The sequence below is a fragment of the Gilliamella sp. B2923 genome, assembly GCF_026536565.1.
Lineage (GTDB): Bacteria > Pseudomonadota > Gammaproteobacteria > Enterobacterales > Orbaceae > Gilliamella.
In genome coordinates this window covers 115,344-164,742 of sequence record NZ_JAFNNZ010000005.1, presented here as the reverse complement: position 1 = coordinate 164,742, position 49,399 = coordinate 115,344, and the positions used below count along the sequence as shown (strand labels likewise).

The 49,399-nt window shown below is 36.3% G+C and carries 45 protein-coding genes and 2 tRNA genes (1 of these 47 running past the window's edge); 36 read left to right on the top strand and 11 right to left on the bottom strand.

The window, feature by feature from the left end:
• Nucleotides 1–109 precede the first annotated feature (109 nt).
• From J3U42_RS07625 to J3U42_RS07555, 15 genes are all read left to right on the top strand, one after another.
• The gene (locus J3U42_RS07625) at nt 110–1,069 is read left to right on the top strand and encodes a putative type VI secretion system effector (RefSeq protein WP_267336140.1); all 960 of its coding nucleotides are present in this window, start codon (nt 110–112) and stop codon (nt 1,067–1,069) included.
• Nucleotides 1,070–1,314: 245 nt separating this feature from the next.
• Nucleotides 1,315–1,581: a hypothetical protein gene (locus J3U42_RS07620; RefSeq protein WP_267336139.1), complete on the top strand. Its 267-nt coding sequence runs from the start codon at nt 1,315–1,317 to the stop codon at nt 1,579–1,581.
• Between the two features lie 123 nt (nt 1,582–1,704).
• Complete coding sequence (locus J3U42_RS07615) at nt 1,705–1,899, top strand: hypothetical protein (RefSeq protein ID WP_267336138.1); 195 nt, start codon at nt 1,705–1,707, stop codon at nt 1,897–1,899.
• A complete protein-coding gene (locus J3U42_RS07610) occupies nt 1,892–2,059 on the top strand; it encodes a hypothetical protein (protein ID WP_267336137.1) in 168 nt (55 codons plus the stop codon). Before J3U42_RS07615 ends, J3U42_RS07610 begins: the two co-directional genes overlap by 8 nt.
• A gap of 458 nt (nt 2,060–2,517) precedes the next feature.
• Nucleotides 2,518–3,693: a pyridoxal phosphate-dependent aminotransferase gene (locus J3U42_RS07605; protein WP_267336136.1), complete on the top strand. Its 1,176-nt coding sequence runs from the start codon at nt 2,518–2,520 to the stop codon at nt 3,691–3,693.
• On the top strand, nt 3,678–4,496 hold the full coding sequence (locus J3U42_RS07600; RefSeq protein WP_267336135.1) for a MetQ/NlpA family ABC transporter substrate-binding protein: 819 nt from the start codon (nt 3,678–3,680) through the stop codon (nt 4,494–4,496). The genes J3U42_RS07605 and J3U42_RS07600 overlap by 16 nt, the downstream gene beginning before the upstream one ends.
• A 2-nt stretch (nt 4,497–4,498) precedes the next feature.
• The gene (locus J3U42_RS07595) at nt 4,499–5,518 is read left to right on the top strand and encodes a methionine ABC transporter ATP-binding protein (RefSeq protein ID WP_267329102.1); all 1,020 of its coding nucleotides are present in this window, start codon (nt 4,499–4,501) and stop codon (nt 5,516–5,518) included.
• The gene (locus J3U42_RS07590; RefSeq protein ID WP_366518719.1) at nt 5,518–6,189 is read left to right on the top strand and encodes a methionine ABC transporter permease; all 672 of its coding nucleotides are present in this window, start codon (nt 5,518–5,520) and stop codon (nt 6,187–6,189) included. The genes J3U42_RS07595 and J3U42_RS07590 overlap by 1 nt, the downstream gene beginning before the upstream one ends.
• A gap of 13 nt (nt 6,190–6,202) precedes the next feature.
• Nucleotides 6,203–7,561: an FAD-binding oxidoreductase gene (locus J3U42_RS07585; RefSeq protein ID WP_267336134.1), complete on the top strand. Its 1,359-nt coding sequence runs from the start codon at nt 6,203–6,205 to the stop codon at nt 7,559–7,561.
• A 460-nt stretch (nt 7,562–8,021) separates the two neighbouring features.
• Nucleotides 8,022–9,242 carry an MFS transporter gene (locus J3U42_RS07580; RefSeq protein ID WP_267336133.1) on the top strand — a complete coding sequence of 407 codons (1,221 nt, stop codon included), beginning with the start codon at nt 8,022–8,024 and terminating at the stop codon, nt 9,240–9,242.
• Between the two features lie 357 nt (nt 9,243–9,599).
• Nucleotides 9,600–9,863 carry an SWEET family sugar transporter gene (locus J3U42_RS07575; RefSeq protein WP_255556100.1) on the top strand — a complete coding sequence of 88 codons (264 nt, stop codon included), beginning with the start codon at nt 9,600–9,602 and terminating at the stop codon, nt 9,861–9,863.
• Nucleotides 9,864–10,239: 376 nt separating this feature from the next.
• Nucleotides 10,240–10,464 carry a hypothetical protein gene (locus J3U42_RS07570; RefSeq protein ID WP_220217496.1) on the top strand — a complete coding sequence of 75 codons (225 nt, stop codon included), beginning with the start codon at nt 10,240–10,242 and terminating at the stop codon, nt 10,462–10,464.
• A 146-nt stretch (nt 10,465–10,610) separates the two neighbouring features.
• Entirely contained in the window at nt 10,611–10,943 is a 333-nt protein-coding gene (locus J3U42_RS07565; RefSeq protein ID WP_220217495.1) for a DUF1161 domain-containing protein, read from the top strand.
• Between the two features lie 414 nt (nt 10,944–11,357).
• Nucleotides 11,358–12,293 carry a hypothetical protein gene (locus J3U42_RS07560; RefSeq protein WP_267336132.1) on the top strand — a complete coding sequence of 312 codons (936 nt, stop codon included), beginning with the start codon at nt 11,358–11,360 and terminating at the stop codon, nt 12,291–12,293.
• A gap of 2 nt (nt 12,294–12,295) precedes the next feature.
• Entirely contained in the window at nt 12,296–13,231 is a 936-nt protein-coding gene (locus tag J3U42_RS07555; protein ID WP_267336131.1) for a hypothetical protein, read from the top strand.
• Nucleotides 13,232–13,525: 294 nt separating this feature from the next.
• On the opposite strand, the gene asnA is transcribed toward J3U42_RS07555, so the two are convergent.
• From asnA to allC, 7 genes are all read right to left on the bottom strand, one after another.
• Nucleotides 13,526–14,518 (bottom strand): aspartate--ammonia ligase, encoded by a 993-nt coding sequence (gene asnA, locus J3U42_RS07550; protein WP_220217492.1) that lies wholly within the window; start codon nt 14,516–14,518, stop codon nt 13,526–13,528.
• A gap of 139 nt (nt 14,519–14,657) precedes the next feature.
• Complete coding sequence (locus J3U42_RS07545; RefSeq protein ID WP_267336130.1) at nt 14,658–15,080, bottom strand: hypothetical protein; 423 nt, start codon at nt 15,078–15,080, stop codon at nt 14,658–14,660.
• A 1,213-nt stretch (nt 15,081–16,293) separates the two neighbouring features.
• Nucleotides 16,294–17,343, bottom strand: a complete 1,050-nt coding sequence (gene allD, locus J3U42_RS07540; RefSeq protein WP_267336129.1) for an ureidoglycolate dehydrogenase — start codon at nt 17,341–17,343, stop codon at nt 16,294–16,296.
• A 39-nt stretch (nt 17,344–17,382) separates the two neighbouring features.
• Complete coding sequence (locus J3U42_RS07535; RefSeq protein WP_267329095.1) at nt 17,383–18,285, bottom strand: carbamate kinase; 903 nt, start codon at nt 18,283–18,285, stop codon at nt 17,383–17,385.
• 79 nt (nt 18,286–18,364) lie between these two features.
• The gene (gene allE, locus J3U42_RS07530) at nt 18,365–19,144 is read right to left on the bottom strand and encodes a (S)-ureidoglycine aminohydrolase (RefSeq protein ID WP_267336128.1); all 780 of its coding nucleotides are present in this window, start codon (nt 19,142–19,144) and stop codon (nt 18,365–18,367) included.
• 136 nt (nt 19,145–19,280) lie between these two features.
• On the bottom strand, nt 19,281–20,543 hold the full coding sequence (locus tag J3U42_RS07525) for an MFS transporter (protein WP_267336127.1): 1,263 nt from the start codon (nt 20,541–20,543) through the stop codon (nt 19,281–19,283).
• A 12-nt stretch (nt 20,544–20,555) separates the two neighbouring features.
• Nucleotides 20,556–21,782, bottom strand: a complete 1,227-nt coding sequence (allC, locus tag J3U42_RS07520; RefSeq protein ID WP_267336126.1) for an allantoate deiminase — start codon at nt 21,780–21,782, stop codon at nt 20,556–20,558.
• 461 nt (nt 21,783–22,243) lie between these two features.
• Here allC and fdrA point away from each other — a divergent pair, with 461 nt between their 5' ends.
• From fdrA to J3U42_RS07490, 6 genes are all read left to right on the top strand, one after another.
• Nucleotides 22,244–23,911 carry an acyl-CoA synthetase FdrA gene (gene fdrA, locus J3U42_RS07515; protein ID WP_267336125.1) on the top strand — a complete coding sequence of 556 codons (1,668 nt, stop codon included), beginning with the start codon at nt 22,244–22,246 and terminating at the stop codon, nt 23,909–23,911.
• Between the two features lie 14 nt (nt 23,912–23,925).
• On the top strand, nt 23,926–25,182 hold the full coding sequence (locus tag J3U42_RS07510) for a DUF1116 domain-containing protein (protein WP_267336124.1): 1,257 nt from the start codon (nt 23,926–23,928) through the stop codon (nt 25,180–25,182).
• A 3-nt stretch (nt 25,183–25,185) separates the two neighbouring features.
• On the top strand, nt 25,186–26,142 hold the full coding sequence (locus J3U42_RS07505) for a DUF2877 domain-containing protein (RefSeq protein WP_267336123.1): 957 nt from the start codon (nt 25,186–25,188) through the stop codon (nt 26,140–26,142).
• A 3-nt stretch (nt 26,143–26,145) separates the two neighbouring features.
• Nucleotides 26,146–27,069 (top strand): HTH-type transcriptional activator AllS, encoded by a 924-nt coding sequence (gene allS / locus J3U42_RS07500; protein ID WP_220217482.1) that lies wholly within the window; start codon nt 26,146–26,148, stop codon nt 27,067–27,069.
• A 65-nt stretch (nt 27,070–27,134) separates the two neighbouring features.
• Entirely contained in the window at nt 27,135–28,367 is a 1,233-nt protein-coding gene (locus tag J3U42_RS07495; RefSeq protein ID WP_220217481.1) for a pyridoxal-phosphate-dependent aminotransferase family protein, read from the top strand.
• Between the two features lie 216 nt (nt 28,368–28,583).
• A complete protein-coding gene (locus J3U42_RS07490; protein WP_267336122.1) occupies nt 28,584–29,867 on the top strand; it encodes an MFS transporter in 1,284 nt (427 codons plus the stop codon).
• A gap of 223 nt (nt 29,868–30,090) precedes the next feature.
• Here the strand turns inward: J3U42_RS07490 and fabB are convergent, their stop codons facing one another.
• Nucleotides 30,091–31,302, bottom strand: coding sequence for a beta-ketoacyl-ACP synthase I (gene fabB / locus J3U42_RS07485; RefSeq protein ID WP_220217479.1), 1,212 nt, complete (start codon nt 31,300–31,302; stop codon nt 30,091–30,093).
• Between the two features lie 282 nt (nt 31,303–31,584).
• On the opposite strand from fabB, the gene J3U42_RS07480 reads away from it, so the two are divergent.
• A complete protein-coding gene (locus J3U42_RS07480) occupies nt 31,585–32,850 on the top strand; it encodes a putative DNA modification/repair radical SAM protein (RefSeq protein ID WP_267336121.1) in 1,266 nt (421 codons plus the stop codon).
• 3 nt (nt 32,851–32,853) lie between these two features.
• Entirely contained in the window at nt 32,854–33,651 is a 798-nt protein-coding gene (locus tag J3U42_RS07475; protein ID WP_220217477.1) for a TIGR03915 family putative DNA repair protein, read from the top strand.
• 170 nt (nt 33,652–33,821) lie between these two features.
• Here the strand turns inward: J3U42_RS07475 and J3U42_RS07470 are convergent, their stop codons facing one another.
• Complete coding sequence (locus J3U42_RS07470) at nt 33,822–34,580, bottom strand: MlaA family lipoprotein (protein ID WP_220217474.1); 759 nt, start codon at nt 34,578–34,580, stop codon at nt 33,822–33,824.
• A 125-nt stretch (nt 34,581–34,705) separates the two neighbouring features.
• On the opposite strand from J3U42_RS07470, the gene J3U42_RS07465 reads away from it, so the two are divergent.
• A tRNA-Arg gene (locus J3U42_RS07465) sits at nt 34,706–34,777 on the top strand.
• 541 nt (nt 34,778–35,318) lie between these two features.
• On the opposite strand, the gene J3U42_RS07460 is transcribed toward J3U42_RS07465, so the two are convergent.
• Entirely contained in the window at nt 35,319–35,933 is a 615-nt protein-coding gene (locus J3U42_RS07460; protein WP_220217473.1) for a type VI secretion system-associated protein TagO, read from the bottom strand.
• Nucleotides 35,934–36,148: 215 nt separating this feature from the next.
• Here J3U42_RS07460 and J3U42_RS07455 point away from each other — a divergent pair, with 215 nt between their 5' ends.
• The 8 genes from J3U42_RS07455 to J3U42_RS07420 all read left to right on the top strand — a co-directional run bounded on the left by J3U42_RS07455 (nt 36,149) and on the right by J3U42_RS07420 (nt 42,002).
• Nucleotides 36,149–36,763, top strand: a complete 615-nt coding sequence (locus tag J3U42_RS07455; protein ID WP_267329086.1) for a hypothetical protein — start codon at nt 36,149–36,151, stop codon at nt 36,761–36,763.
• Nucleotides 36,764–37,121: 358 nt separating this feature from the next.
• Nucleotides 37,122–37,313, top strand: a complete 192-nt coding sequence (locus tag J3U42_RS07450; protein ID WP_267336120.1) for a hypothetical protein — start codon at nt 37,122–37,124, stop codon at nt 37,311–37,313.
• A gap of 116 nt (nt 37,314–37,429) precedes the next feature.
• Nucleotides 37,430–37,897 (top strand): hypothetical protein, encoded by a 468-nt coding sequence (locus J3U42_RS07445; RefSeq protein ID WP_267336119.1) that lies wholly within the window; start codon nt 37,430–37,432, stop codon nt 37,895–37,897.
• A gap of 198 nt (nt 37,898–38,095) precedes the next feature.
• Nucleotides 38,096–38,308, top strand: coding sequence for a hypothetical protein (locus tag J3U42_RS07440; protein WP_267336118.1), 213 nt, complete (start codon nt 38,096–38,098; stop codon nt 38,306–38,308).
• Complete coding sequence (locus J3U42_RS07435) at nt 38,308–38,544, top strand: hypothetical protein (protein ID WP_267336117.1); 237 nt, start codon at nt 38,308–38,310, stop codon at nt 38,542–38,544. Before J3U42_RS07440 ends, J3U42_RS07435 begins: the two co-directional genes overlap by 1 nt.
• 520 nt (nt 38,545–39,064) lie before the next feature.
• On the top strand, nt 39,065–39,670 hold the full coding sequence (locus J3U42_RS07430; protein ID WP_267336116.1) for a hypothetical protein: 606 nt from the start codon (nt 39,065–39,067) through the stop codon (nt 39,668–39,670).
• Between the two features lie 600 nt (nt 39,671–40,270).
• Complete coding sequence (locus tag J3U42_RS07425; RefSeq protein ID WP_267336115.1) at nt 40,271–40,873, top strand: hypothetical protein; 603 nt, start codon at nt 40,271–40,273, stop codon at nt 40,871–40,873.
• A 301-nt stretch (nt 40,874–41,174) separates the two neighbouring features.
• Nucleotides 41,175–42,002: a hypothetical protein gene (locus J3U42_RS07420; protein WP_267336114.1), complete on the top strand. Its 828-nt coding sequence runs from the start codon at nt 41,175–41,177 to the stop codon at nt 42,000–42,002.
• Nucleotides 42,003–42,279: 277 nt separating this feature from the next.
• Here J3U42_RS07420 and J3U42_RS07415 read toward each other — a convergent pair.
• Nucleotides 42,280–42,356, bottom strand: a tRNA-Val gene (locus J3U42_RS07415).
• 293 nt (nt 42,357–42,649) lie between these two features.
• Between J3U42_RS07415 and recQ the strand changes: the two genes are divergently transcribed.
• The 4 genes from recQ to dnaX form a co-directional block, all read left to right on the top strand.
• On the top strand, nt 42,650–44,479 hold the full coding sequence (gene recQ, locus J3U42_RS07410) for a DNA helicase RecQ (protein WP_267336113.1): 1,830 nt from the start codon (nt 42,650–42,652) through the stop codon (nt 44,477–44,479).
• Between the two features lie 112 nt (nt 44,480–44,591).
• Entirely contained in the window at nt 44,592–45,809 is a 1,218-nt protein-coding gene (locus tag J3U42_RS07405; RefSeq protein ID WP_416380451.1) for a hypothetical protein, read from the top strand.
• A gap of 173 nt (nt 45,810–45,982) precedes the next feature.
• Nucleotides 45,983–47,158 (top strand): M20 family metallopeptidase, encoded by a 1,176-nt coding sequence (locus J3U42_RS07400; protein ID WP_366518677.1) that lies wholly within the window; start codon nt 45,983–45,985, stop codon nt 47,156–47,158.
• A 466-nt stretch (nt 47,159–47,624) separates the two neighbouring features.
• Nucleotides 47,625–49,399 carry the 5' portion of a DNA polymerase III subunit gamma/tau gene (dnaX, locus tag J3U42_RS07395; protein ID WP_267336111.1) on the top strand. The gene runs 316 nt beyond the window's last position, so only the first 1,775 of its 2,091 coding nucleotides appear in the window; the start codon lies at nt 47,625–47,627; its stop codon lies off the right edge, out of view.

Below are 49,399 nucleotides of genomic sequence, written 5' to 3'. Positions count from 1 at the left end.
CACGAGTATGCCTAAAATTATCCTTAAAAGGAGAATGTTTCCTGCTATCTGATATAAGCTGGCTTTTTACTAAAAAATTGCTAGTTAACAAAAAAAACGGAATTTAACTATGCCTTACGCCAAATATGACGGAACAGATAAAATCTATAATGATAAAGAAGAGTTATTAAAGGAAACAGGTATTAGTATTCCTGATCCCATTCTACCTCCTAAAAAACTGGTTAAACTAACCGGTACTTTGACTGATTTTAAAGGGATATTTTGTAAAGCACCGTTATATAATTGCGCTTATATGAGTAAAGAAGAACGAAAAAAACAACAAGCAAAAATGCGTAGCGGAGCTGCATTGGCAACGGTAGCAGGCCATGGCACCGCAGCACTGGCATCGCTTGGTCATGGTGATGATATTCATCGGAGTAACTATTTTGATGGGCAATATATTACAGCTCAATTAAATAATTATCTTACATTAAGAGGTTGGATTGGTTTTTATCAATTTAAAGATGGGGATGAGGTAGAAGTTGTGGCCGAAAAGCATGCTGACCATTATGAAGTATACACAATGCTAAAACCCAGTGAAGAAATTATCTCCATTATTCCGCCTTGTATGGGGGGGCGCAAGCAGTCTTTGAAACGTAATCTTCTACCGCTCATTCTATTTTATATACTATTTACTGTCTGTATGGTTTATTTTACTGCACCATTTACATTAGATAATTTGGTTACAGCTTTTATGGGAGCTGGAATGATATTTATTCCGGCGATTTTTATCTCTTATAAAAATAGTATTGCTAATTTTATTACACTGGCTGAGCGGATTTTTACCACTTTGGATTGGCAAAATGTGAAAAATATTGACTTAGTTTCAATGAGTAAAAAGCAAGTCAAAAAACGAATTGAAGAAGGTAAATATTCCACTGAATATAATTATAATTCAAATGATTATTATGAAAGGCCTCCAAAATCAGGCGCTGGTTGGTATTTTTTCTATTACAATCCCGAAATTGTATGTAAAAAGACACCTAAAAAGCCGTCTAAAAATATGGTAAAAGCTAAAAGAAAAAAATAGTTTTCTGAAAACGTATAGATTTAAAACATATTGGTTACAACATAGATAAACGGAATTTAACTATGCCCTATGCCAAATATGACGGAACAGATAAAACCTATAAAGATAAAGAAGAGTTATTAAAGGAAACCGGTATTAGTATTCCTGATCCCATACTCCCTCCTTAAAAACTAGTTAAACTAACCGGTACTTTGACCGAATTCAAAGGTATATTTTGTGAAGCACCATTATTTGATGGTGCTTATATGAGTAAGGAAGAAAGAAAAAAACAACAAGCAAAAATGCGTAGCGGAGCTGCATTGGCAACGGTAGCAGGCAATGGCACCGTAGCACTGGCAGCACTTGGTCATGGTGATGATATTCATCGGAGTAACTATTTTGATGGGCAATATATTACAGCTCAATTAAATAATTATCTTACATTAAGAGATTGGCTTGGTTTTTATCAATTTAAAGAAGGAGATGAGGTCGAAGTTGTGGCCGAAAAGCATGCTGACCATTATGAAGTATAAGCAATGCTAAAACCCAGCGAACAAATTATCTGCATTATTCCGCCTTGTACAGGTGGCCGCAAGCAATCTTTGAAACGTAATTTATTACCGCTTATTATAATTTATATACTCTTTACGGTTTGTATGGTTTATTTAGTTGCGCCATTTACAGTAGATAATTTGGTTACAGCTTTTGTCGGAGCTGGAATGATATTTATCCCGGCAATGTTTATTACCTATAAAAATAGTATTGTAACCTTTGTGACATTAGCCGAGAGAATATTTACAACTCTAGGTTGGCAAAATGTTAAAAATATTGATTTGATTTTTTATGAGTAAACAGCAAGTCAAACGACGTATAGCCGAAGGTAAATATACTGATGATTATGATAATAAAACAAATGATTTTTATACAAGACCTCCAAAATCAGGCGCTGGTTGGTGCTTTTTCTATTACGACCCTGAAGTTGTTTGCAAAAAGAGGTCTGGAAAAAATTGATGAATACTTGTTGAATCGCTAAGACTATCGTCAGTAAGCGATATTAAATTGCCAATTAGATCTTTAACGGGATTTTATACTGAAACACATATAAAATCTGAAACTTTTAGACAATCAACATCAAGTTTGCTCAGTCGTGCCGTTATCATATTGATATTATTTTTTTAACAAAGTTGATGTTATTTTTCTGACTGTATAAGTTTCAATTGCTGTAACTAACTGAAGTTGTGAATAATGTTTAGGTAAATTGTTTTTTGATTTGCATCTGTGTTGTTTCTCTGCCATATATTTTATTCAAGCTTGCACAGCTAGTTGAATTGCAATTAACCATATACGTTAATAATCGTGGTTATAAATAAAAATTATAAAGATATATAAATATAATATTTAACAGTAAAAATAGAGTTTTGTATTATACTTGCTAGCCTTATAATTTATAAATATAAATAAAGAAAATAATGCATAAACTCGCTAAACGACTCGACCATTTTTCTGATTCGGTTATTCGCCGAATGACCAGAATTGCCAATCAGTATCAAGCTATCAACCTTTCACAAGGATTTCCTGACTTTGACCCACCGCAAGCCTTGATTGAAGCTCTGAAACAAGCCGCACAGCAAGGTCCGCATCAGTATGAAATAACGTGGGGCTCGCGTGAGTTTAGGCAGTTGTTGGCTAAAAAACAACAAAGATTGATGAATATTGAGATCGATCCTGAGGAAAACATTCTAGTCACATGTGGCAGTACTGAAGCCATGATGTGCGCGGTGATGACGATCTGTGATCCGAAAGATAAAGTTATCATCTTTTCTCCTTTTTATGAAAATTATGGCGCAGATGCCATTTTATCTGATGCTACTCCCATTTATGTTCCACTAAAACCGCCGACATTTGAATTTGATAAACAAGAATTAAGGCAAGCTTTTGAGCAAGGCGCTAAAGCATTAATTTTATGTAATCCCAGCAACCCTTGCGGTAAAGTGTTTACTCAAGACGAACTTGAATATATCAGTCAATTAGCGATTGAGTTTGATGCTTATGTGATCACCGATGAGGTGTATGAGCATATTGTTTATCCGCCTTATCAACATCTTTATTTAGCCAACTTCCCCAGAATGCAGCAACGCACGATTAGTTGCAGTTCATTATCGAAAACCTATTCAATCACCGGTTGGCGTTTGGGTTATATCATTGCTGATAAATCAATTATTGATGGTTGTAAAATGATCCATGATTTTTTAACTGTGGGCGCAGCTGCACCATTGCAAAAAGCTGCTTGTGCAGGGTTGGCTTTAGCTGATGATTATTATGCGCAGCTAACACAAACTTATATGGCTAAACGTCAGCTGTTTTTGCAAGGTTTAGATAAGATTGGGCTTAGCTATTATCCGCCGCAAGGTGCTTATTATGTGCTGGTAGATATTTCAGCATTTAACCCATTTAAAACTGATTTTGAATTTTGTGAATGGTTAATCAAAGAGGTGGGAGTAGCTGCGGTTCCCGGTTCGGCTTTTTTCAAACATCCTGAATATCGTTATATTCGTTTTCATTTTGCTAAACAACAACAAACCTTGATTGATGCTTTAGAAAGATTATCCAAATTTAAGGAAAAATTATTATGTTTAAAAAATTAATCGCATTCGCTTTTGCCGTTTTATCAACAGTGGTACTGTTAACAGGTTGTGACAACAGTAAAAAAGAAAATCATATTATCGTTGGTGTTGCGGCGGGTCCTTATGGTGATATGTTTGAGCAAGCGATAGCGCCCGGATTGGTTAAAAAAGGGTATAGTGTTGAGATCCGTGAATTTAGTGATTACGTTCAACCTAATCTTGCTTTAGCAAATAAAGAGATCGACGTTAATTTGTTTCAACATCTCACTTATTTGAATAATTTCAAACAAGCACGCCAATTAGATATTGTAGCAATCGGTTTTGTCCCGACTGCTGGGGCGGGTATTTATTCTAATAAAATAACCGATTTTTCGCAGTTAAAAAACGGTGATCAAGTGACGATTGCCAATGATGTCACTAACGAAGCGCGAGCGCTACGAATTTTACAAGCGGCCGGATTAATTAAGCTTGATCCAACTATTGATAAAAATAACCTTACACCAAGCAATATTATCGAAAATCGTTATGGATTAAATATCGTTCCAATCGAAGCGCCACAAACGCCACGCTCATTAGATAGTGCGGTATTGTCAGTAGTAAATGGTAATTATGCTATTGGTGCCGGCTTAGATTTGTCTAAAGCGCTTTATACGGAAGTATTAGATAAAGACCTTAAAAATGTCATTGCCATTCGCACCGAATCGAAAGAGACATTAGGCAAAGATCTGATTGAAGTGCTTAAATCGCCGGAATTTAGCCAAGTGATTGAAGATAAAAATGGTATTTTTTACACCTTTCAAAAACCTGATTATCAATTATTCTAACTATGCAAACTACACCTCTTATTGAAGTAAAAAATGTGTCGGTGCATTTTAAGGCAAAAAATCAGTTGATAGAAGCGGTCAATAATGTCTCATTTGATGTTTATCAAGGCGATATCTTTGGCATTATCGGCTCCAGTGGAGCCGGTAAAAGTACACTGGTGAGAACACTTAATCGACTTGCTGAGCCGTCTAGCGGGCAAATCATAATTAATGGTATTGATATCAATACGTTAAAAGGCCGTCATTTACAAGCCTTTCGTTTTCAAGTCGGTATGATTTTCCAAAATTTTAATTTGGCTTCATCAAAAACGGTATTTGAAAATATCGCTTTTGTACTTAAAGCGGCCGGTAAAAAAGGCGATGCGGTTAAAAACAGAGTTAAAGAGCTACTTGCCCTTGTCGGATTAAGCGATAAAGCTGATGCTTATCCGGCCGAACTTAGTGGCGGGCAAAAGCAACGGGTTGGGATAGCTCGTGCCTTAGCTAATGAGGCTAAAATACTGCTTTGTGATGAAGCAACCAGCGCTTTAGATCCAACAACGACAAGCGCAATCTTAGATTTACTCAAAGCGCTTAATCAAAAGTTTGGTTTAACTATTGTGCTTATCACCCATGAAATTGATGTGGTAAAAAAAATCTGCAACCGTGTTGCGGTCATGTCACAAGGTCGGATTGTTGAGATGAATACAACATTTAATCTTTTCGCTTGCCCAAAACAGCCTTTTACTCAAGATTTTCTTAACATTGATGAAAACACCCATTTGCCGGATCTAATCAAGCAAAATGCACAAGGTAAGTTAGTGCGTCTACGTTATATTAATGAAAACACTACGCAACCTATCTTGTATCAAACAGCCTTAGAAACGCAGGTCGCATTTAATATTTTGCATGGATTTATTGAATATTTTGATGATCAAGCATTGGGTAATTTAGTCATAGCGTTGATAGGCGAGCCGGATAATATTAATCATCTTATTACCAAACTTGCTAATCAAGGTGTCATTATTGAGGAGATAAATTGATGATCAAACTGACTATCGCCCAAATGGCTCAAATGTTATGGCAAGCCGCCTATGAGACTTTTATCATGGTAAGCTGGTCTTTGGTTGCCGGTATTGTGTTTGGTACCCTAATTGGTTTACTGCTTTTTTTACTCTCCAGTCCGTTCTTTTTTAAAAATAGCGTGGTGAATAATATTGCTAATTTTATCATCAATGCGACACGTTCAATACCATTTTTAATTCTCATGGTCACGGTTCTACCGTTAGGTGCGCTTATTGTGGGCACAACGGTAGGGCCTAAAGCGGTGATCTTTCCTTTATCTTTAGCTGCGATCGCATTTTATGCACGATTAGCTGAAAATGCCTTTAGTCAGATTGATAAAGGGGTAATTGAAGCCGCGGTTGCAAGTGGTGCTTCACATATTCGAATTATAGCCGGAATACTATTTCCTGAAGCCATGGCGCAATTAATTCGCCATGCAACAGTAACAACCATTTCGTTAATCAGTTTTAGTTCAATGGCGGGGGTAGTTGGTGGCGGTGGTATAGGTGATTTAGCTATTCGTTATGGCTATCAGCGATATGTGACTGAAATTCTTGTTCTATGTATTATTATTCTGATTATGATTGTAATGCTAATACAATTTTTAGGGGACAAGCTCGCTAATCATTTTGACAGAAGTTACAAGTAGTGAGTATAAGAATATGAAAAACTTAGCAGATCTTATTGCAGATCCTCAGCGCATTGTTTACCAAAAAGCGATTGCGCAATCACAGCTTAGTGATGGCTTAAAATTGAAATTTGGTCACGCCGATGTGTTGGTCTATCCACTAACCACGGCAGAAGTCGCAGCCATTGTAAAATATGCCAATGATAACGCCATTAATATTACAACACGAGGTGCAGGTACCAATTTAGTCGGTTCAACTATTCCCAATGGCGGGATTATTATTGATCTCTCATTGATGAATAAGTTGATAGAATTGGATAAACAAACCTTTACCGTCACAGTGCAACCCGGCATGTTATTAGAAGATCTGCAACAATTTGTTGAGCAGCATGATCTTTTCTATCCACCCGATCCGGGGGCAAAAAATGCCACAATTGGTGGCAATATTAGCACTAATGCCGGTGGGATGCGGGCGGTTAAATACGGTGTGACTCGGGATTATGTTCAAGCAATTGAAGTTGTCATGGCCGACGGCACTGTTTTAAATTTTGGTAGTAAAAATGTAAAAGATAATACCGGGTTATCGTTAAAGCATCTATTTATTGGTAGTGAAGGGACGCTTGGGATTATTACTCAATGTACTTTAAAGCTAATTGCTAAACCCAAAGTTTTTGAAACGGTAATTTTAGGATTTGACAGCCTTGCACAGGCTGTTGCCAATATTACCACTATTTTGCAAACATTAACGCCAACTGCATTGGAATTGGTAGAACGGCAAGTTGCTCAGTGGGGGGAGCGTTATTCAGGTTTTCAATTTCCGCTTGCTGATGCTAAGGCCTATTTGATTATTATGTTAGATGCCTTAGATACTCAATCTATTTTGCAGCAACGTCAACTGTTATTAGCCAATCTAAGTGATTGTCGTTATTATGTTGCCGAAACAGCCCAACAAGCCAATCAAATTTGGGCAGTGAGAGGATCGTTGGTTCGGGCAGTTGAAGCTGTGACAGAACAAGATCCGATTGATACAGTTGTACCAATCAATCGAATTGCCGACTTTATCACATTTACCAAACAGTTATCAGAAGAAACCGGCGTACGTATGCTCGCTTTTGGGCATGCCGGTGACGGTAATATTCATTTATGTATACTTCGTGACGGGCGTTCAGATTCAGTGTGGCTTACTCAACTAACACAGATTCATGAAGCCCTTTATCAAAAATGCCATGAATTAGGGGGATTACCTTCCGCTGAGCATGGAATTGGAACAGCCAAAGTAAACTATTTTAAGCAGGCGATACCTGAAAAAAATCGCCATTTAATGCAGTTAATTAAACAGCAGTATGATCCAAAAAATATACTTAATAATCAGGTGTGTATCACCCAAAATTAGTCTAAAATTTCCGCTGTTTGTGATATCAATCGCTGCTTTAAATACTCACAAATAATGGGTTTGCAGTTAGTTTTTGGGACTAGAAAATGTGATATCTGTTTCAATCATCTAAAATTAACCAAATCGTGCCTAATTTGATTATCGACAGTAAAACAAAGGTTAAATCCACTGACTCATTAACTTATTTTATGGCGTTATAATGCAATATTGATTTTTAAAAGCTCTGAGGGTGAACGATTAACCTACCATTTTAATCTCTATAGCCAAAGCAATAGGATCATTTATCTGGCTTAAAATAGGCTTATCAAATCGCATATTGAATTTATTATTCAGCTAAAGCAGGACGGTTGCACAAGCTTGAAATCTTAATGAAAATAGCGCTTGATTCCGATTAAGTTATGGACATTTTAATCAAAATTTGATTTGATCCAGTTACGTTTACCATTTTTTTATATCGATTATGCAACGTTCTAAAACTTTATCACTAACCACCAACAAACTGTTACTTATTGCCGGTACCGGCTGGCTATTTGATGCAATGGATGTTGGATTACTTTCTTTTATTTTAGCGGCTTTAAAACAAGATTGGGGCTTATCTGCCACCCAGTTAGGTACAATTGGAAGTGTTAACTCAATAGGTATGGCTGTCGGGGCTTTCGTTTTTGGTCTCTATGCGGATAAAAAAGGTCGCAAAGCCGCTTTTTTATTTACCTTACTGATGTTTAGCATCGCCAGCGGCTTAAGTGCTTTTGCTTGGGGACTGTATAGCCTGCTGGTGCTTCGATTTTTCATTGGAATGGGACTAGGGGGTGAATTACCGGTTGCCTCTACCTTGGTGAGTGAAAGTGTTGCGCCAAATGTACGTGGCCGTGTTGTGGTGTTACTGGAAAGTTTTTGGGCTGTTGGTTGGATATTGGCAGCGTTGATCGCTTACTTTTTGATACCATTACCGTCAGTAGGGTGGCGAGGTGCAATGATTTTATGTGCCATGCCAGCTTTTTACGCACTCTACTTGCGGTTTAACCTGCCTGATTCGCCAACTTATAGCCATTCAAATGAGATAATAAAAAAAGAAACGGTTATACAAAAGATTCGATTACTTTTTTCAAAACCATTTCGTTTGCAAAGTGTTATGTTATGGATAGTTTGGTTTTGTGTGGTATTTTCCTATTACGGTATGTTTTTATGGCTACCGAGTGTCATGATGATGAAAGGTTTTGATATGGTCAAAAGCTTTCAATACATCTTAATTATGACACTGGCGCAGTTACCTGGCTATTTTACCGTTGCATGGTTAATTGAACGAGTAGGGCGTAAATGGGTTTTAGTTTCCTATTTATCCGGCACATTAATCAGTGCTTATTTATTTGGACAAGCCGATACAGCCAACCAGTTGCTCATTTACGGCGCATTATTGTCATTTTTTAACTTAGGTGCTTGGGGAGCCATGTACGCTTATACACCGGAACAATATAGTACCAATATTCGGGCAACCGGATCGGGAATGGCGGCATCTGTTGGTCGAATCGGTGGCATTTTAGGTCCATTAATGGTGGGATTATTAATGGCGAAAGATTTTAGTGTTAGCGCCGTTTTTGCTTTATTTAGCCTATCAATTTTAGTGGCAATTATGGCCATTGTGATATTGGGCAAAGAAACAAAGCAAACCGAATTAACTTAACGAAACGAAGTTAACGATAAAACCTATGGGGCAAATCCCATAGGTTGACAAGATGATAAATCCACTCGTTGCGCTAACCGTAACATTCATATCTTGCTTTGCAACTGATCTATGTTATTAAGCCTCACGGATTTTAGCGCTTTTATTAAGCTAAGCCGTTAATAATACTCCCTAAAGTATGTTTTAAACCGGTTAGGTAGGTGTCGGTTGGAGGGGATAAAAGCGAATAACTCCGCCAGCATTATGGTCAATATTTAATGATATTTTACTTTTTCACATCTTATCGCAAGTTTAATTTTTATTAGATATATGCTAGAGTTTTATGCCTCCATTCATTTTTGAGCAGGAAGGTAGATCTTGAATCTTTCACCGAAAGCTTTTCATTATTTGGGCATCATTGCAACCATTGCATCATTAGGTATGTATGTTTCTTATATCCCACAAATCATTGATAATCTTCATGGGTTTAAATCTAATCCGACACAACCCCTAGCCGCCGCTATAAACTGTTCATTATGGGTCTGTTATGGCTTATTACGTGAAAAGAAAGATTGGCCAATTGCTATTGCCAATTCTCCCGGCGTTATTTTTGGCTTAATGGCTTTTTTTACCGCTTTATAAATTCCAATAATAGTCAGTGTCACAGCAAATCACTAATTGCTGTGACACATTGGCTAATCTTTTGCGCTTTTCGTTTTATATTGGGCTAATATTTTCTGATTTCTTGTCTTAATCGATACTTAATAAAAATAGGTTATTTTTTAACCGCATCAAAAAATCAATAATAATTAGAGCATTATCAAGTTATCAACAGGTTTGTTAATCACTTATCAAATTAAGCAGTGCATAAATGTGCTCCTTGCAGTGAATAAAATCATCTAAATTTAAAATTAACAACCATTGTCATTGCTTAAATATTAGCATATATTGAAAGTGCTATAGAGATAGGCTTATTTCCAGCTTACTGATAGATCAAATAATAAATAAGGAAATTACGATGAAAAATCTCAATCTTTCAGATGAATTAATTAAAGACTTTATTTATTCAATGTATCGTAAAGAAGTCTTATTAAACTTAAAAGGCGTTGTGTTAACTGAAGAAGACCGTAATAAACTTCACAAAAAGCGTGATTTTGTCAATAGTTTATCACAAGCCGATATCGAAGATATTCGGTCTTGGATCTTAAATAAATTGAAAACGTTAGAAAACAGACATAACTAAACTTGCTGCATCATCTTGAAAACAATATTTTTAAAATCGCTAATTGCACTACCACTTTTTAATTAGATAAAAAGTATATTATTAGACTTATCAATAGGCTGATATTTTATTGCTAAATATGTATACATGAAAGGAAAGAAAAGAAAATGAAAAAATTAGTCTCTGTTTTACTGCTGAGCTTACCGATGATTGCAGGTGCATCAAATTGTGAAGAAGTTAGTGCAAAGATTGCCGATAAGATTCAAAATAATGGTGTTGATGCCAGCCGTTTTGAACTTAAGCATGTATCGGTTGATGAATCACAACAAGTTGAAGGGAAAGTTGTCGGATCTTGTGACGGTGGTCGTCAAAAAATTATTTATGTGCGATTAAATGATGTATCTGCTTCATCGCCAACAGAGTCAACAGCCCCAGCTAAACCGGATGAAATATCCCCAACTCCCGAGAAATCAGTACCCGATGAGGATGTTCAATCGTAATACCTAATCAATTAAGCATCTTGCTAAAAAGCTAAATATTAGGGCGAAAGCCCTAACTGGCTTTTTTCTCATTATTATCATATCTTTTTGCTCAAATAAATGGCATTTTTTATTTGTTTTGAGATTCATGATAAATAGCCAGATGTGTTGATAACGTTATTGTTAAAGCGCTAAAACCTCCAATTGGGATTGAAAAAGTATCTAAATTATGAAGATAAAAAGTAATACCATAATATCATTACTGAGTAATAATAGGTTTTTGAATTCAATATGGATGGCAATGACATGTAGTTTTGGGGTATTCCTTTTAAAGGTAAATATAAGGGCAATAATACAAACTTTGAAGGATCATTCAATTTCCGTTTCCATATCCCCGAAGGCTCAGACGAATTAGAAGTTATAAGATAGGTAATCATGAAAAGATTAATCAGTTTATTTTTAATTAGCAGTTTTTTGTTTTCTTGCGGACAAGAAAACCAAGAAAAACAAATGGAAGAAATCATACAACAAGAATTAGCCTTAACGCAAAATTACACACATCGCCCGGCATTCGGCGCACAAGTTACCAAAAACGGATGCAAACTCATTATTGAAGTCGAGGGAGCACAAGATTATCGATTTATTGATAATAATGGACAATCAACCATGCTTCCTTTAAATGTTTTATTATTCAATGCCGGTAAAAAAAATGTCATCATCAAAGTCTACCCGAGAGATGGAGAAGATTATCTATCTAAATACGCTAACGCATCTGTTACCATATACCGAGCAGCCGACAAGAATACTTCTTTAAAAGATTATCAACAAATTGCCGAATTTAACTTGCCACAAGGGTTGGAAGAGCAAAAGTTACCTTATTATGAAGCTAAATTGATGATTGATGTTGATGTACCCTTTACTTACGATCAGGAGCTTGCAGCATCAGTTAATTTAAAAAATGTCCCAAATATCGAACAAAAAATTGTCGAAAAATATAATCAAATAAGAACAATATGCATTAACAGAGATGAAATTGTATATCATAGGGAATTTCTTCATTCTTCAGGTATTGTATCAAACACAACCTACGAAAATACTTATGAGGAAATAAAAAATTCATATAAAATGAAGCCTATGTTAATCGATTCGGATTCAAGAATAACGAATCACGAATTTTTGCCTATCGAAAACTATACTATACAATATTATGCCAACGGTAAAATTGTGGCACTTTGGCAAAAAAATCTATCTCCAATGCTTTATATGAAAGCTCGTGTAAAAAATGATGAAGGAGAAGAAAGAAATATAGAAGGAGGTCGACCTATTTTCTTATATATGCCACAAGGAAGCAATGAGTTGAAGGTATGGTAACGATGAAAAAATTAATCAGTTTATTTTTAATTAGCAGTTTTTTGTTTTCTTGCGGACAAGCACCAAAAACAGATAAACAAATAATTCAAGAAACTATGCAAGCAATTGAAATGCCAAAGCAGTACCAGCAAGAACCGTTCTATTATGTCGGAATTTACAGTGCTAATATTAAATGGGAACTATTTGTTAATGATGTACAAATGTTTGCCCATTATCAAGGTAAAATTACCAGTCCCATTGTCCCACTAAATTATAATATACTGGGCAGTGGTAAACAAAAAATAACCTTTCGCATTTATCCCCCGAATGGACAGGCTGTTTTAGGCGAGTATGCCTCTTTTAGAATGAGATTATTTTTCAATAAAAATTTTAGGGATAAGGAAGATCCTGAAATCCCTATACTAGATTTCGAACTGCCTTATGAAGAGACTAAAGATTTACCTTATTTTGAAAAATCGTTTGAATTTGAAGCGCAAGTGCCTTATCAAATAACAGGTTGGACAAAATCTAAAGATTTAACCAAAGTCCCCGATTTAGAAAAGAAAGTAGTTAAAAAAATAGAGGCGTTGCGTACTATTTTAGAAAATAAGGATTCAGAAGCTTACTTTCAAGCAGTTATGCCCAGATCGAAAGAACAATTTATCTGTCTATATGCTACTCAACAAGAAATTGAAAATTCTTTTCAAGAAGACTCTTTAACCAACGGGCAGCTTTCAAAAATATTGGATGATATACAAATTTTACCGATTACTGACTATCAGATAATACTTGAACCCAATAATAGGATTGTAAAATTAAGACAAAAAGACGATGATAGTTTTACAGACGGAATTAAATTTAAAGCAATTGATAAAGAAGATAAAAAGGAGATTACTGGAGGTTATTACTTCCGTTTTCATATACCCGAAGGCTCAGACGAATTAGAAGTTATAAGATAGGTAATAATAAAAAAATAATCAGCTTGTTTTTACTTAGTTATTTTTTGTTTTATTACGGATAAGAAAAAAATAGAAGAAACTAAGAAAAAGGGAATTATGCAAAATTCCCTTTTGTTTAAAAAGGTTAGCAACGGCAGTGTTGTAATTGTTAAGCGCGTTACCGTAGAACGGTAACGCATTTTTATAACTTACCTTACAATCACATGTTAAAAAGCGTGATGCTATCGATTAAACAATTTTCCTTTCAATCGATCCTATTGTTATCTCTAAATGTCGTGAAGATATCCACCTCAATTAAAGTAAATTTGGATATTGTTGGCTTGTGGTGTTGTCCCAAACACTGGCTTGTACTTGTCCAATATGGTTTTGCTGTAAAAGTAACATCACTAAACGAGATTGCCCAATGCCACCACCAATAGTTTGCAATAGTTCGCCGTTTATTAGAGCTTGATGCCAAGCATAATTTAAGCGATCTTCATCATTAGTGATCTTTAATTGGCGCTTTAATGTTTCTGGATCGACACGAATACCCATTGATGAAATTTCAAAAGCGCTATTTAATACCGGATTCCATACTAAAATATCGCCATTTAAGCCTTTAGAACCTAAATCATTATCGCTACTCCAATCGTCATAATCCGGTGCACGCACATCATGTTTTTCGTTATTTGACAGTTTGCCACCGATGCCGATTAAAAACACTGCGCCTAGCTCTTTAGCAATAGCATTTTCACGCTCTTTAGGGGTTAAATTAGGGTAGCGTTTTAATAATTGTTCACTATCCATAAATGTAATGGTTTCAGGGAGGAAACGTGATAAGTGATATTTTTGTGACACCGCATTTTCGGTTGCTTTAATAGCACTATAGATTTTTTCAACAGTCTGTTTTAAATAGGTTAAATTTCTATCTTGTGGGCTGATTACTTTTTCCCAATCCCATTGATCAACATAAACCGAATGAATAGGCGATAATTGATCTTCATCCGGGCGTAAAGCTTTCATATTGGTATAAAGGCCTTCACCGACGGCAAAGTGGTGACAACTTAAAATTTTACGCTTCCATTTAGCAAGTGAATGAACCACTTCAAATTGGCTATCCGGTATTGTTTTTACCTTTACTTGTACCGCATTTTCTGTTCCCGATAAATTATCTTGAATACCGTCGCCAACTCTGCTTAAAATCGGCGCTTGTACTTCTATAAGTGATAAATTTTCGGCCAATTTATCTGCAAAAAATTGTTTTACAAAACTAATCCTTTGTTGTTGCTCTTTGAATGATATTGTCATGTTTACTCTCTAATTTTGTGTTTAGGTTTGAATATAAATTGAATCGAAAAAGCATGAAGCAAATTAGTTTAAGAATGCTTTTTCAACTTCATTAACAATCAAGTTAGTATTAAGCAAAAATTTTATAAGTATTATAAATTTAATTTGTTTTTGCTGATAAAAAATAATCGTTAATAATTTGTTTTAAATTAGCTTTTTGCCATTTTCCGATCAACAACAGATTGGGCAGTTTAAATTCGAATTTTTGATTATCGACCATGAAAGATAATTTACTACGTATAGTGCCCCGTTTGAATTGTAGATTGGTAATCTTTTCCATTGGGATTTTTTTTATATTTTTGGTTAAGTCACCTAATAGAGTTAACTTAATTAAAATAATCTGATTGGGTTGGAAGTAAATTAAATAGTGTTTAATCAATAAAGTAGCAAAAAAATTAAAAAGTATATATTGCCAAAGTGAGGCATCTTTCAAAATATATAGTATTGATTTATCGTCAAATTCTGGTAATTTTTCGAGCTCGAAATAGTCTTTTATTTTGTCTAATTTAAAACCATTATTCATTTCAATCCTTATTCCTATTTAACATTGATTTACGATAAATTGAGCAATATATTACCACTCTTTTCGTGAATTTTTCATTAATAAAATTCGTAAATAAATTGAATATTCTGCATTGAAGGCTTGATATCGGATTGGATAAAAAATAGTCTTGTCAAGAAGTTTCAGAAATACCCTATGTTTAAGTATAAAACTATTTTAGTTTATGCATTAAATAATAAAACGCTAAAAGCGTGTCGGTTAGTATAAATAAGATAGCGTAAGCTGGTGAGTTTAGTTACACAGGACAATAGGATAAATAAAAACCTTGTCAAAAAGTTTCAGAAATACCCTATGTTTAAGTATAAAACTATTTTAGTTTATTCGTTAAACAGTAAAACACTAAAGGTGTGTGGTTAGTATGGATAAAATAGCGTAAGCGGATGAGTTTAGTTACACAGGTTAATTGAATAAATAAAAACCTTGTCAAAAAGTTTCAGAAATACCCTATGTTTCAGTATAAAACTATTTTAGTTTATTCATTAAACAATAAAACGCTAAAGGCGTGTTGGTAGCATAAATAAGGAAGCGTAAGCTGGTGGTTTTATTAAATGGATTAATGGAATAAATAAAAGTCTTGTCAAGAAGTTTCAGAAATACCCTACGTTTAAGTATAAAACTATTTTAATTTATTCATTAAACAATAAAACGCTAAAAGCGTGTCGGTTAGTGTAAATAAGATAGCGTAAGCTGGTGAGTTTAGTTACACAGGACAATAGGATAAATAAAAACCTTGTCAAAAAGTTTCAGAAATACCCTATGTTTCAGTATAAAACTATTTTAGTTTATTCATTAAACAATAAAACGCTAAAGGTGTGTGTTTAGTATAAATAACGTAGCGTAAGCTGGTGGTTTTATTAAATGGATTAATGGAATAAATAAAAGTCTTGTCAAAAAGTTTCAGAAATACCCTATGTTTCAGTATAAAACTATTTTAGTTTATTCATTAAACAATAAAACGCTAAAAGCGTGTCGGTTAGTATAAATAAGATAGCGTAAGCTGGTGAGTTTAGTTACACAGGACAATAGGATAAATAAAAACCTTGTCAAGAAGTTTCAGAAATACCTTATGTTTAAGTATAAAACGGATAGTATCAATAATAACAGGGTAATACCAAATTAATTATGGGGAGCTATAGTGATTATTCGGTATTCCCTGTATAGGCAGTAAACGACTTTACTCGGCGAATTTATTTTTATGATCATAACGGTTGTAATGAATATCATCACTAATGAGATATTGATAAATTTCATCCACTATTTCGATGCCATTTTTTTGATAATCCGCTTCGCGTTTTTTGCCTCGCTCACCCGGGAAGTATACTTCACTATTGCCCTTAGCCGGTTTGACTTGCTTAAGTTGATCGAGCATCGCTGACATGGTTTTTTTAAAGGTATCTAAACCAATGAAATATTCAGGGTTGATAACAATATGGAGATGTCCCAAATCGCGACCTTTTGATAAATCGGCATACATCGAAGAGACATTTTTACCAAATGGTAGACCAAGTAATATGCCCGACAAAATATCAACCATCATCATTAAACCATAGCCTTTAGCACCAGCAATAGGTACCAATGCATTAACTTTATGCGAATCGGTAGTCGGTTCGCCATTTTCATCTACTGCCCATGTTGGTGGAATTGGTTCGCCTTTGGAACGGGCATAAAGTACTTTACCCCATGCTTGTACGGTGGTTGCCATATCAAATGATACGATACGCTCATCGGCCGTCGGGGCGGCAAAAGCTATTGGATTGGTACCGAAAAATGCTTGTGCACCGCCAAACGGTACTGCCATGGGGTCGGATTGACACATCGATATTGCCACTAAGTCTTGTTCGGCTGCCATTTCGGTAAAATAACAGAGTGATCCACTGTGTGACATGCGCTTGATACCAACAACAGCGACGCCATTTTTTTTGGCCATTTCGATTGCTTTGTCCATTCCCATTTTGGCTGCCACCAAACCACAGCCGTTATCGAAATCTAAAATGGCGCTCGACGGCCCGGTTTCTGTATAGGTAATTTGTGGATTATGGGTCATGCCACCTTTTGCGATACGTTCAGAATAATACTCTACTCTCACTGCGCCGTGGGAGTGGATTCCTCGTGCATCGGCAAAAGCTAATGCGTCTGCGGCAATATCTGCATGTTCTTTGCTTAATCCGGCTTTATGCATTTTTTTGGCGATTAAGTCATGTAATGTTTTTCTGTCGATTCTCATAATAAAACTCCCATTTATTGCTTATAACTGTTTCTGTCTCTATTTGGTGACAATCGTGCCTTTAATGCCGGCGAGTAAAGACTCGATATCGGTTAAATTGCCAATATAGGCTTTATTGCCGGTGTTATTAACAAACTCAATGACGGATTTGACTTTAGGTCCTATTGCACCGTCATCAATTGCCAGTGGTTTTAAACGCTCGGTATTAACATGTCTTAATGCTGTTTGTGCTTGCGTTCCCCAGTTTTCATATACTGCATCGGCGTCGGTTAGTATCATCAGATGATCGGCTTTGAGTTGTATAGCAAGTTGCGCAGCACTGTGATCTTTATCGATTACCGCTTCAACGCCTGTGTATCCGGTTTTTTGTTTAATAACCGGAATTCCGCCACCTCCATTACAAATAACAATATTATCATCGGCCAGCAGTTTTTTTATGGTGTCAATTTCCAGAATTTTTTGCGGTTTGGGTGAGGGCACAACGCGGCGAATTGCCTTACCGTCTGCTTTGAATGTCCAACCATATTGGCTTTGTAGATGTTGTTGATCTTTTGGATCATACACGGGGCCTATAAATTTGGTTGGGTTACTAAATGCAGGATCATCACTCGCTACTTCCACCTGAGTGAGTAGCGTGACAACCTGTTTAACTGTTTCTTGTTGCTGTAAGCTTTGCCCAATCATATAGCCAAGCATGCCTTGAGTTTGCGCAACGAGTATATCAAGTGGATAGGCTGGCACGGCTTGATAGGCGGCATTTTGTAATGCCAGTAGTCCCACCTGTGGACCATTGCCGTGAACAATAACCAATCGATATTTTCCCGCTAATTTAGCAATCAATTTGGTTGTAGCATGAATGTTTCGGTATTGATTTTCAACCGTTAATGATTCGTTGCGTTTGGAAATGGCATTACCACCTAAAGCAATAACAATTAGCTCCATAGTCGATCCTTGCTATTTGGGTTGTTGATTAAGTATTAAAACAATCTGTTTGATGTTTCTGTTTCGTTTGTTTTATTGATTAAATATCGATATCTCGATGACAATCTTTTGAGTAAATATAACTTAGTGGCTCTTTGCCAACGGCGTAACAAGCCTGTAATGCATAGGCTCCCATAAAAATGTAGTCATCTTTTTTGACCGGTATCCAATGGTTATCTAATAAATACATGCCTTCACCACTTAGCAGATACGCACCATGTTCTTGTACGTGAGTTTCAATATAGCCATGGCTTGCGCCAGGTTTGAACGTTAAAATGTGAAAGTTCATATCAAATCCTAATTCTTTAGGTAATAGATCTTGCACAAATACGTTATCCATATCTTCATAGTTAATCGTATCAAGGTGCTGAACATGATTGGAAACCACCCGTGTTTGATATCCATTAAGCGGGATATAACGTCTTTTATATAAAAATAGCCGTGAGCTTTGTGCTTGATTTTGCAAGTATAATTTTACCCCTGCCGGGCAGTACAGATAGCCACCGGTTTGTAATTGGAAAGATTGTTCGTCGGCTTTGGCAATCACCTCGCCGCTAATGACATAAACAAATACTTCAATATCTTTACCACCAAAACCTTGTTGGTTTTTTCCGTCTTGATGCATGGTGACAAGATAGTCGACAAAACTGGCACCGAGTTTTGGGGTCGATAGGATTGTAATATCACAATTTTCAAACCCGGGAATGATATTTTTGACCAGTCCGTCCGGTGGAATTAACGCATAATTATGGCGTTTGATGATAGCTCGTGAAGCTAACAAATCTTTAGGATAACCGGTGTTGTTATTGATGTATCCCATGTTTATCTCCTTGTAACATTTAGAGTTTTGTTGTGCTTTTGATATTACTTTAGGTAATAGAAAGCCCCGCCTTTAAAAAACAGCATGTTTTCAATTTTGTTGTTAAGCCGACTATCGCAAATAGTCGGCAGTGATTTTATTTGTTATTTGTGCTTTGACGCATGTTGATAAGGAAGAAGATCACAGTAGCAACAATTAATATGCCAATTGCTACATAAAATCCGGTTATTTTGGTGCCGGTAAGATCTGCCAGATAGCCGGTTAATGGTGGCGCAATGACCGAAGAACTCATACCGAAAAAGTTAAATACGCCAAATGAGGTACCGTAATTGGTTTTCGGGGCGGTTTCGGCAACGTGCGATATCAAAATTGGCTCAACGGTTAATTTTCCAAATAGACCATAAAAAATTAGCCCAGCCAGTAAAAAAGTGATCGTTGCTGATTGAACAGTGGTAAATAAAGTTGCTGCTGCAATTAATTCAAGCGCAATAATAAATATTAAGCGTTTATCTCGGAATTTATCGGAAATTTTACTAATAATTAGTGCGCCCGGTATGGCAGCAAAAGCGACCAATGATGAGGCCGAACCGATACTACCGCCGGTAAAGCCACGTTCAGTTTCAAGAAAATTAGGTAGCCAGCTGACAATCATGTAATAACCGTAACAAGTAGCAAAATACATAATATAAGAGGCAATCATCTGAGGACTAAAGAAGCTGTGTTTTTGCGTTGTCGCTTCTGGCTCATTGATAGTTTGCTGCGCTTTGGTCTCGTTATTTGCTGCCGCTTTGAGTTTTGGATTTTCTTTAATAATGATGGCAAAACCGGCAACTAAGCACAGTAACAGGGCTGCGATGATGTATAGCATGTATTCCCATGGCATTCCCCACGATTTTACTAAAAAGCTGGTAGCCAGTAAGCTTATCCCCATACCTAACGCCGAACCGGTATTAATAATAGCTGAGGCGAAACCGCGATGCGCTGAAGGAATATTTTCAGCTGAAAGTGACCATGCAGCACCATAGTAAGATCCACAGCCTAAACCAGCCAGTAAACTACCGATGTAGATCATCATAATTGAGTGCGCATTACCGATGATAAGTGCCGCAATGGTAAACAGTAAAAAGCCGGGAATGACAACCGCTTTTTTACCAAATCTATCAACCAGCATTCCGGCAGGGATTTGCATGGCGGTATAGGCAAAAAAGTAGCAACTGGCGATTAAACCAAGTTCGGTGTTTGATTGTGGCCCTATGGTTTGTTGGACTTCAGGAAAAATGGCCGTTAATACCGGACGGTAGATCCACATTACTGTCCAGCCTAGGCATAAAAGTACCACAATTTTATGCCAGTATTGTATACCGCCGGTTTTTTCTGTTGTTGAGTTAATAGTTGTCATGCTAACTCCTTATTACTCTTGATATGCTAATTGATAAAGTGCATAGGTTAATGCTTTGATGCCTTCAACCAGATCTTCTGTTTTGGTGTCTTCGGCAGTATTGTGACTGATACCTTTTATACTCGGCACAAATAACATTGCAGTCGGTACGAATGGCGCAAAGATTTGTGAATCATGCCCAGCTCCACTATGCATGACCTGATAACTTAATTGTTCTTTTTGGCAGATCTGCTCTAGCATCTTGATCAATTTATCATCCATTGGTATGGGATCTTCATCCATCCAGCGATTAATTTCGATTTCAAGTCCAAGCTCTGCTGCAATGCGTAACATGTCCGCTTCTAACTGTTGAGTAAAGGCGACTAATTCGGCTTTATCGGTGTGACGGCAATCAATGGTAAAAAGTACTTCACCGGGCACTACGTTAACCACATTAGGTACCGGTTCAACGTGACCAAAGGTTAAAACTAGTGGGTCACCCACTTTAAGGGCTTTATCGATTGATTCATTGCAGATCCGGCTAAAGGCATAGACGGCATCTTTGCGGTAACCCATTGGGGTTGTGCCTGCGTGGTTGGCTTCGCCAATCAGTCGGATGTTGTAGCGTCTTTGTCCGACAATACTGGTTACTACACCAATACTTTTTTGTTCTTTTTCCAGCACGCCACCTTGTTCAATGTGAATTTCAAGGAATGCTTTGATATCGTCTCGTGCAGGTTTGGTGTTAAATTTAAATCCGCACGCTTTCATGGCATCAACAAATTTAATGCCGTTGCTATCTTCAATCGATTCGACATCCTGATGATTAGCAATGGCAAACACGTTTTTACTTCCCCAAAAGACATAAGGAAAACGGCTGCCTTCTTCTTCTGCCATTGAGATAAGTTCTAAGGTGCGTAATGGCTGTCCATAGTGTTTTTTTAAATACTCCATAGCCAGTAATGCGGCAATAATACCTAATTGCCCGTCGAGTTTTCCACCGTTGACAACGGTATCGACATGTGAGCCTGACATAATGATTTGATCGGGATATTTGCTTCCTTCAAATCGACCATATAAATTACCGATGTCATCAAAATAACTCTCCATGCCGATTTCGGTCATTTTATCTTTTAGCGCATTTTGTGCGTCAAGCCATTCACTTGTGTAAAGTAAACGTGTTGTTCCGCCTTGTTCTAATCCACCAAAACTTGATATCCATTTCACTGCGTTAGCAACATCATCATATAAGATATTCATAAGCATTTACCTATTATTCAACTTTCGATTATTAACAATTTTTCTCTCAACTTGCTAACTACGATACTATTAATAGCAAATAATAATGTGATCAAACCAGCTTTTTTGATTTTGTAAAATTTAATTAAATTAATGAGTTATTATTATAAAAAATTTTTTAATAATAATTTATCTATATGATTTTAAATAATTTTATTTTTCTAATTCAATTGCCAATTTGTGACATCTAACCTACTTATTCAATCATTTTTACGTAATATATAAATACAGTCTGATAATTAGATTTAATAGATAAACTCATTACCAGTGTAATGACACAGATCCAAACGGGTATCAGAATTCGCCTTGTGAAGTTATTTTATTCCGTCATAGAGATGTTTCAAAACATGTGATGAGTGGCTATTGAGTTATATTCAATCAGTGTTTAGATAACTATTTTTATAACTGAGAGGCAAATTCTCATGATTCAATCTTTTATAAAAAAAGGAAGCTTTCAAGACTCGGTCAGTTTGATGTTAATCTCGAAAAAACTCAGTAATCTTGAAGAAGTGGATGAAGTTTCTGTCATGATGGGCACTCCTGCCAATAAATCATTGCTAAATGCCACCGGTTTTTGGAGTGATACTTTCAACGATGCCACCCCAAATGATATCTGTGTTGCTATCAAAACCCATGATGATTCGACAAACGTTATAGCGCTGATTAGTGATCAGTTAGAAGATGCATTGAAAAACATTGCTCAGCAACAACAAGGCGGAACAAAACTACTTAAAGCCCGACGCTATGCCAGTGCCACCGAAAAACTACCCGATGCTAATCTTATCTTAATTTCCATTGCCGGCGAGTATGCAGCTGAGCTAGCCGATCAAGCGTTAGATGATAATAAAAATGTGATGATATTTTCCGATAATGTTTCGGTCGATGATGAAGTCCGTTTAAAAACTAAAGCTGATAAAAAAGATCTGATCGTTATGGGGCCTGATTGTGGTACTGCAATTATTGCCAGTGCCCCTTTAGCCTTTGCTAATGTGATCCCGAAAGGAAATATCGGTGTAATTGGCGCATCCGGTACCGGTATTCAAGAGGTGATCTCGCAAATTGCCTTATTAAATCAGGGGATTACTCAAGCGATCGGTTTAGGTGGTCGTGATCTGTCTGAAGAAGTAGGCGGTATTAGTGCGCTTACGGCACTAAAAATGTTAGCGGCTGATGAATCGACTCAGGTGATTACTTTTATCTCTAAACCGCCTGCAGAAAATGTGCGTAAAAAAGTTATTGCCGCAATGAAACAGATCAATAAGCCAATTGTTGCTCTGTTTTTAGCCTCAAAAATTGATCAGCCACAAGAAGATAATATCTATTTTGCCAATACCTTAGATGAAGCGGCCAGATTGGCTTGTTTATTGGCGAAAGTTGAAGCGGCAGCCTGTCAGTTACCAACGGTTGCAGGTAAAACTATTAGTGGTCTTTATACCGGTGGAACTTTAGCGGCTGAAGTGGCAATGTTGTTAGCTAAAGCGCTCGATCTTGCTGTTAGCCACAGCCATGATAAAGGCATAATGTTAGATCAAAACGGACATAAAATTATCGATCTAGGCGATGATTTTTATACAGTTGGCAGACCACATCCAATGATTGATCCTTCAATTCGTGAAGAAGAAATTGCGCAACTTGGTCAACAGCCTGCGGTTGGCGTTGTGTTAATGGATCTGGTTATTGGTTATGGCGCTAATGCCGATCCTGCCGAATCAGTAATTAGTGGCTTTAGCCGTGCTTGTGCTGTGCGATCTGCTGATAATCCGTTAATTGCTATTGTGACTGTTACCGGATCGGAGCAAGATCCGCAGTCGCGTCATCAACAAATTGAAGCACTCAAATCGGCAAATATCATTGTCATGGACAATTTACCGGAAGCTGTATTACTTGCCAAAAGACTTATCACCGCTGGTCAAGCGTCAACACCGGTTAGATCCTATCCTTTATTAAACCATATTAGCGTGATCAATGCCGGGCTACGTAGTTTTGCTGAAGATCTTCAAGCATCAAATATTCCAGTGGTGCAGTATCAATGGGCGCCAATAGCGGGTGGAAACAAGAAGTTAGCGGCTATTTTGAAAAAATTAAATTAAGAGGTTTTGATAATATGAATACATCAATCAATGAAGCAAACCAAGCAATTATTGAGCGAATTAAAGCCGCCAGACCACACTGGATAGGGGTTATTGCGGCAAAAGAAGCCGTGCCAACGTTAGCACAAGGATATAAATTATTACATGCAGGCCCACCGATTGTTTGGCACGATATGACCGGACCAATGCAAGGGGCGTGCATAGGCGCTTGTTTATTTGAAGGCTGGGCACAAGACGAACAACAAGCCTTGCAATTGCTCGAAAATCGCAAAGTTGAATTTATTCCTTGTCATTCAGTAAATGCAGTAGGCCCAATGGGGGGAATTACTTCGGCAAATATGCCAATGGTGGTGGTTGAAAATATCACACATGGTAATCGAGCTTACTGTAATTTAAATGAAGGTATTGGCAAAGTGATGCGTTTTGGCGCTTATGGTGAAGAAGTGCTCAATCGTCATCATTGGATGAAAGTGTCATTAGCACCCGCATTAAATGAGGCATTAAAGCTTTTTGATAACGGTATTGATCTGACGGCACTAATGGCACAAGCTATTTCAATGGGTGATGAGTTCCACCAACGCAATATTGCCGCTTCCGCACTTTTACTGCGCACTTTATCGCCTAAATTAGCTTTACTTAACCGTGATAAAGCAGAAATGGCGAAAATTTTTGAATTTTTAAGTGTCACCGATCAGTTCTTTTTGAACATAGCAATGGCATTTTGTAAGTCAGTTATGGACAGTGCGGCACAAATTCAAGCCGGCACAATTGTGACTGCTATGACCCGTAATGGTAAAGATTTTGGTATCAAAGTCAGTGGGCTAGGTGATCAGTGGTTTACTGCACCGGTTAATACGCCGCAAGGGCTATTTTTCACCGGCTATTCTCAAAAAGATGCCAACCCTGATATCGGCGATAGCGCCATTACCGAAACTTTTGGAATTGGTGGGGCAGCTATGGTTGCGGCGCCGGGGGTAACTCGATTTGTTGGCGCAGGTGGCGCAGATGTTGCATTAGAAATATCAGAAGAGATGAGTGAGATATTTTTAGCGCACAATATGCTATTTCAAATCCCTTCATGGAACTTTCAAGGTTGTTGTATGGGATTGGATATCCGCCGTATTGTGGAAACAGGCATCACGCCTCTTATTAATACAGGAATTGCCCATAAACAAGCAGGCGTGGGTCAAATTGGTGCAGGCACCGTACGTGCTCCATTAGCGTGTTTTGAAAAAGCACTCGAGGCGTTAGCAGAAAAATTAAAAGTGTAATTTATGAATCAAACACATGCAGTAAACGCAAAATTATTAAAAGCGATGACCCAATCGCAACTCAACGTTAAGTTATCTGCCGATGAATATCGGCAGCGCTGCATGTTATTGATGCCAAATTATTGCTCTCCTATAAAGCCATTAGTAAGCAGTTCACAACTGCCTTTGCGTGAAGGAAAATTAACTGTTTTTAGTCAACATCGACATACCATTAATTTGATTAATCAGCAGCAACAATTAATTACTCTTCATCGCTATGGAAGTGGATTTGCGCCAATGGGTAGGGTGCTGAAAACCGCAGATTTTGACACTGTTCAAGCCGCACTAACGGATAGTCATTTAACTATCAATCAAACCATTAACGGCGAATTAAAGATTGGTCATATCAGCATTGATCAGGCAAGCCATGTTTGCCATTTAGAACTCAAGCCCGATCCTGCTCTATCCTTTGATAAAAAGGGTGTTGCTCAATTACTGCAACAGATCAATAATTCTACTGGGGTACACGGTCAGTTAGGCAATCTGATTCTAACGCCGTATCAAGCAGAATTAGAAAATTTATGTCTCCAATTATCGAATTTACTGGCAGGTAATCGCGCCGATCTCACCCCTTTTATCGGTTTAGGCGTGGGATTAACCCCGAGTTATGACGATATTATCGTTGGGATCTTAGCGGTACTGGCGTGTGATGAGCGTTTTTATGCGCCGTTACAACGATTGCAAAAAGCTATGCAGTCTATGCCGTTAGATAAACTGACCACCACCATTAGTGCCACTTTTTTACAGTATGCGTTAAAACGCCAATTTTCTTTACTGGTTATGCAAGTGGTTAGAGCATTAGCACAAGGTAAATACCACCATGTATCGATCCATAAATTATTAAATTATGGTCATACATCCGGTGCCGATCTTTTATTTGGCATTTGGCTAGGTATCGATCGTTTTATTATTAGGGATTAAATCATGTTAGATACTGAAACAATGCGAACATTTACTAAAGTGGTTGAGTGCAATAGCTTTTCAAAAGCCGCTAAACTTTTATATAAAACCCCTGCCGCTATTAGTTATCGCATTAAATCATTAGAAGCAGATCTTAATACCCAGCTCTTTGAAAGGACAACTCGCACTGTCAGTTTAACGCTTGCCGGTCAGCATTTATATGAGCATTGTAGCCAGTGGTTGTTGTGGTTGACCACCATGCCTGATGAGTTACAACAGATTCGGGACGGGGTTGAACGTAAGGTGAATGTTACCATCAATAATTTGCTTTACGATGTTGATGCTGTGACCGATTTGTTAACCCATTTGAAAGAAAAATTCCCGTTTACTAATTTTAATTTTACCCGCCAGGTTTATATGGGGGTTTGGGATTCGTTGCTTCACGGTGAATGTCATCTTGCTATTGGTGCAACAGGCACTGAATCATTGGATAACATGGTAAATATATTTCCATTAGGCGAAATTAGTTGGGTATTTATTGCGGCAAAAAATCATCCTATTACTCAATTAGAAGGTCCATTATCCAACGAAATACTCCGTAAATATTCTGCTGTTAATATTGAAGATACCTCTATTCATATGAATAAACGTGTTGCATGGTTGTTGCCAAGTCAGTCTGAAATCATTGTACCGAATATCACCACCAAATTAGCTTGCCATTTAAAAGGCTTAGGTATTGGCTTTTTACCTAAGTCGATCTGTCAACCTTATTTAGATTCGGGTGAGTTGGTTCAATGCCAAGTGATTAATGAGCGCAAGCCTTCGCCGCTCTCATTAGCATGGAAAAAAACGCATATGGGTAAAGTGATGAGTGAAATTGTGAATCTGTTTAAGTTTCATCACCCCATTACGAATAATTTTTTGAAAAATATCGATAAGAAAAGATAGTCACCGCATCACAATGTAATGTGAATGTTAACAAGATTAAATCGAAATCAATAAGGGAAAAATACATGTTAGACCTAGACAAATATGATCAAATTAATCCGCCGTCTCGATTACTTATGGGGCCTGGCCCAATTAATGCAGATCCGCGTGTAACAAGGGCTATGGCTGCGCCATTAATTGGACAGTTTGATCCCGTGATGACAGATTATATGAATCAAACTATGGCACTTTATCGTGATATTTTTAAAACCAAAAATGAACAAACGTTCGTTATTGACGGTACTGCTCGAGCCGGTATTGAGGCCGTATTAGTTTCAACCATTCGCCCGGGTGACAAAGTGCTTGTGCCTGTATTTGGTCGTTTTGGTTTATTACTGTGTGAAATTGCACATCGGGCAAGGGCGGAAGTTCATACTATCGAAGTGCCATGGGGAGAAGTTTTCGATCCAAATGTTATTGAAGATGCAATCAAAAAAGTTAAGCCTCGATTATTACTTTGTGTGCAAGGCGATACTTCGACAACTTTAATCCAACCATTAGATAAAATTGGTGAAATTTGCCGTCGCCATGGCGTACTTTCTTATGTCGATGCAACTGCCTCGATTGTCGGTAATGAGCTTGAAGTTGATAAATGGCAACTTGACGGGGTTTCAGTCAGTTTACAAAAATGTTTAAGTGGTCCGCCGGGCGTTGCGCCTTTAACACTTAGCCCACAAATGGTTGATATTATTCAGTCTCGTAAATGTGTTGAACTGGGTATTCGTGCTGAAGGTGATAGTAGCGGAAGTGATGAGATGATTTACTCTAACTACTTTGATATCGATATGATCATTCGCTATTGGGGCGCTGAGCGTATCAATCATCACACCGAAGCAACCTCAATGCTCTATGCGGCAAGAGAGTGCGCCCGTATCGTGCTTCAGGAAGGGTTAGATAATGTTATCGAGCGTCACCGAATTAATGGCGCAGCAATGGTTGCCGGCCTGCAAGCTATGGGACTGGAGTTATTTGGTGATCTTAAACATAAAATGAATAATGTGGTTGGGGTAAAACGTCCCGATAATATTGATGATCTGCAAGTGCGCAATTTGATGCTAAACGATTTTGGCATTGAAATTGGTGCTTCCTTTGGGCCTCTTAAAGGCAATGTGTGGCGTATTGGTACTATGGGTTATAACGCAAGAAAACCGTGCGTACTGCAAACATTAACCGCATTTGAAGCAGTGCTTAATCGTGTTGGATTTAAAACTACGCAAGGTGCCGGCTTACAAGCAGCTTGGGATGTTTATCAAAAATAGTTGTCATTAACATAATAATAAAAGCTCACAACAAGTGAGCTAGCTTTATACCCAGTGAAGTTATTGCTAGATGAGTTACTTCAAATGCGGCTGCATGGGCTAACGTTGGTAGCATAAAAATCAGGTTATTAACCATATTACCTTATTGCAACAAAAGGTAACCCTTTTTGCAGCAGGTTATTTGGGATGTTACTTTAAAATGCATAAGGAGATTCAATGAATATCTCAGCTAATAAAATGCCTACATCTGGGTATAATCAAAAAAAATGGAAAGGGCGTTATACCATTTTATTATTATTGTGGTCGGGTTGGTTATTATCGTTTCTTGATCGAATGGTCATGAATGTTTCGTTGCCTTTTATCGGCAGTGAGCTTGGTTTAGATAAAACCGTGCAAGGCTCGATAATCAGTGCTTTTTTTATTGGTTATGCGCTGTTTCAAATTCCCGGTGGCTATTTATCCGATAAATTTGGGCCCCGTAAAGTTATGGCATTTGCCATTATATGGTGGTCAATTTTTACCTTCTTTACCGGGCTGATCTATTGGTTGCCTTTGATGTTGTTGGTACGATTCCTATTTGGTGCAGGTGAGGGCTGTTTTCCAGCGTCCTCGTGGAAAGTCATTGCCACTTATTTTCCCCCTCATGAACGAGGACGAGCAACCGCCATTCAATCTTCTGTTAATACCTTAGGTCCGGCAATTTCTGTTGTTGTGGCCGTGACTATCATTGAGTGGCTAGGCTGGCGAGAGGTTTTTGTCATTTTAAGTGTACCGGGTCTTATCTTAGGCTTGCTTATTTATCGCTATATTCGTAATCATCCGGCAGAAAATCGCTTAATCAGTGCCGATGAGTTACATCTGTTAGAGACTGATCAACAAAACGATAAGAAAAATATTGAGATGCAAACTCGATCGTTTTCATTGCTTGCGGTATTAAAATTGCCAATCCTTTGGAAGTTATCGCTGATTTGGTTTTTATTTGATATCACCTTTTGGGGATTTACGACCTGGTTACCCAGTTATCTACTTGAGGCAAGGGGCTTATCACTGTCTAAAACAGGGATTTGGGCTGCCATTCCGTTCTTATTTGGGGCTTTAGGCACCTTAGTTGGCGGGTATTTTGCCGATAAGTTTCAACAACAACTTAAATATCTCTATGGTATTACAGCACTGTTATCCGGCGCTTTTTTGTTTTTAATGTATCAGGTTGAAAATCTTAATGCTGCTATTGTCTTCCAATGTATTTCAGCTTTATTTATGTTTATCGCCTTTGCGATTTTTTGGGGAATGTTGATGCATCTTATCCCAACCGCCATTATGGGCAAAGCGTCGAGTGTTGTTAACTTTGGTGGACAAGTTGCCGGCGTGGTTTCACCGTTTATCATCGGCTTTTTAATTGATAATGCCAGTGGTGGATATCATCATGCCTTTTTATTTATGGTGCTATCACTTATAGGATCAGCGGTTTTGACCTTTTTTATCCAAAAAATAACACTTTAAGGCAATTTAACTTAGGTTGTTATTGAAGGATTTTTAGAGGGAAGTAGCCAAAGATTAACAATTTAGCCAACGGCGCAATATATGCAGGCAACAATTAGACTGAAGATTTAATACTTAGCTTAATTGAAATTAATCAATGATTAGCATTTGAAGATAATATACCAACAAAAAAACCGTTCTTATGAAGTGAACGGTTTTTTTATTTTGCTAATTGATTAAAGCATTAGCCTTGATATTTTTTCATGACAATTGATGCGTTAGTTCCACCAAAACCGAAGCTATTAGACATTACTGTGGTTAATTCACGTTCAGTCGGTTCGGTGATAATGTTCATGCCGATAGCCGCTTCATCAAGTTCGTCGATATTGATACTTGGCGTGATAAAGCCGTGCTCTAACATGAGTAATGAATAGATAAGCTCTTGTGCACCAGTTGCACTTAAAGAGTGACCAGTCATCGATTTGGTTGATGAAATTGCCGGGATATTATCACCAAATACTTCTTTGATAGCCCAAAGCTCTTTAACATCACCAACTGGAGTTGATGTACCATGAGTATTGATATAATCAACCGGTGCATCTAAATCCGCAATCGCCATTTGCATACAACGCATTGCACCTTCACCAGACGGCGCTACCATATCATAACCGTCAGAAGTAGCACCATAACCAACCAGTTCACCATAAATGTGAGCGCCACGGGCTAATGCATGTTCAAGCTCTTCAACGACCACCATACCGGCACCACCGGCAATAACAAAGCCATCACGGTTGGCATCGTAAGCACGTGAAGCTTTTTCCGGCGTATCGTTATATTTAGTCGATAAAGCACCCATTGCATCAAACTCACATGACATTTCCCAGCACAGTTCTTCACCGCCACCGGCAAAAACAATGTCTTGTTTGCCCAGTTGGATTAGTTCGGCAGCATGACCAATACAGTGAACAGAAGTTGCACAAGCTGAGGTCATTGAATAACTCACACCTTTGATTTTAAATGGTGTTGCTAAACAAGCCGAAATAGCAGATGACATCGATTTAGTCACGGCATAAGGTCCAACGCCACGCAATCCTTTTTCTTTCATACCAGCCACAACATTATATTGTGTTTTTGTCGATCCACCGTAACCGGCAATCAATCCTGTGCGAGGATTAGAAACTTGTTCCGGGGTCAATTTAGCATCTTCAATTGCTTGTTGTAATGCCAGATAACCATAGATAGAAGCATCATTCATAAATCGGACAATTTTTCGATCAATTAGTCCTGTCGTATCCAGTTTTACATTTCCGCATACATGGCTACGCATTCCACTATCTTTCATTTCTTGTGAAAAAGTAATGCCGCTTCGACCTACTTTTAATGATTCGAGAACTTCTTTAGTATTGTTCCCTATGCTTGATAGAATCCCTAACCCTGTAATAACAACACGTTTCATTTAATGCTTTACTCCTAAATTATCTGGCTTTATATGAAAACTTCCGCTGATTATAGCGTACAGTTGTAAGCTGAACAATACCTTAACTCTTTTTTTATAATCAATTTCATATCAACTAGTTGATTAATCGAATTAATATTAAAAAATTTAATAAAACAAAATTCTATCGTCGCTTGATTTTTTATGATTTAAACAACGCTTTTAATACACAATATTTACTTGCGATGCGAATACTGATTACGCTATACTGTACAAATATACAGTTTATAAGTGAGTGAATAAATGAATGAGAAAATGATAGCTAAGCTTGAAATATTAGCCGAATCGGCAAAATATGATATTTCTTGCGCTTCGAGCGGCACTTCTCGAAGTAATAAGCATAAAGGCATTGGTAATGCTAGTAGCTGTGGCATTTGTCACAGTTTTACTGCCGACGGTCGTTGTGTTTCTTTGCTAAAAATCATGCTCACTAACTACTGTATGTTTGATTGTGCTTACTGTATCAATCGACAAAGTAATGATATCCCTCGTGCCGGATTTACGCCAAAAGAGTTGGCTGATTTAACGATTGAATTTTATCGCCGTAACTATATTGAAGGGCTATTTATTAGTTCCGGAATTGTCAGAAGCCCGGATCACACAATGGAAAAGATGATTCGTGTGGTCAAAATTTTGCGCAATGAGTATCATTTTAATGGTTATATTCATATGAAAGCTATACCCGGCGCAAGTAATGAATTGATCACCGAAGCGGGACTATTGGTCGATCGGATGAGTGTGAATTTAGAAATTGCCACCGAAAAGAATTTAAAATTATTAGCGCCGGATAAAGATCATCAAAGCATCTATCAACCGATGCGCCATATCCAGCAAAACTTGTTAGAGAATATCGAAGATCGCAAAAAAATTAAATCGACTCCAAAATTTGTTCCGGCAGGGCAAAGTACGCAAGTGATTATTGGTGCGACCGATGAAACCGATAATCAGATTTTGCAATTAACCGCCAAATTATATAAGCGACCAAGCATGAAGCGGGTTTACTATTCGGGTTTTATTCCGGTAAACAGCTATGACAGCAGATTGCCGGTTGTGCAAGAAGTGCCAAGAGTTCGTGAAAATCGATTGTATCAAGCCGATTGGTTGCTACGATTTTATGGTTTTGATGTGAATGAAATTGTTAATGAGCAATATCCTGATTTAGATTTAACGGTTGATCCTAAACTTGCATGGGCAATACGTAATCCGCAATGTTTTCCGGTTGATGTAAATCGTGATAGCTATCAAAAAATTTTACGGGTGCCGGGCATTGGGGTTAAGTCCGCTAAAATGATAGTATTAGCTCGGCGCCATCGTAAACTGAATTTAGAGGCGCTTAAACGTATTGGCGTGGTATTGAAACGAGCACAATTTTTTATTGTTTGTCATGAAATGAAAACATTTAAATTGCTTGAATCTTCAGCCGAATACATCCGCCTTTCCTTGCAAGAACCGCCACTTCTGGAAGCGAAAAATCTCAATATGCCGCAACAATTGGTTATGGGGTGGTAGTTGATGCTTGCCTTTAGTTATGACAAAAGTTTTGAAGGATTACTTTGCGCTGTGTTTGATGCTTTTAAACTCAAACAAATGCCGGAATGCTTATTAGGGCAGGGTGAGGTGGCGCCTTTATTGGTTTCTAACATCCATGATGTCGAATTTCGTAATAGTAAATATGAACGAGTGATGAGCGCGCTAAATAAAAAATTAGCGAAAATCTCACTCAATCATTTAATGTACGTGTGGTTATCCGAAATTCCGGAAAGTGATTTAATTATCTTTCGCTATATTTGCAAAGTGTTTAAGTCTCAGCAATCAATCGAAACCGATTTTGCCGATCCGGATGTACTTGCAGTACATGAAATTGCCAAAAAAGTTAGCAAAGAGCGGCATCACTTAATTCAATTTGTCCGTTTTAATACTATTGAAAGCCCGACAGATCAGAATCATGCTAAAGAGAAAATCTATTTTTCTGTTGTGGCGCCTATTTATAATGCTTTGCCTTTGGTTTTGAAGTTTTTTAAAGATCGCTATGCCGATCAAAAATGGGCTATTTATGATGAAAAACGACAATACGGATATTTTTACGATTTAGAAAAGATCGAACAAATATCCTTAACTGATCAAGATGATTTGTTGGTTAACAGCAAAATTAATCAAAAATACTTAACGGAAGATGAAGTTTTGTTTCAGACTATGTGGCATCGTTATTGCCAAGCCTTGACGATTAAAGAAAGGGTTAATCCAAAATTACAACGGCAACAAATGCCTAGACGCTTTTGGCATTATCTGCCGGAAATGCAGGGTTTATAAGAGTCTATTGAAATATAAATTTTGAGCGGACTAAGTATAAAATTGAGCTTTTACCAATATTGTGCCCAATTAATAGTCAGTACTATTGAAAGCGGTTTAATGATCATTAAAAGTGATATAAACAGAAACCGCCGAGCTTGTCGGCGGTTGTTAATGTTGATTCATCATTATTATTGTGAATCGATATCATTAATAAAGCTGTTAATGCTTTCTTCTCGTTGCTGTTGTTTTTGTTGATCGACTTTACCACCGGAAGCATTAAAATCATTACGTTGGAAATACGCATTTCGCATGAAGTTATAAGGATCATCACTATTTTTAAGCATATCTTCATATTCAATCGCAACGGCGCGAGCTTCAATACCGTCAACTACGCCACGGGCTAGTGCCCATTGCCAATCTAACCAAACTAGTGGTGGGTAAAGGGTATCGACAAGGTCACCACCTTCTTGTCTAAGTGTCGCTGATCCATAAAATGGTAAAACGACGTAAGGTCCGTAAGGAACATCATAATGACCTAACACATCACCAAAACTGCGTCTGTTTCCTTTCTTTAATTGCGGATCAGCCATGCTGGCAACATCAAATACCCCTGCAACACCAAAAACAGTATTGATAAAGAATCGGGCTAAATGGGTACCGGCTTGATGAACTTCGCCTTGAAGCAAGTTATTCACCATAGATGCCGGTTCAGATAAGTTAGATGAAAAGTTAACGACGCCTTTACGTACAGGAGACGGGACATAATCTTTCCATACTACTGCTGCTGGACGCAAAATATAGGGATCAAGCGCATAATAATTGACGTTGAACATCGCTTTATTAACCCCAGACAACGGGTCGCTATATGTATTGGTTTCAGGCTGATATGTAGCGCAACTGGTTAGCGCTAATGCAGTAATCATCATTCCAATTATTCTTTTTTTCATAATATATTCTTCTATTATTGTTAATATTATTGATAAGCTAATTGTATCATGTTTGTATAAAATGGAAAATTTTTGTTATTTAATTGGTATTATTTGTTTAAATTGATTAGAATAATCGGCTCGGTGACCTCATAGTTAAATGGATATAACAAGCCCCTCCTAAGGGCTAGTTGCAGGTTCGATTCCTGCTGGGGTCGTATTCGTTCAATCAGGTAAAATCGATAACCCGCCTTTACAACCTTATCGGAACTTATTTTTTTCATTGATAACATAACTAAAAAAACGCCTTCAATTATTTCAGATTGATAACTTTTCTAAACTGTTTACGGTATATTTGAGGGTATTTTGAGATAACCTATCAAAAATACCGTGATTGGACTTATTCATAGAAGCAATTAAATTAACAAAGCATAATGATAAATTGTATAACATACCAAAAGTCGAAAGCTAAATTTCAAATAATTGTTTTATATGCACTATGAATTAACAACGTTATCAGTGTCTAAAAGGTTATGATCGCCGTTTGATCTGAATCTGTTTTTAATAGAACAATAAATATTACTTTCAATTGTTGGTTAGGAAGGATCTTTTATAAGTTAAGATTTATTTTAATAATGATGAAATTGATCTTTGAATTTGAAGCGAAACGGATCAATTTCATCTTTGCTTAACATTTAATGTTGAGATTTGTGTTTAAGGTAATCTAATATATTTTAAAGAATTTAGTTTTCCATACCATTACCAACCACAGGTTTCCCTTAGCGGTTTTATTGCTTCATCAAGCCCGGTTAATGTAAATGTTGTATTTACTGCTGACTCACCGTATGGTGTGACTTGAATAAATAATTTATTTTTTCCGATTAATTCCTTAATAAAATCCGTTGTCTTTTTTGATCGGGTGCTTGAATAGAATATTGCTTTATGATCATTTGAAATATCCCATCTTCTATTCGATACCGCTTTTTCAGAGTCAATACGTGTTATGGGCGTTAAACCATTAGAACGTAAAAATGTATCAAAATCGATATATAATTCAGTTACATTCTCTTTACATCTGATATATAAATGAGGTGTTATTAAATTATATCGCGCGTTTATTGGACGATCAGCATTCAGTCTTATGGTCACAGATTTACTATCATCAACGGGTGATACGCCTTGTTGGACAAACCATTTGCCCATGGCATTTTTATCTATCGAGCTTTCAGTTTTTTTCTCGAATATCTTATCGTAGCATGCAAGTCTTTGAGTTGAGTCAGTCAGCGATTTACAGCTGTCGATTTCTTTCTCAAGTTGATCATTAGCGAGGGCTAAAAAAGGTAAAGCAATTAAGGTAAATAAAGTCTTTCTCATAATAAAAATCAATAAGTTAAACGCTCTTTAATAGTATTGTATTTTTTGGGGGAAATCAATGCTTAATTGTTGATTATCTATCGCTGATTTGGTGAATAATGGACAATTGATTACATCATGTTTATCTGCGTGGTTTCATTTTTTTATAGTTATTGCAAATCATCAATGGTACAATAATTGAGCAAATATAGAAAATTTACTATTGAGGAATAGAGATGAAAAAATTTTTACCATTAATGTTAATTTGTATTGCTTTTTTAATATCATCTTGCACCACGTATAAAGATGAAAGTTATTCTGAGCCTCTTCCTAGTGATAAAGTCGCCAAAGTAACCTTTACTTATTCCAAAAATTTTAATAGTAGTACTGCAATGATTTTTGGTGTTTTTTCAATGAGTAAAACAGAAGGTAATTATCTCAATAATACAGAAACTAAAATAAAATTTGATGAAAAAACCAAGGATCGTAACTTTGGCATACCAACTCCAAATAATAGTGAAATTGCATATAATGTTTATATTCCAGCAAATAAGACTTTTAAATTTAATGCTAGTATTTGGCATTATTGGTATTCAAACCTCTCTGATACATCAGGAGAAGAAAACAGATCCAGTTCATGTAGCTATGATAATATAGTATTTACACCAGTTGAAGGCGGTGAATATTTGGTTTTTCTTGATAACCTTAATAATAACTATAAAGATGCGCCAAGATGCTCTTTAACAATAAAACAATTTGTTAAAAGCAAATCAGGTAATCAGTGGGTGGATATTCAATACACATTCAAAAATACTAATGGACGTGATGTTATGACTACCTATTCAAGATAAAATTTAATTCATCTATTATCATCGCATAGGCTAAAAAACCACCTTAGGGTGGTTTTTTATTGTGCAAATTTCATAAATTTCGTATTACTAAGCCAAATTATTTATAGAAAAATGTATGAAAAGGATATGTATCACCATTTTATTGTTTTTATCTCATCGAGTCTTTATGCAATGAAACTAATGACCAAGATTGGAGCGTTAACATCACTATTACTCCTATTACAGATAAAAAAGTTTTTATATTCACTATTGATATAACGAAATATAAAGAGGTTAAAAGTGCTGAGCTTATGGTTAGTTGTGAAAGGGTAGGTCTTATACCACAGTCAAAAAACTGGCAAGACAACCAAATGATGCAATGAAAATCATTTTTAGAGTAAATAAAGAAAAAATAATTAAAATGCGATGGGGTCTGCATAGAGGTGATGTCAGTGTCAGAAAAGAAGAATTTATGAATGAAGTAATTCAGAATGATAAAAAGCTCATTGTAAGAGTAGGAACTAAATCGACAAGAGATTTAACCTTTTCTTTCGTAGGCTATAAAAACTAACGAAAGGTTAGAAAAAATGCTTAAATTAAAATATATTATACAGCCCGCCTCGGTGGGTTTTTTATTGCCTAAATCCATTAAATAACATAAGATTAACAAAAACATAAGGATGTGGTATGAAAAGAATTGCATTAATTAGCCTTGTTAGCCTAGCTTTATTTGGTTGTGGTGAGAAGAAAATAAATGAAGAAATGTTAGTTGGCGATTGGGAGTGTAATATAACTCAGCAACTTGCTAAGTGGAAAAATGGAGCTTTTCAAGAGTATGGTGAAGTAAAAAGCGAGAAAACTCTTGTAACTTACAAAATTTACGATGGAGTAATCATAAGGACTCTACCGATTGAACTTTTCAAAAACGATTGGGAATCTTATTCTGTATACCAATCAATTTATAATATTAAAGGAATTAACATAAAGGATAAAAATGTTTCCATTATCGAAAGAAAAATAGATTTTATTTCAGAAAATGAGTACAAAATAACTGGTGTTTTATCAGTAATAAACGGTAATGATACAGAGTCAGTACAAGAAAAAGATAATTTTAAAAATAAATTTGAAGAGCATTGCATTAAAATAAAACACTAGTAAAACATTTATTATTTGCCAGTGCTTTATTTTATCTTTTCAATTTTCCCCCAATTTTTGCCGAAAGTTCGCTAATGGTATTGAAGAACACTCAGGAGCAGTTTGGCAAGCTATGTCACGCAAAACGAATGTTCAATCTATTATAATTGATATTAAATGATAATTTTCATACCATTCACGAAAAATAAAGGAGATAGTATGAAAAAATTTGTATTGCTTGGATTGATTGAGGTTATTTTAACTGGTTGTGGTGATAATAAAGTTACTAATGAGTATTTAGTCGGTAACTGGGATTGTAATGAAGAAAAATATGAAAGCAAGTACAATTCAAAATTTAAAGAATATGAAGACTATTATTTAGAAAGTAGTGAACAATTTAAACACCCCTATAAAATCGTTGATGGCTTTTAATGTTAAAATTACCTAGCGATGAAGTTGTTGAAGCTGACTCAAATAAAACTTATACACAGCCAACTATAGAAGGTAAACAAAATGATTGTGAATATAAAATAAATCGAAGTTTGATAAAAAATTCCATCAACAAATTTACTTTTGACATTGAGATGTTTTTAACTTGCTCAAATGAAAAAGGAGAGGCGAAAAAATCAAAAAGCCAAATAAAAAGAATCTGCACTAGAACAAAATAAGACCCTGTAAATAAATTTGTGTATTTGTCTATTTTTGAACTACTCTAATGAGTAAAAAACAGGTAGATAAAAATGGACTAAAAAAAGACAAAAAAGCATGACTAAATTGTGGTTGTCATTGTTCGTTATTTATAAACTGTATATTAGTAAGTTTGATAATCACGTTTTTTCATCTATTCAATACAAACAATATGAATATAGCCATCAAAAAAAACTCGATAATTACCAACGCTTAACCTGTGTTGATATTTATAATTAGTTAAGGATTTTGCATTAGTACAATTCGGCATATTAACTAGCTCATCAGTTTTATGGAAAGAACGTTAATTAAGAGATTTTTTCAGAATTAAAAATAAAATTTAACAGCATCAAGTTAAATTGAAATTGTTAAAATTTGTGTTTGTTCCTGCATGTTAATTAAAGCTATACCTTAACATAAATTTTAAAATGTCGTTTCAAATGATAATAAATGTGTTATTTTATATAAAATGGTTTTCCACCATTATATAGGAAATAATTGATGGTTAAATTAGTCAAAATTTTTGTTGTCACTATGATTGCTTTCAATGTGGCGTCTTGTTCGAGTGACGGTGAGTTATGCGTGTTTGGTACAAGGGTTAGTGAAGATTCTAATTATAAAAGGAAATATTGGCGATCGACTTTATGGAATAAATCTAAAGCTTCAAAGCATGATTTAGAAAAATGTAATCAAGAAGCAGAAAATATAAAGGTTAATCTTGAAAAGATCTTCCTCGATATATGTTCAACTGGGCATATATCTCAAGAGAATTTAGCATATGCAATCTCGATTCAGCACAATTATCTTGAGGGTTATCATTTTGGTAAAGACTCTGAAGAGATGAAAGGAACTATAGATCAGATTTTCACCAGATTTTTCATAAACAACGACAGTAAAAAAGCTTCTGAAGCTTATAAACTAAAACTGGCGTGCGCTCGTTATATACCAAAAGATGGTATTTACTATGATTATAAAGTTGTAGGTCCCGATTCTCTATTTTATAAAAGTTTTAATGAGTATAATTTTGAACAATGTATGCTTAAAAATAACTTTGAGCTAATTGTACCCACTAAAAAGACAACATACTGCAAGGGCATTATGTGGTAAATTTATGTGGGTAATCTTATGAGCTAATTTATTGTTATAACTGAGCGCTTTAGTTAAATAAAACTAATGTTTCTTAAAAGTTTTACAACAAACTATTTAAAGCATAATCGAGTAAGTACTCAATTTATGGAAATGAAGGACGCAAAAGTTTACTATAAAATAGTATGAGTTTTACCCTAGAAAAAAACGAGGTGATGATGAATTCTTGCTAAGCCTTTTCGGATAAGGCTTTAGAATGGTACGCCCGGGTGGACTCGAACCACTGACCCCCACCATGTCAAGATTAAGTCCTAATTTAGATTATATTTAAATAAATCAATTAATTATAATTTATTTACATGTGCATAAAAACAGTGATTTGAGTTAAAAAAGATATTAAAGATATCAATAACTTAGGTAGAGTTTTACCCCACCTAAATTACGATTTGAGCGTGCGGAACTTCTACTCATTCAATGTGATTTTTTGTATAAACCTTTAAAATATTGTTGATATATAGATAATATTTATCTAAAAACTTAAACCTTTGCTGATAAAGTATTGTCCTAAATGAGAATATTAATATAAAATCTATTTTACATGAATTATTTAGGAAATAATTAATGGCTAAATTAATAAGAATTTTTATTTTAACGCTGATGGTTATTAGCGTGAACTCCTGTTCAAGTAGAGGTGATTTCTGTTTGTTTGGCTATACTGACAGTGAATTTCCAGATTATGATAAAAAATATTGGCGATCAGTTGTAAAGAATAGAGCAAAAGCTTCAAAAAGTGATCTTGAAAAATGTAATCAAGAAACAGAAAATACAAGACTAATTATGGTTAATATCTTTACCGAGTTGTGTTCAAGTGGGCATATATCTCAGGAAAATTTACCTAATGCAATTGCGATTCAGCACAATTATCTTGAAAACCGTTTTAGATCAAGACCTAAAAATTTGATAGGAACAACGGACCAAATTTTTCTCCGGCTCTTAGGCGAAAATATCGAAAATAAACCGCTTAATGCAGATATACTTCATAAAGCATGTGCTCGTTTTATACCCCAAAATAACACATTTTATCATTATCAAGGAATAGGTCCCGATACTCTTTTCTTCGAATTTTTTAATAAGTATCATTTTGAACAATGTATGCGCAGAAATAACTTTGAGTTAATTACTCCTACAAAAACAGAGAGATGGTGTAAGGGAGTTATGTGGTAAATTTGCTATGCTATTATTTCGCTTTAGTTAATTTGGCCTGTTGTTTTAATTGGACTTAACTGCATTAATGACAACTTTAGACTTTGCGATATAAAAGTCTGGGACTTGCTTACTCAATCAATTCTATATCGACAGCATGAAGCTTTATGCATTTAACTTTATTCCCCGTAAATACTTTATTGAGAGATATCGATTGCAATAAATTGAAAATGAACAAAAGTACTCAAAAATTAAATTTTTTGGGTATTTCTCCTCATTATTTTTGTTAATATTTGGATTAATTATTCTAAGGGAAATAGATATGAAAAAAATACTGTTAATTCTTTTAATGATTCCGTTTTTTGTTTTTGCTAATGATAAACAGAGTTTATCAAATCAAGAAATTAAACAAAAAATTATTGGAAAGTGGAATATGTATCAAATTGGTCAACGAGCACAAATTGTTACATTTTATGATGATGGAAAAGTTAGTCATAAAACTTATATTTGTAATGATAATTCCCAAAAAGCATTATATGATGGCGAATTTTTTAAGCAATATAAAGTAGAGGATGGAATTATATACTTAGGCGAATTATTAGTTGAGGATGGATATATCGAAAAACTAAAAGTAGAAAATATAGAAGACACCAGACTAAAACTTGTCTATGACATGCCAGATTACTTTTACAATAAATTAGAAATCAATTTCTTAAACACTACCGGTAAGGATACTCTGCCTTTTTGTGAATTTAACACAGTAAACCCTTTTAGTCATAAAGTTGATAGAAAAAAATTTCAAGATAATTTGCATACATTGCAGGATAAAATTATAGAAGGCTTTAAAAAACAGACTCCTAAAGATTTAGATGAATACACAGTATTGCAAGATGTTTATAAAAATAATAATGAATTGTTCTTTAAATTAACCATAAAAAATACTTCAATAAAAGACTCTAATGATGAAACATTAAAAGCTTTTTTAACCGTATTTGCGGTAGATAAATACTGTAATATTGATAAGTCTGACAATAAAGTACTGCAACGTATAAAATTTATATTCTCAAATGGGGCATCTTATGTATATTCTATTGATAATGGAGAGCCTCTAATCATTCATGTGGATAATAGTAATTGCCAAAAACAATGAAATAAATTGAGAAGCATATTTAATTAAAATAAAAATGAGCCTGAACTAAAGTTGGGCTTTTTATTGTTTTACTAAGAATCAAGGCGCCTAAAGTCGTTTTGTATTTTATTCATAATAAATTAATCTTCTAAAGTGTGAAGCAATGATGTGAAATTATGAATTAGTGGGTCGCAAAAATTTGCTAAAAATGGTGTGGGTTTTACCTCAGTTTTACCCCTTTAATAAAATTGAGGAAAAGATTAATTCTTTCGAGGCCTTTTCGGATAAGGCTTTAGAATGGTACGCCCGGGTGGACTCGAACCACTGACCCCCACCATGTCAAGGTGATGCTCTAACCAACTGAGCTACGGGCGTATATTTGAAACACGCAAATATTAGCTGGCAATTGGATTTGTAGCAAGTAAAAAAATTGAAAAATAGTTGAATTTTTAGTCTGTTGAATAAAATTGTATTTAAAATAAGCATTTTACGGTTAACTTTAAGATTAAATCTTAATATTGTCGATTATTTTTGGTGGTTGCAGAAAATTTTTCAGTATTATTTTTCAATTTTGGAATGAATAAAGGAATAAATATAAGTTGGCGGTAGTTTGTTATGCTTAAATTGGCTATACTCGCTGCATTAATTTATGCGTTATTTAGGTTAGTATGTCAATAAAAGATCAGATTGAAGATGTTTTACACAATACATTCGGTTATAAATCATTTAGAAATCAACAAAAAGAGATCATCGAGTCGATTATTGACGGTCGAGATATATTGACTATTATTCCTACCGGAGGGGGTAAATCGTTATGTTATCAAATTCCTGCTGTTTTGTTGCCCGGTACTGCATTAGTCATTTCACCGCTGATCTCTTTAATGAAAGATCAAGTCGATCAATTATTAGCTAATGGCATTTCGGCCGCATTTCTCAATGCCAGTCAATCTAATGTCGAGCAAAAACAGGTTATTGAAAAATATCTTAATAACAGTATCAAACTGCTTTATATTTCGCCGGAACGTTTAGCGTTATCTTCCTTTTCTTCTTTGATTGATACCCACCCGCCATCATTAATCGCAATTGATGAAGCGCATTGTATTTCACAGTGGGGGCATGATTTTAGGCCAGATTATCGGCAGTTACACCATTTATCCAATCGTTTTCCGCAAGTGCCGATTATTGCATTAACCGCGACTGCCGACAAAATGACCCAAACAGATATTATTCATCAACTTAATTTAGTTGATCCTTTGGTTGTGGTGCGTAGTTTTGATAGACCTAATATTCGTTATACTGTGGTTGAGAAATTTAATTTGACCGAACAACTTGTCTCGTTTATTGAAACGCAAAACGGTAATAGTGGCATTATCTATTGCTCGAGTCGATCTCGAGTTGAAGATATGACAACAAGACTTATCGCCAAAGGATTTTCGGCTATCGCTTATCACGCCGGATTAACCAATCATGAACGGCAAAATGCTCAAGAAAAATTTATAAAAGATGATGTGCAAATTATTGTGGCTACCGTAGCTTTTGGTATGGGAATTAATAAACCCAATGTCCGATTTGTGGTGCATGCTGATTGCCCTCGAACTATTGAAAATTACTATCAAGAAACCGGCCGGGCAGGGCGTGATGGGGTACCGGCTGAAGCGCTTTTAATTTTTAATAATAATGATCTCAATTGGTATTATCGTCAAACAAACGAGAAAATGGATGGGCAACATAAAGACGTTGAACTGCATAAAATTAGTGCTATGGAATCTTTTGCTCAAAGTTTGACTTGTCGGCGAATTGTGTTGCTTAACTATTTTGGCGAAAATCGTAGTGAGCCTTGTAATAACTGTGATATGTGCCTTTATCCGCCTGAAATTTATAATGGGCTGGTTGATGCACAAAAAGTATTATCGTGTGTTTACCGTGTAGAGCAACGATTTGGCGCTCAATATATTGTAGATATTTTGCGTGGTTCAAAACGCTCAGCAATCTTAGAAAATGGTCATGAAAAATTGTCGGTTTATGGTATTGGTAAAACTCACCCGGCAGAGTATTGGTTAAGTGTTATTCGGCAACTGATTCATTTAGGGTATTTGCAACAAAATGTCTCAACCTATATCACTCTTCAACTTACGGAAAAAGCACGCCCAATCCTGCGGGGTGAAGTCGCCTTATCGTTAGCAAAACCTCGATTAGAAATTGTTAAAAAGAGCCGTTTAAATCGCTATGCAAGATCAATTAATTTATCGACAATTTTATCTTATGAAGAGAGGATATTATTTACTAATCTCAAACGATTGCGTAAAAGCATTGCCGATGCTGAAGATATTCCACCCTATATTGTGTTTAGTGATGCTACCTTGCTGGAAATGGTTCAAACCAAACCTGAAAGTAAAAAGCAACTGATCAATGTCACCGGTGTGGGTAATATCAAACTGGAAAAATATGGCAATCTTTTTTTAGATGAAATTAAGGAATTTATAATAAAAAATAGCTAACAATGTAAAAAATTTAAAATATAATACATTTTTTGGTCTAATTGATTAGCTTTATTTGATAGTGAAATAATCTTTAAAGTAAAATGGAGTTTTTATGTCACCGATGATTGACATGCCACAGATGCTGGCACTGGTCTTGTTACTTATCATTTTATATCTGGGCGATGTGGTTTCAACACGCACTAAAGCTTGGATTCCTTCTGTCTTCATTTGTGCAGTCTTATTTTTAATAGGTTACTGGACATTCTTTCCAAAAGATATTGTAGCCCGGGCGGGTATACCGCCAGTTGTTGCTGTCATGTTTATGTACCTGCTCATCGTTAATATGGGAACGCTATTATCAGTCAAAGAGTTATTGTTACAATGGAAAACCATATTAATCTCGTTAGCCGGTATTGCCGGAATCATTATTGTTGCCATTATAGTTGGTTATCTGTTCTTTGATTTTAATACGGTCGTTGTGGCTATTCCGCCGTTAGTTGGTGGGATTGTTTCAGCCATTATAATGGCGCAAGGTGCAACAGATGCCGGATTGGCAGATCTTGCCGTTTTTGCCATTATTATTTACGTCATGCAGGGCTTTGTCGGTTATCCGTTGACATCTATCATGCTTAAAAAAGAGGGACGCAGAGTACTGGAACTCTATCACGCTGGAAAATGGAATTCAAATAACGATCCCAAATCCCCTCTCGAAAAAGAAGAAGCCAATTCATTAGATGAAAACCCGATGCCAAAATTATTTGGCAAAATTCCTGCCAGTTATAACTCATCTTATTTTATCTTTTTACGGATAGCTATTGTCGGGTTCTTAGCTTATTTTGTTGCTGAAATTTTAAAACCATGGGTCAGTGTAAGCCCGTTTGTGTTGTGTTTATTATTTGGAGTCATTGCCTCTTCAATTGGTTTTTTAGAACGTCATCCATTAAAAAAAGCCGGTGGTTTTGGATTGGCAGTAATGGGGTTGATGTTATTTATTTTTGATACATTGAGCCGCGCAACGCCCGAAATGCTTGTTCGCCTTATTACGCCGTTAGTGGTTTTCATTCTTGCTGCGGTGGTAGGCATGTTCATTTTCTCAGTTGTAGTAGGTAAGATTTTAAATGTAAGTCGAGCAATGGCATTTTCTATAGCGCTTACTGCATTATATGGTTTTCCTGCTGACTATATTATTACTAACGAAGTCATTAATAATCTGTGTAAAAACCAAAAAGAAAAAGAGATTTTAACCAGCCATATGTTACCACCAATGTTAATCGGCGGGTTTATCTCGGTGACAATTGTATCAGTGGTTTTAGCAGGCATTATGGTCAATATGATTGTGAAAGCTTAAAGTTGCATCGTTATTTGATGTCATCTTTTTAGATTTATAGTAGAAGATGACGTCTTCGATACGCTTATAAATGCAGATGCTAATGAATTTAAACGCTGTCTGTATCATTTAAATTATCCGCTCTTAAATTGTGGTGATCGGATAAAAATTGGAATATTAAAGGTCGTACTATGATAAATCAAAATATAAAAACATTAGTTAAGCAAAACATTGCTGAGATGATCGCCTTTCGTCGTGATTTGCATCGTCATCCCGAATTACCATGGGAAGAGTTTAGAACTACTGATAAAATTGCTGAAGAGCTGGATAAAATAGGCATCCCTTATCGTCGTACAGAGCCAACCGGTATTATTGCAGAAATTCAAGGTGGAAAACCGGGGAAAAGGATCTTGCTTCGCGCGGATATTGATGCGCTACCGGTGCAAGAATTAAGTCAAAATATCGATTATCAATCAACCATTGCCGGCAAAATGCATGCATGTGGACACGATACCCATGCCGCCATGTTGCTCACTGCGGCAAAAGCTCTTTATGCCATACGTGATCAGTTAAAAGGTCATGTCAGATTGGTTTTCCAGCCCGCTGAAGAGGTTGCACAAGGCGCAAAAGAGATGATAAAACAAGGTGTCCTTGAGAGTGTGGATAGTGCTTTTGGTATGCACATTTGGTCACAAACGCCAGTTGGTAAAGTGTCTTGCGTGGTTGGTTCAAGTTTTGCTTCAGCAGATTTATTAACGGTGCGATTCAAGGGTAAAGGTGGTCATGGTTCAATGCCGCATGATACGGTCGATGCTGTTATGGTGGCATCCGCTTTTGTGATGAATGTACAATCGATTGTATCACGTGAAATTTCTCCACTTGAACCTGCGGTGGTAACAATTGGCCGAATGGAGGTAGGTACTCGTTTTAACGTTATTGCTGAAAATGCGGTGTTAGAAGGGACAGTTCGTTGCTTTAATGTTGCCGTTCGTGACAAAATCGAAGCAGCTATTCGACGTTATGCTAATCAAGTTGCTGCCATGTATCGAGCAACGGCCGAAGTGGAATATATTTATGGCACTTTGCCGGTTATTAACGATAAAGAGAGCGCTTTGCTAGCGCAAAAAGTTATCGTAGAGTCATTTGGTGAAGAGGCACTTTATTTTGAGCCGCCTACAACCGGCGGTGAAGATTTCAGTTACTACACTGAAAATATTCCGGGAGCATTTGCCTTAGTTGGCTCAGGTAATCCGGATAAAGATACCCAGTGGCCACATCATCATGGTTGTTTTAATGTTGATGAGGACGGTTTGGCAATTGGTGCAGAGTTTTATGCACAATATGCATGGGCATACCTCAATCAAAACTAATCATAAACAATCCAACCATTTATTGGTGGTTGGATTGTCTATATAAAGGTTAATTCTTTTAGGCTGAAAATAGAAAACGCCAGTTATTGCGTAGCAATTTTATCGTTATGGTTTTTACATCAGAAAGGTTTTAATCGGTTATTTGGCGCAATAATGACAGTCGTGACTAGTCAAAGCATGATTGAAATATCGTCATTTAACTTTTGAGCCATATGAGTTTATCTGGATAAAAAAATAAATCTGTTTAGCGGTAGTGTTAACAAAATTTAAAAATTTATTAAGCTATAAAACCCTATTTGATTTAAGTATCAAAGGGTAAAATCCTTGTCAAGAAGTTTCAGAAATACCCTACGTTTCAGTATAAAAATTATCAGATCTACAGCCCACTTAATCGGCAAATTAAAGACTAATTTAACTCTTTATGTTATTATTAGCGCAAATTTATTGGCGATATATAATGGTGATCATGAGTTATCAAGTTCTGGCGCGCAAATGGCGACCAAAATCATTTACTGAAGTGGTAGGACAGCAACATGTCCTTAAAATTTTATCAAATGCCCTTTCGTTAGGACGAGTTCATCATGCTTATCTATTTTCCGGCACACGAGGCGTGGGTAAAACGTCAATTGCTCGATTATTAGCTAAAGGATTAAATTGTGAAAAAGGTATCACCGCAACGCCTTGTGGTGTTTGTGATAACTGTCGTGATATTGAACAGGGTCGATTTGTTGATTTACTTGAAATTGATGCCGCATCAAGAACAAAGGTTGAAGATACTCGTGAAATCTTAGATAACATTCAATATCTGCCAACTAAAGGCCGTTTCAAAGTTTATCTTATCGATGAAGTACATATGCTTTCTCGAAGTAGTTTTAACGCACTGTTAAAAACACTTGAAGAGCCGCCTGAACACGTTAAATTCTTATTGGCAACAACCGATCCGCAAAAACTGCCGATCACCATACTGTCTCGGTGTTTGCATTTACATTTAAATATGCTTGATACTTCTCTTATTGCCCAGCAATTAGCGCATATCTTGCAATTAGAAAAAATTGATAGTGAACCGAAAGCGTTACAGCTATTGGCTAAGGCGGCTAATGGCAGTATGCGTGATGCGTTAAGTTTAACCGACCAAGCAATCGCTTTAGGTAATGGTCAGGTTGATGCTGATTCGGTTGCGGCAATGTTAGGCACATTGGATAAATCTATCCCATTTTCGCTAATTGAAGCGCTTTATCATGGTGACGGCAATGCGATGATGCAACAAATTGAATCTGCGGCTATGCAAGGTGCAGATTGGGATAATTTGTTAGCAGAAAGTATCGCCTTATTACATCAAGTTGCGCTCCTGCAAATAGTGCCAACAGCATTAGGCGAATATACCGACAATGAGGAGCGAATACGATTTTTAGCTCAGTATATGGCACCTAATGATGTACAGCTGTTTTATCAAATTTTATTAATGGGTCGAAAAGAGCTTGCTTATGCGCCCGATAAAAAAATTGGTGCTGAGATGAGCTTTTTGCGCGCGTTAGCTTTTATGCCAAAAGCGGTTGGTGCTACACCAGCGGCAACCAATAACGCTAACTTTAATCAGCCGCAAGTTGCGCCAGCAAAGCAGGCTCAGCCTGTGCACGTTCAACCTAAAATCGATAGCGAGGTTAAAGCCAAATTAGCTGCGCCTATAGCACCAACGCCCGCTTCTGCAAAACCGGCAACAACTACCGAGGCGCTATCACAGGCTCAGTCTGGTGTAGCAAATAATAATGTAGAGCCTATGCAAAATGTTATAACAGCAGATCTATCGATTCCCGATGATGCATCGTCTCTTACCAAAAATATTTTAGAGATGCGCAGTAAATTAATAAAAGAGGAACAAACACCAAAAAAGTCTGAATTGGTTGATACTAATCAACCAAAAAACAGGTTGGTTAAAAAGGTGTCATCATCCGCAACTCAATCCGAGCAATCAACTAATGCCAATGTTGATAGGCAAAGCGATAGTATCGAAAATGATGATGAGCCAGAAATCACCGCTGAAAACTATCAATGGCAATCTTGTGGGCTTGTTGAAACCAAAGATGAGTTAGCTATTGATACCAAATCATTTCGGGAATCGCTAAATGGTGATAAAACCCCCGAAATGATAAAAAAATTAATTGATGAAATGGCACAAAAAGATGCATGGTGTGCCGAAATTGAGCAGTTAGATATCGCGCCATTAATTAAACAAATTGCTAT

Coding starts and splice junctions, on each gene's coding strand:
- J3U42_RS07625 (WP_267336140.1), top strand. CDS start 110: ATGCCTTACGCCAAATATGACGGAACAGATAAAATCTATAATGATAAA.
- J3U42_RS07620 (WP_267336139.1), top strand. CDS start 1,315: ATGAGTAAGGAAGAAAGAAAAAAACAACAAGCAAAAATGCGTAGCGGA.
- J3U42_RS07615 (WP_267336138.1), top strand. CDS start 1,705: ATGGTTTATTTAGTTGCGCCATTTACAGTAGATAATTTGGTTACAGCT.
- J3U42_RS07610 (WP_267336137.1), top strand. CDS start 1,892: ATGAGTAAACAGCAAGTCAAACGACGTATAGCCGAAGGTAAATATACT.
- J3U42_RS07605 (WP_267336136.1), top strand. CDS start 2,518: ATGCATAAACTCGCTAAACGACTCGACCATTTTTCTGATTCGGTTATT.
- J3U42_RS07600 (WP_267336135.1), top strand. CDS start 3,678: ATGTTTAAAAAATTAATCGCATTCGCTTTTGCCGTTTTATCAACAGTG.
- J3U42_RS07595 (WP_267329102.1), top strand. CDS start 4,499: ATGCAAACTACACCTCTTATTGAAGTAAAAAATGTGTCGGTGCATTTT.
- J3U42_RS07590 (WP_366518719.1), top strand. CDS start 5,518: ATGATCAAACTGACTATCGCCCAAATGGCTCAAATGTTATGGCAAGCC.
- J3U42_RS07585 (WP_267336134.1), top strand. CDS start 6,203: ATGAAAAACTTAGCAGATCTTATTGCAGATCCTCAGCGCATTGTTTAC.
- J3U42_RS07580 (WP_267336133.1), top strand. CDS start 8,022: ATGCAACGTTCTAAAACTTTATCACTAACCACCAACAAACTGTTACTT.
- J3U42_RS07570 (WP_220217496.1), top strand. CDS start 10,240: ATGAAAAATCTCAATCTTTCAGATGAATTAATTAAAGACTTTATTTAT.
- J3U42_RS07565 (WP_220217495.1), top strand. CDS start 10,611: ATGAAAAAATTAGTCTCTGTTTTACTGCTGAGCTTACCGATGATTGCA.
- J3U42_RS07560 (WP_267336132.1), top strand. CDS start 11,358: ATGAAAAGATTAATCAGTTTATTTTTAATTAGCAGTTTTTTGTTTTCT.
- J3U42_RS07555 (WP_267336131.1), top strand. CDS start 12,296: ATGAAAAAATTAATCAGTTTATTTTTAATTAGCAGTTTTTTGTTTTCT.
- asnA (WP_220217492.1), bottom strand. CDS start 14,518: ATGACAATATCATTCAAAGAGCAACAACAAAGGATTAGTTTTGTAAAA.
- J3U42_RS07545 (WP_267336130.1), bottom strand. CDS start 15,080: ATGAATAATGGTTTTAAATTAGACAAAATAAAAGACTATTTCGAGCTC.
- allD (WP_267336129.1), bottom strand. CDS start 17,343: ATGAGAATCGACAGAAAAACATTACATGACTTAATCGCCAAAAAAATG.
- J3U42_RS07535 (WP_267329095.1), bottom strand. CDS start 18,285: ATGGAGCTAATTGTTATTGCTTTAGGTGGTAATGCCATTTCCAAACGC.
- allE (WP_267336128.1), bottom strand. CDS start 19,144: ATGGGATACATCAATAACAACACCGGTTATCCTAAAGATTTGTTAGCT.
- J3U42_RS07525 (WP_267336127.1), bottom strand. CDS start 20,543: ATGACAACTATTAACTCAACAACAGAAAAAACCGGCGGTATACAATAC.
- allC (WP_267336126.1), bottom strand. CDS start 21,782: ATGAATATCTTATATGATGATGTTGCTAACGCAGTGAAATGGATATCA.
- fdrA (WP_267336125.1), top strand. CDS start 22,244: ATGATTCAATCTTTTATAAAAAAAGGAAGCTTTCAAGACTCGGTCAGT.
- J3U42_RS07510 (WP_267336124.1), top strand. CDS start 23,926: ATGAATACATCAATCAATGAAGCAAACCAAGCAATTATTGAGCGAATT.
- J3U42_RS07505 (WP_267336123.1), top strand. CDS start 25,186: ATGAATCAAACACATGCAGTAAACGCAAAATTATTAAAAGCGATGACC.
- allS (WP_220217482.1), top strand. CDS start 26,146: ATGTTAGATACTGAAACAATGCGAACATTTACTAAAGTGGTTGAGTGC.
- J3U42_RS07495 (WP_220217481.1), top strand. CDS start 27,135: ATGTTAGACCTAGACAAATATGATCAAATTAATCCGCCGTCTCGATTA.
- J3U42_RS07490 (WP_267336122.1), top strand. CDS start 28,584: ATGAATATCTCAGCTAATAAAATGCCTACATCTGGGTATAATCAAAAA.
- fabB (WP_220217479.1), bottom strand. CDS start 31,302: ATGAAACGTGTTGTTATTACAGGGTTAGGGATTCTATCAAGCATAGGG.
- J3U42_RS07480 (WP_267336121.1), top strand. CDS start 31,585: ATGAATGAGAAAATGATAGCTAAGCTTGAAATATTAGCCGAATCGGCA.
- J3U42_RS07475 (WP_220217477.1), top strand. CDS start 32,854: ATGCTTGCCTTTAGTTATGACAAAAGTTTTGAAGGATTACTTTGCGCT.
- J3U42_RS07470 (WP_220217474.1), bottom strand. CDS start 34,580: ATGAAAAAAAGAATAATTGGAATGATGATTACTGCATTAGCGCTAACC.
- J3U42_RS07460 (WP_220217473.1), bottom strand. CDS start 35,933: ATGAGAAAGACTTTATTTACCTTAATTGCTTTACCTTTTTTAGCCCTC.
- J3U42_RS07455 (WP_267329086.1), top strand. CDS start 36,149: ATGAAAAAATTTTTACCATTAATGTTAATTTGTATTGCTTTTTTAATA.
- J3U42_RS07450 (WP_267336120.1), top strand. CDS start 37,122: ATGAAAATCATTTTTAGAGTAAATAAAGAAAAAATAATTAAAATGCGA.
- J3U42_RS07445 (WP_267336119.1), top strand. CDS start 37,430: ATGAAAAGAATTGCATTAATTAGCCTTGTTAGCCTAGCTTTATTTGGT.
- J3U42_RS07440 (WP_267336118.1), top strand. CDS start 38,096: ATGAAAAAATTTGTATTGCTTGGATTGATTGAGGTTATTTTAACTGGT.
- J3U42_RS07435 (WP_267336117.1), top strand. CDS start 38,308: ATGTTAAAATTACCTAGCGATGAAGTTGTTGAAGCTGACTCAAATAAA.
- J3U42_RS07430 (WP_267336116.1), top strand. CDS start 39,065: ATGGTTAAATTAGTCAAAATTTTTGTTGTCACTATGATTGCTTTCAAT.
- J3U42_RS07425 (WP_267336115.1), top strand. CDS start 40,271: ATGGCTAAATTAATAAGAATTTTTATTTTAACGCTGATGGTTATTAGC.
- J3U42_RS07420 (WP_267336114.1), top strand. CDS start 41,175: ATGAAAAAAATACTGTTAATTCTTTTAATGATTCCGTTTTTTGTTTTT.
- recQ (WP_267336113.1), top strand. CDS start 42,650: ATGTCAATAAAAGATCAGATTGAAGATGTTTTACACAATACATTCGGT.
- J3U42_RS07405 (WP_416380451.1), top strand. CDS start 44,592: ATGCCACAGATGCTGGCACTGGTCTTGTTACTTATCATTTTATATCTG.